This is a genomic window from Oerskovia sp. 140933 (genome assembly GCF_059651515.1).
On record NZ_JAMXIO010000016.1, the window covers coordinates 1 to 57,671 of the forward strand.

Consider the following 57,671-nt stretch of genomic DNA (forward strand, 5'->3'; position numbering starts at 1 on the left):
CGTGACGACCCGGGACGCCTGTGCTGTGCTGCTCGCCCGGAGGACGGGCTGCGACGGGCTGCTACCTGGGCGCGGGAGGTGCGGCCGGGGCAGGTGCCGTCCCCACCGGGGCCGCGCCGCGCGCCCCGACCGCGAGGCCGGGCGTCGCCGCCCGGACCGGACCCGCGGTCCGCCCCTTGAGCCGGCGCGCGAGGATCTCGGCGACCTTCGAGAGCACGTAGTTGATCGTGATGAACAGGACCGCCGCGACGAGCAGCGCCTGGAGGATGTTGCCGTACGCCGACCCCAGCCGGCGCGACTCCTGGAGCAGCTCGGTGTACGTGATGATGTAGCCGAGCGCGGTGTCCTTGAGGACCACCACGAGCTGCGAGACCAGCGCGGGCAGCATCGCGATGAGCGCCTGCGGCACCTCGACCGACCGGAGCGACTGCCCCCGCGTCAGGCCCACCGCGAGAGCCGCCTCGTGCTGGCCCTTCGGCAGACCGTAGACCCCCGAGCGCACGAGCTCCGCGACCACCGAGCCGTTGTACAGGACCAGGGCGATGACGACCGCCCAGAACGGCGCGTCGGGCACCTTGAGCTGGGCCAGGAACAGCCAGAAGAAGATCATCATGAGCAGGACAGGGACCGCCCGGAAGAACTCGACCACGAGACCCGAGAGCCAGCGGACCGCCCGGAGCGCCGAGAGACGCCCGATGCCGAACAGCAGGCCGAACACGATCGCCCCCACGATCGCCACGCCCGCGGCGCGCAGGGTGTCGACGATGCCGGGGAGGAAGAAGTTCTCCCACGCGTCAGCCGTGAAGATCGGCTGCCACTTCTCCGCGGTCAGCTGGTCCTCGCGCCCCAGCAGGACCAGGGCGTACGCCGCGATGCCGGCGACCACGACCGCGCCGATCACGTTGCCGATCACGATGGTCCGGCGACCCCGGGGCCCCGGCGCGTCGAACAGGACCGTCTGCTGCTGCGCCCTCATCGCTTCACCGCCAGGCGGCGGGACAGCGTCGTCGTCGCGAGGCCGACCGGGATCACGAGGATCACGTACCCGATCGCGAACGTCAGGAAGATCGCGATGATGACGTCGGAGTCGAACTCGATCATGGTCTTCATGAGGCTGGAGGTCTCCGTCGCGACGCCGGCAGCGGCTGCGACCGTCGAGTTCTTGATGAGGGCGATGAGCACGTTGCCGAGCGGGGCGACCGAGCCGCGGAACGCCTGCGGCAGGATCACGATGCGCGCCGCCGGCAGGAACGACAGGCCGATCGCGCGGGCCGCCTCGGCCTGGCCCAGGGGCACGGTGTTGACCCCGGAGCGGATCGCCTCGCACACGAACGCCGCGTGGTAGACGGCCAGCCCGAGCACAGCGAAGCGGAAGAAGTTCGACGGGAAGTCGTCGGCGAGCTGGATCTTGAGCTGCCCCCAGACCCCGAGGGTCAGGAAGACCATGATGATCGTCAGGGGCGTGTTGCGGAACAGCGTCACGTACGTCGCGCCCGCCCACTGCAGGCTCGGGATCGGGGAGATCCGCATGAGCGCGAGCACGGTGCCTATCACCAGGGCGAGGATCGCCGCCCAGAACGTGAGCTGGATGTTGACCCAGAACGCGCCCAGCACGTCGTAGGACTCGAAGAGACGCAGGAACTGAGAGAGGTAGTCACCCACGACGGGTCACCCTTCACGAGATGCGGCGCGGACGCCGCACGAGACCGGACAGGGACGGGTGCCGGGCCGGACCCGCGTCCTCGAGGACGCGAGCCCGGCCCGGCAGCGGACCTGTCAGGCGCAGGCGTCCGGCGTCGGCGGGTTCTCCGACGAGTTCGGGGTGTACCCGGTGCCCTCGGTGTTGGCCGTGATGGCCTCCTCCCACGAGCCGTCCTCGATCATCTCGGTGATCGCGGTGTTGATGTCCTCGCACTTGTCGCTGCTCTGCGAGATCCCGACGCCGTAGCGCTCGGTCGAGAACGGCGCACCCACGACCTTGACCTTGCCCTTGTTCGCGGGCTGGGCCGCGAGCCCGGCCAGGATGATGTCGTCCGTGGTGACCGCGTCGACCTGACCCGAGAGCAGGGCCGTGACGCACTCGGCGTAGCCCGGCTGCTCGAGGAGCTGGACCCCGGCGGCGTACTCGTCCTTGATGCGCTGGGCCGAGGTGGACCCGGTGACCGAGCAGAGGTTCTTGCCCTCGAGGTCCTCGGGTCCCTGGATGTCGGTGTTGTCCTCCGCGACGAGCAGGTCCTGCCCGGCGACGAAGTACGGTCCGGCGAACGCGACGGTCTCCTTGCGCTTGTCGGTGATCGAGTACGTCGCGAAGATCATGTCGACCTGGTCCGTGCTCAGCAGCGTCTCGCGCTGGGCCGACGGCGCCTCGGTCCACTCGATCTGGTCCTCCGAGTAGCCGAGCTTCTCCGCGACGTAGCGGGCGACGTCGGTGTCGAAGCCGGTGTAGGTGTCACCCTCCTTGAAGCCCAGGCCCGGCTGGTCGAACTTGATGCCGATCGTGATCTTCTCGCCGCCGCCGCTGGCGGTGCCGCCGCCCTCGGTCGAGCCGCCGCTGCTGTCGTCGCCTCCGCAGGCGCTCAGGGCGAGTGCGGCGGTCGCGGCGAGTGCGACGAGTCCTCCGGTACGGGTACGTGTGCGCATGTTGTCATCCTCTTCGTCAATGCCGAGCCGTCACGGGAGTCCTGGTGGTCACCCGCTGCGCCCGGCGGTCGTTGCCGGTCGAGCTGTTCGGTTGCTACAGGTGGGTCCGGGTTCTTCGTCGAGCCCGGGGACCGTGGGCCGTACGTGCTGCCGTGCTGTCAGGGGACTGCTGGTCGCGAGGTGTGTCGGATCGGTGCGAGCCGGGCCGGCGGGTGCCGTCCCGGGTGACGCGTCGGTGCGTCGGTGGGGTCGGGGTGCGGGGCGGTCAGTGCGTCAGGATCTTGGACAGGAAGTCCTGGGCGCGATGGCTCTTCGGGTTCGTGAAGAACTCCTCGGGTGGGGCCTCCTCGACGATCTGGCCGTCGGCCATGAAGACCACGCGGTGGGCCGCCTTGCGGGCGAAGCCCATCTCGTGCGTCACGACGATCATGGTCATGCCCTCCTTGGCGAGCGCGACCATGACGTCGAGGACCTCGTTGATCATCTCGGGGTCCAGCGCCGAGGTCGGCTCGTCGAAGAGCATGACCTTGGGATGCATGGCCAGGGCCCGGGCGATGGCCACGCGCTGCTGCTGACCGCCCGAGAGCTGGGCGGGCATCTTCTCGGCCTGGTCGCTGATCCCCACCCGGTCGAGCAGGGCGAGGGCCTCCTTCTTGGCCTCCGCGGCACGGGTCCGTCGGACCTTGACGGGCCCGAGCGTCACGTTGTCGAGGATGGTCTTGTGGGCGAACAGGTTGAAGGACTGGAACACCATGCCGACGTCGGCGCGCAGCCGGGCGAGCTCCTTGCCCTCCTCCGGGAGCGGCTCGCCGTCGATCACGATGGTGCCGGAGTCGATCGTCTCGAGCCGGTTGATGGCCCGGCACAGGGTGGACTTCCCCGATCCCGAGGGGCCGATCACGACGAGCACCTCGCCGCGACGGACCGTGAGATCGATGTCCTGCAGGACGTGGAGGTCGCCGAAGTGCTTGTTGACCCCGTGGAGCTCGACGAGCGGAGATCCGAGCTCGTCGGCACGTGCGGGCGCGTCGGGTGTGGGCAGGGGTGCGGTGGGCGACGCGTCGGGAGCGTCGCTCGGGGTGGTCGGTTGCGCGTCCATTTCATGAACCTAGGGGGGTTTTGTTGCGCACGCCACTGTTTCCGGCAACAGTTCGGCAACGGACGGGCAACAGATGCCCGGCTGGTCCCGGCTCGCGGCGAACGAGCGTTTCGGTAGGTCGGGCGCGGCGCCGTACCCTTGACGGTGATGTTCTCCACCGCGCTCCGCCCCGAAGACAGCCCCGCAGCGGGTCCCGCCGACGTGCCCGCAGGTGCCGGCAGCGCGGTCGCGTCCGACGCGCCCCGGACCTACATGGTCCGCACGCTCGGCTGCCAGATGAACGTGCACGACTCCGAGCACATGGCCGGGATGCTCGAGCAGGCCGGCTACACGCGGGCCGAGGCGGCCGACGAGGCCGCTCACCGTGCCGACGTCGTCGTCATCAACACGTGCGCGGTCCGGGAGAACGCGGCCACGCGCCTGTACGGGAACCTGGGCCAGCTCGCGTCGATCAAGGCCCGGCGCCCGGGCATGCAGATCGCGGTCGGGGGGTGCCTCGCGCAGAAGGACCGGTCGGGCATCGTCGAGAAGGCGCCGTGGGTCGACGTCGTGTTCGGCACCCACAACCTCGACGCGCTGCCCGTGCTCCTCGAGCGCGCCCGGCACAACGAGGCCGCGCAGGTCGAGATCGCCGAGTCCCTCCAGGTCTTCCCCTCGACCCTGCCGACCAAGCGCGAGTCCGTGTACGCGGGCTGGGTGTCGATCAGCGTCGGCTGCAACAACACGTGCACGTTCTGCATCGTGCCGCACCTGCGCGGCAAGGAGCGCGACCGGCGCCCGGGGCAGGTCCTCGCCGAGGTCCAGGCGCTCGTCGACCAGGGCGCGATCGAGGTGACCCTGCTGGGGCAGAACGTGAACAGCTACGGCGTCGAGTTCGGCGACCGCGGGGCGTTCGCCAAGCTGCTGCGCGCTTGCGGCGAGATCGACGGGCTCGAGCGCGTGCGCTTCACGTCCCCGCACCCTGCGGCCTTCACCGACGACGTGATCGCGGCCATGGCCGAGACGCCCAACGTCATGCCGCAGCTCCACATGCCGCTCCAGGCGGGGTCGGACCGCATCCTGCGGGCCATGCGCCGGTCCTACCGCTCGGAGAAGTTCCTCGGGATCCTCGACCGGGTGCGCGAGGCCATGCCCGACGCGTCGATCACGACCGACCTCATCGTGGGCTTCCCGGGCGAGACCGAGGAGGACTTCGCCGAGACGCTGCGCGTCGTCGAGGCCTCCCGGTTCTCCTCGGCCTTCACGTTCCAGTACTCGCAGCGCCCGGGCACCCCGGCCGCGACCTTGCCGGACCAGCTGCCCAAGGAGGTCGTCCAAGAGCGGTACGAGCGTCTCCAGGCGCTCCAGGACCGGGTCAGCGCCGAGGAGTCGGCCCGGCAGGTCGGGCGTACGGTCGAGGTGCTCGTGACCGAGGGGTCGGGGCGCAAGGACGGCGCGACGCACCGCCTGACCGGTCGCGCGGCGGACAACCGCCTGGTCCACCTCGCGGTGCCCGACGACGTCGTGACCCTGATGGCCGGCCGCACCGACGCCGACGTCACGGCCGACGACCCGCGCCTCGCCGACGACCTGGACCCGCGCCTGCCCCGTCCCGGCGACATGGTCACGGTCGAGGTCACCCGGTCGGCGCCCTACCACCTGGTCGCGGACTCGGCGGTGGCCGGCCCCGCAGGCGTCGGCACCTACGCGGTGCGCCGTACGCGCTCGGGCGACGCCTGGGTCGCGCGCGAGAAGACCCGCCTGGGCGGCGGCGACGACCACGGTCACTCGCACGGCGCGCCCGCAGCGGGCGGCCCGGTGAGCCTGGGACTGCCGAGCCTGCGCCGCCCCTGACGGGGCGTCGAGGCCGGGCGCCGAGCGGTGGACGGGACTCTGCGCGGGGGTCGACGCGGGCCGGGCGCGGCACGTCGGCCCCGGGTGGCGGAGCCTCTCAGACCTGCGGCAGCTGCCCGCCGATCGTGCTGAAGAGCTGCACCGCGGTGCCCAGGCCGCACGAGACGATCTGCCCGAGCTGGTCGTCGGTCGCACCCTGCTCGAGGTCGACCGAGACCTCGGCGTACATCGCGAGACCCTGGCCCTCCTCGCGGACGTAGACCTTGGGCCAGATGCGCTCGCGGTTCCAGTCGTTGACGGCCTGCAGGAGTGCGAGGCGCGAGGTCACGGGCACGGTCGTCGACCAGCGACCACGGATCTGGAGGATCTCCTCGTGGTCGCCCAGCAGCAGGAACCAGAACCGGTTGCCGTCCCAGGTGCCCGTGATGTCGCCGTCGTCGTCGATCCGGAAGTGGTAGCCGCGTCGCGACAGGTAGTCCCCGATGCGGCGGGTCGACAGGGGGGTGGGCAGCTCGACGTCGACGGGCACGTCCTCGACGGGCTTGGGCCGGTGGTTGCCGAACAGGCGTGCGAGCCAGCTCGTCCGGGGGGCGGGGCTCATGGTGCCGACCTCGCGGGGTCCGGGTAGAACTCGTCGAGCGCGTCGAAGAACATCGAGCCCGTCGACAGCCCGCACTGGAGCAGCTGGTCGAGCTGGTCGTCGTTCACGCCGTGCTCCAGGTCGACCGTGACCTCGGTGAACACGTGGACCATGCCGTTGTCGCGCACGCGCGTGTAGGCCTTGGGCCAGATGCGGTCGGCGTTCCACTCGTTGCAGAACTCGAGGATCTCCTCGAGGCGCTCGATCGTGATGTCCCGGTTCCACTGGCCCCGGACCTGCAGGATCTCGGTGTGCGAGCCGAACAGCAGGAAGTAGAACAGCCGCCCGTGCCACAGGCCGCCGACGTCGCCCTCCGCGTCGATGAAGTAGCTGTACCCGGCGTCCGCGATCCACTCGAGGACGCGCGCGCGGTGCAGGGGGGTGGGGATCTTGTCGTGCTCGATGTCGGCGACCATGGTGCCACCGAGCTCGCGGAGCAGCAGGCTCTCGACCGAGGCGTGCAGGGCCGCGTCGTCGAGCGCGGCGCCGGAGGTGCCGCCGACCTCGTCCCGCGCGTGCTCGTCGGGAGCGTCCTTCCTGCCCTGGTCGCCCGAGTCGTCCCGTCCTGCCTGGTGTCCCCGTCTGCCGCCGAAGAACCTCATGTGCCCACCCTACCCGCGCCCGCTGGGGATCGTCCTGCTCGCGGGGTAGCGTGGCGCGCGTGATCGTTCGCGCTGTCGCCGTGCCCGGAACCCCGCTGCTCGTCCCGGGCGTCGCGGGGAGCGCCGAGGTCCTCGCGGAGCCGCGGTCCCAGGCGCTCGACGCCCTGCGCGACCTGGCCCGCGACGCGCACCGCGTCGTGGTCCTCGACTGCGGGGCGCGCCGCCCCGACGACCGTCGGGGCACGGCGCGCCCGGGGCTGGAAGCCGTCGGGGTCGCTCCACGCTGGTGGGGCTGGACCCCGCGTCCGTCGGACCCCGACCTGCCCGTCGCGGGCGTCGCGGCATCGGTCGCGCTGCTCGCCCTCGAGGCGGCAGGCTGGGAGGGACCGGTCGAGGTCGTCGAGCTCGGCACCGGTACGGTCCCGGCGGCCGCGGTCGGCCTCGTGCGCGACGTCCTCGCGGAGGAGGGCACGGGACTGGTCGTCGTCACCGGGGCACGGGCCCCCCTGCCCGACGGCGTCGCTCGCCCCGCGGACGCGGACGCGGGCGCGGCCGGGGCGGCCGAGCACGCGGTGCTCGGCGCGCTGGGCGCGGGCTGGGACCGCGACGTCCGGCACGCGACGGGGGAGTACGAGGGACGCGTCTACGAGGTCGTGAGGTTCCGCGCTCCGGCGGTCCTGGTCCGTGACTCGCGGCCGGCACGGGCCGCAGGGCGCGCCGCCCGACCCGGGAACCCGGACCGGGCGACGCTCCGCACGCCGCGACGCGGGGTCAGCGGCGGCTGACCGACTCCGCCACCTGGCCGGCCTCGTCGTCACGACCCAGCCTGCGCAGCACACCGACGAGCTCGTTGCCCACGCGCGCCCAGTCGTCCTGGTCGTGCGCGAGCCGGAACCCGTCGACCGCGGACTCGAGCGCGGGGACCGCGGACTCGAGGTCCCCCGCCGCCGCGCGCGCGGCCCCCGCGAGCCAGAACGCGTGCGCCGCGCCGCGCAGGTCGCCCGAGCGGGCGTACTCCTCGGCGACGGCCTCGGCGGCCGCAGACGCACGATCGTGCTCCCCGAGCGTGGCCAGGAGCCGGGCACGGGTGTCGAGGAGCTCGAGGCGTTCGCGGGCCGTCCCGTCCTCCTGCGCGGGGACGGTCCCCTCGGACGCGGCGTCCCCGGTGAGCGTGGACACGACCGCACCGCCGGTCGCGGAACCGACGGCGCCGCCTGTCGACGGGGTACCGATCTCGGCCAGGACCTTGTCGACGGCCGTCAGCCCGGCCCCGGCAGCACCCGCGCGAGCGCTGAGCCGGGCGAAGACGCGCACGACCGGGCCGCGGTACGCGGGGGTGACGCCGCCGGCCCGCAGGAGCGCCACCGCACGGGGGAAGGCCGCGAGGGCTCCCTCGACGTCCTGCTCGACCGCCGCGAGCTGGGCGGCCTCGGCCAGCGCGAAGCCCGCCCCGTCGAGCGCCCCCTGGACCTCGAGCCGTGCGGCGGCGCGCTGGTACAGGCCGGCGGCCCCCGCAGGGTCGCTCGCGGCGAGCACCGCGGCGCGGGCCACGAGAGACTCCGCGCTCTCCTCCGGGTCCGTCCCCTCGACCATGGACGTGGCCCAGGTGCCGGCGTCGAGCGCCGAGAGGTCGGACGGGCCGCCCGTGGGCTGCGCCGTCGTCGCGGCACCCCGGGCCCCGGCGTCCGCAGCCTCGGAGACCGCAGACGTGGGCGCTCCCTCCTGCGCCGCCGCCAGCACGCTCAGGCTCACGGGGAGCAGGACCGGGGCGTGGGTCCACACCGCCTCGGTGCGCCGGGTCGCCGCGTCGGTGCCGTTGCGGGCGTCGAACGCCGCCGCGATCTCGAGGGCCTCACGGCGTACCCAGCGGTCGAGCTCGCCGACCGTGGAGGCCGGGACCTCGCGCAGGGCGACCGGGCGCTCGCCGTGCTCGGCCACGAGCACCGCCGTCACGGTGCCGACGCTGAGCAGGAAGGACCAGCGGTCGCGCGGGGAGTCCGCGCTCAGGAGGTGGTCCTGGTGCTCCTCGATCCGGGCCAGGGCACGCTCGACGTTGCCCGTCCGGGCGAGGAACTCGATGTGACGACCCTGTGGGCCCTCCATCGAGACCCCGTTGTCGAGGTGCCGCAGCCCGCGCCGGTGGGTCGCGGCGGCCTTGTCGGCCTGCCCGGTCTCGAGGTACGCGAGCTGGAGCCGGGAGAGCATGTCGCCGGGCTCGGTCGCGCACGTGGGGGAGCCCGCGAGCACCTGCTCCAGGAGACGGACCCCCTCGCCGAGGCGTCCGGCGTCGAGCAGGTAGGCGGCGCGGTCCCCGGGCTCGCACGCCTCGCACTGCGAGAAGTCGTCCCGGGGCGTGGCGACCCAGGCCTCGTAGGCGTCCGCGGTGTCCAGGGCCCCGCGGGCACGAGCCCACTGGAAGCGAGACATGGCCACGGCGTTCATGCCGTTGCCCGCGACCGCGTACCGGCGCTCCATGTCGTCGAGGGTCCGCTCGATCTGCGCGGCCGGGACGGCGGGGAAGTCCATGAGGTTGCCGACCATCCACTTGAACGACCAGAACAGCGAGTGCGTTTCCTGCTCGTCGAAGTGCTCGGGGTGCTCGTCCCACCAGCGCAGGAGCTGGGTGAACGGGAGATAGGCCTTGGTGACCTCGTTTCCCCAGACGTAGGACTCGACGAGGACGAAGAGCGCGTACGCGCGGGCCTCGTCCGGGCCGTCGGACGTGATCCGTCCGAGCTCCGCGGCGGCGGCCGTGCTGCGCGCGACGCCGTAGGGCATCTCCCGGACGCGGGACAGCGCGGCGTTGGCCTCGTGGACCGAGCGGGTCATCTGTTCTCCTCCAGGGGGGTGGTGCCGGGGCGCAGGGCCCGGTCGAGCAGGACGGCGAGCGAGCCGTTCATGAGGGTGGCCTCCGAGGCCCGCAAGGGTCTGCCGGAGAGCAGGAGGGCGGTGACGTACAGGGACTGGGCACCGGCCTCGAGGACGTGCGGGTCCGTCGTCGCGAGGAGCGAACGGACGGTCTCGTTGGTGTCGTTGAGCACGAGCTGTCGTGACCGGGCGGGGCCCGCGAGCCCGGCGAGCACCTGGCCCCAGACGTCGTCCGCCGCGTCGGCGGCGGCCTGCGCCTCGCGCTGGTGGTCCCCGTCGCGGTCGTGCAGGAGCATGGCGGGCAGGACCGAGGGCTCGAAGGCACGCACGATCACCTCGCAGTCCTGCGGCGCGAGCGCGTCGTCGACGGCGCGGACGGCGTCCGCGACCTCGAGCTCACGCAGCGGGTCCACCTCGAGGAGCGCCCGGGAGACGTCGGCCGACGTCACGGGCGACAGCCGCCACTGCGGGAAGCGGCGCGCGATGCGTTCGAGCAGGTCGGCGTCGTACACGTACCCGCCGTTGACGAGGCCGAGGCCCTGGGCGGCCGCGACGGGCGCGACGCGTCGGAACTCCTCGACGCTCGGGGTCCACAGCAGGCGCGCCCCGTCCGGCAGGGTCGCGGCCAGGTCCGCGAGCGTGCCCGTCCCCTCGGTGGTCTCGAACGGCAGGACGCGGGCCGCGAGGTCGAGCATGTCGTCGTCCTGGAGGGCGAGGGCCCGCACCGCGAGGTGGTGCACCCGGAGGAATGCACGGCGCGCCGCGGAGTCCTCGGCGAGCGTCGTCAGGGCCCATGCGCGCACCTGGGCGCCGAGGGCCTCGCGCGTCGCGAGCAGCACCTCGTCCTCGTAGAGCCCCTCGCGCGACGCGGTGGGGCGCAGCGCGGAGGCGTCCAGGACGCACCGGACGAAGAACGCCCAGGGGGGCAGGAGGTCGTCGACGCGGGTCCCGAGGAGCATCCGCTTGAGGTACACCCGGTGGCTCGAGGGCGTCGTGGGGGACACCGCGGCGGGCAGGACGTACGCGACGCCCGTCAGGCCGGCGAGCGGCAGGTCGAGGTCGATGCGGGCCAGGGGCGTGAAGCCGAGCGTCTGCTCGGCGTAGCGCGTGAGCGCAGCGTCGCGCTCGGCGGGCGACGTGTGCGCTCCCGTCCACGGGAGGTCCGTGCCGCTCAGGCGTCGCCAGACCGTGGGCGCGCCGCCGCTGCCGGCGTCGGCCCCGGCGGTCGCGCCCGGGCCCGGGCGCCGGTCCGCGCCGTGGTCCGGCCTGCCGTCGATGTCGAGGGAGACCTCGACCTGCAGGTCCACGGGCAGCAGCGACCCGAAGTCCAGGGCGAGGGCCGTGACGGTGTCCGGGGCGAGCCAGTGCTCCATGTCCCGTCGGGGGTGCAGCCGGACGGTGCTGCCCGGCGCGGCGGGGACCCGGGGATCCTCGGCGGGGACCTCGGTCAGCTCGTAGCTGCCGTCCGCGAAGCCGCGCCAGCGCACGGGGGCGGGGACGGCGCCGTCGGGCAGGGTGCGCGCCGAGCGCGACGTGAGCTCGATCTCGTCGGCGACCATGAACGCCGACAGGAGACCGATGCCGAACTGGCCCAGGAACTGCTCACGACCCGTCCCGAGCTCGACGTCGCGCTTGGAGCTTCGACCGATCGTGGCGAGCAGCTCGCCCGCCTCGGCCAGCGTGAGGCCCACCCCGGAGTCCGTGACCTCGAGCCCGCCGTCGGGCAGGGGCCGGAGGCGGATCGTCGCGGGGACGTCCTCGCCCGGCACCGCTGGTGTCAGGTCCCGGCGCGCGGTGATGGCGTCCACGCCGTTCTGCAGGAGCTCGCGCAGGTAGACGCGCGGGCTCGAGTACAGGTGGCGGGCGAGCAGGTCGACGACGCCGTGCAGGTCGACCTGGAACGTGCTCGTCAAAGCGGCCGGTCCTCGACGAAGGTGTTCGCGTCGGAGGCGTCCGCCTCCGGGTCCGGGAAGCGCTCGTCGAGCTGCTCGAAGAACTGCAGGCCCGTGTACAGGCCGCACTCGACGAGCTGGGCGAGCTGGTCGTCCGCGACGCCGAACTCCAGGTCGGTCGCGACCTCCGTGTAGAACGCGACCCGCTCGCCCTCCAGACGGCAGAAGACCTTGGGCCACACCTTGCGCTGGTTGAAGTCGTTGGCGAGCATGACGGCTTCCACGTGCTCCTCGGCGGGCAGCGTGCGGTGCCAGCGCCCCCGGACCTGCAGGATCTCCTGCTCGTCCCCCTGGACGAAGAAGTAGAAGACGTTCCCGTCCCAGCCGCCGCCCAGGTCGCCGTCGTCGTCGATCCCGTAGTGCCAGCCCTTGCCGGACAGGAAGGCCTCGACCCGGTCGCGCGAGAGCGGGGCGTTGCGGGCCAGGCCGGCGTCGTCGGGCTTGGTGAAGTAGCTCATGTCTCGTTCCTCGTCGTCGGGTGCCGCTGCGGTACGGCGGAGGAGGCGGCGGGGCCGGGCACACCCGACAACCCCTCCGCCCGTCCCGAGGAGCCTACGCACGACCACCCACACCGGGACAGGGTGGATTTGTCGGACGACGCCCGGCGGGCGAGGCGGGGCCCGGCACGGCGCCCGCCGGGTACGGTTCTCGGATGCTCATCGTCGCCGTCGTCGGCCCCACCGCGACCGGGAAGTCGGACCTCGCCCTCGACCTCGCACAGGCCCTTGCCCCTGCCGAGATCGTCAACGCCGACGCCTACCAGCTCTACCGCGGCATGGACGTGGGGACCGCGAAGGTGCCCGTCGGCGAGCGTCGGGGGATCGTCCACCACCAGCTCGACGTCCTGGACCCCGCCGACGACGCGTCGGTCGCGGACTACCAGGCCGCGGCGCGAGCCGACCTCGACGCGATCGCCGCGCGCGGGGCCCGGCCCGTCGTCGTGGGCGGCTCGGGGCTCTACGTGCGCGCCCTGCTCGACGAGATGAACTTCCCCGGCACGGACCCCGCAGTCCGCGCGCGCCTCGAGGAGCGCGCCGAGCGCGAGGGGACCCGTGCCCTGCACACCGAGCTCGCCCGGCTCGACCCCGCGGCCGCGACGTCGATCGGTCCGGCCAACACGCGGCGCATCGTCCGTGCGCTCGAGGTCATCGAGATCACGGGAGAGCCCTTCACGGCGAACCTCCCGCGCCAGGAGTACGTGCGCCCCGCGGTACAGATCGGGCTCGACTGCGACCGCGAGACGCTCGACGCGCGCGTCGCGGGCCGCGTCGAGCGCATGTGGGACGGCGGCCTGCTCGACGAGGTCCGTGCGCTCGCGCCGCACCTGGGCCGCACGGCGGCGCGCGCCGTCGGCTACGCCGAGGTCCTCGCGCACCTGCGCGGGGAGACCACGGCGGACGAGGCCCGCGAGCAGATCACCGCGAACACGCGCCGGCTGGCCCGCAAGCAGATGGGCTGGTTCGGTCGCGACCCGCGCGTGCACTGGCTCGACGCGCAGTCCGGGACGCTCCTGGCCGACGCCCTGGAGATCGTCCGCGCCGCCGACGAGGGCACCCTGGACGCGCGCACCGACGACCGTCCGACGCGCCGTAGTCTGGGCTCATGAGCCAGCCGCCGACCCGCTCCACGACCCGTTTCGCCAAGGGCCACGGGACCCGCAACGACTTCGTCCTCCTCGCGGACCTCGAGGGCAGCCGCGACCTCGACGCCGACCAGGTGCGGGCGCTCGCGGACCGCCGGTCCGGGATCGGCGGCGACGGCGTGATCCGGCTCGTCCCCACGGCCTACGTGCCCGAGTCCGCGCAGGTCCTCGCGGAGGACCCCGACGCGATCTGGTTCATGGACTACCGCAACGCGGACGGCTCGATCGCCGAGATGTGCGGCAACGGCGTGCGCGTCTTCGCGGCCTTCGCCGAGCGCCTCGGGCTCGTGGACCTGGAGGCGCCGGCCCACGAGGACGGCGAGACGACCGCCGCACCGCGCGTGCTCGCGGTCGGGACGCGCGCGGGCGTGAAGCACGTGAGCAAGGAGGCGGGCGGCTGGTACGCCGTCGACATGGGGCCGTGGTTCCTGCCGGGCGGGCGCACGGCGCTCGACGAGGGGTTCGACGCGGCCGTCGCCGTCGCGGGCTGGGACGTCCCGCGTCCCGCGCTGAGCGTCGACCTGGGCAACCCGCACACGGTCCTCGCGCTGCCGCACGAGGACGAGCTCGACGCCGCCGACCTCACCCAGGCACCCACCGTCCAGCCCCTGCCGCCGCACGGCACCAACGTCGAGCTCGTGGTCCCGCTCGGCGAGGAGGTCTCGGTCGACGGCACCGTCGTGGGGCGCCTGCGCATGCGCGTGCACGAGCGCGGCGTCGGGGAGACCGAGTCCTGCGGCACGGGCGCGTGCGCCGCGGCGCTCGCGGTCCGTGCGTGGGGCGGCCCCGGGTCGCCCGACGTGTGGCTCGTCGACGTGCCGGGCGGCACGGTGCGCGTGACCGCGCTCGAGGGCGGTCGGGTCGAGCTCGCGGGCCCCGCGGAGATCGTCTTCGGTGGCGAGCTGGACCTCGCGGCGTTCACGCGCTGAGCGGGCCGCCGCGCCGAGCGGCACGCGTCCCCGGCCCGACGGCGTCGCGCACCGGGGCGCCCGGCGTGCGACGGACCGTGGCCGGCTCGTGCGCGGCACGGCCCGTGCGGCGGGTGCTCAGCCTGCGCGCGCGACCTCGAGGACCCGGAAGCCCTTGGCGCTCGCGAGCTTGCTCACCGACAGCTCGTCGTCCAGGTGCTCGTCCAGCCACGCGATGAGCGAGTCCGCCCCGAGGTTGCGCTGCACCACGAGGTAGGCCTCGGTCCCGGGCTCCAGGCGCGGCAGCCAGTGCAGCAGCATGTCGTGCAGCACCTCCTTGCCGACCCGGATGGGCGGGTTGGACCAGATCGCGGCGAACAGGACGTCCGCGGGGACGTCCTCGGGCCGCACCGCGCGCACGTTCCCCAGCCCCAGGCGGGTGGCGTTGCGGCGCACCAGGTCGAGCGCGCGCTCGTTGACGTCCACGGCCCACACGGTCGCGTCCGGCCGCTCGAGCGCCATGGTCAGGGCGACCGGGCCCCAGCCGCAGCCGAGGTCGAGGAGGTGCGCGGCGCCGTCGGGCCCGGGGCTCGCGGGCGGGAGGTCGGGGACCGAGCGCAGCAGGACCTGGGTGCCGAGGTCGAGCCGTCCGGGGGAGAAGATGCCCGACGCGACCTCGACCGTGACCTCGCGGCCCGCGAGCCGGACCGTGAGCTCGCGGCGCTCGGCCGCGGAGGCCGGCTGCGCCGTGAAGTAGTGGTCCGGGGAGGGCTCGGGCGCGTCGCCGGCGGGCAGGTCGGGAGGTGGTGTCACGAGGATCGATCCTAATCGGCCCACGCGGCGCCCACGTCCTGGCCCTGGCCCGTCCCTGGCCCTGGCCCGTCGGGGCCCCCGCCGCTGCGCCCTGGGATGAACTGCGGGCCCCGACGACGAATTGGTTCGCGTCGGGACGATCCGGCGTGCCACGCTTGTTGTACGACATGCCGACCGGGCGTCCCGGACCGGCACGACCGGCCCAGGTCGCACGGACCCGGTGCCCGGACCCTCAGCTGAAAGGCGGCCCATGACCCAGACCCCCGCGAACCCCACCCCCGAGACGGCACCGGAGACGGTCGAGCGCCCCGAGCGCGACATCGCCGGAGACGTCGTGGCACGGGTGCTCGCACGGGCAGGGACCGCGCGCGCCGAGGGAGGCACCCAGCACTCGATCCACGACGGAGAGCAGCTCGAGCTCGCCGAGCGCACCGCGCTGCGACGGGTCGCGAACCTGTCCACGGAGCTCGAGGACGTCACCGAGGTCGAGTACCGACAGCTGCGCCTCGAGAAGGTCGTGCTCGTCGGGCTCTACACGGGCAGCGGCGACGCCGCGGCCGCCGAGGCGGAGGTCTCGCTGCGCGAGCTCGCGGCGCTCGCCGAGACGGCGGGCTCCCAGGTGCTCGACGGCGTCCTCCAGCGCCGCCAGAAGCCCGACCCCGGCACCTACCTGGGCTCGGGCAAGGCCGAGGAGCTCGCGTCCGTGGTGGCCATGACGGGCGCGGACACCGTCGTGATCGACGGCGAGCTCGCCCCCTCCCAGCGCCGTGCGCTCGAGGACATCGTCAAGGTCAAGGTCGTCGACCGGACGGCCCTGATCCTCGACATCTTCGCCCAGCACGCCAAGTCCCGTGAGGGCAAGGCCCAGGTCGAGCTCGCGCAGCTCGAGTACCTGCTCCCGCGCCTTCGTGGCTGGGGCGAGTCGATGTCCCGCCAGGCCGGTGGCCAGGTCGGCGGCGCGGGGGCCGGCATGGGCTCGCGCGGACCCGGTGAGACCAAGATCGAGCTCGACCGGCGCCGCATCCGCGACCGCATGACCAAGCTCCGTCGCGAGATCGCCGCGATGGCCCCCGCCCGCGAGACCAAGCGGACCTCGCGCAAGCGTCACGCGATCCCGTCGGTCGCGATCGCCGGCTACACCAACGCGGGCAAGTCGAGCCTCCTCAACGCGCTCACGGGCGCGGGCGTGCTCGTCGAGAACGCGCTGTTCGCGACCCTGGACCCCACGGTCCGCCGCGCGCAGACCGAGGACGGGCGCGTGTACACGCTCGCGGACACGGTCGGGTTCGTCCGGTCGCTGCCGCACCAGCTCGTCGAGGCGTTCCGCTCGACCCTCGAGGAGGTCGGCCAGTCCGACCTGCTGCTGCACGTGGTCGACGCGTCGCACCCCGACCCCGAGGGCCAGATCGCCGCCGTCCGGCACGTCCTCGCGGACATCCCGGGCATCGACCAGGTGCTCGAGGTCGTCGTGCTCAACAAGGTCGACATCGCGGACCCCGCGGTCGTCGCCCGCATCCGTGCGCGCGAGCGGCGCACGATCGTCGTCTCGGCGCACACCGGGCAGGGGATCGACGACCTGCTCCAGCTCATCTCCGACGAGCTGCCGCGGCCCGACGTGTCGATCGACCTCGTGGTGCCCTACCACCGCGGCGACCTGGTCAACCGCGTGCACCTCACGGGAGAGATCGACCTCGAGGAGCACGTCGAGACCGGCACCCGTCTCCTGGGCCGGGTCGACGAGGGGCTCGCGCTCGAGCTCAACGCGGTCGCCGTCCGCGCGTAGCGCGGCGTCGGGGGGGGGGGGGGGCGGGCCCCGGCCCCCCCCGGACCCCGCCGCCCCCGCCCCGGACCCTGCCGTGTCGGTGGCCCCACGTAGACTTCCGGGGTGCCCGAGGACCTCACCACCACCCTGACCACGGGCTCTGCGACCCCTGACGTCGAGGAGCTGCTCGACCTCGCGGTCGGCGCCCTCGGTGGCGGCCGTCGCGCCGGGCAGCACCAGATGGCCGTGGCCGTGGCCCGGACGATCGACGGTGCGGACGGGCCGGACCACCTGCTGGTCCAGGCCGGCACCGGCACCGGGAAGTCGCTCGGCTACCTCGTGCCGGCCGTGCGGCACGCCGTCTGCGAGGACGAGCGCGTCATCGTCTCGACCGCGACCCTGGCCCTCCAGCGCCAGATCATCACGCGTGACCTCCCGCTCGTCGCCCAGGCCGTCGCCGACCGGCTGCCGCGCCCGCCCCGCATCGCACTGCTCAAGGGCTGGCACAACTACCTGTGCCAGCACAAGATCGAGGGCGGCTACCCGGCCGACGAGCCCACGCTGTTCGACCTTCCCACGGGCGGGGAGCGCGCAGGCGTCGCCGAGCACCCGGCGCCCGGCGCGGCCTCGGGAGCGGCGGCACTGGGGGAGCAGGTCGTGCGGCTGCGCGAGTGGGCGCAGGAGACCACGACCGGGGACCGGGACGACCTGGTGCCCGGCGTCTCGGACAAGGCCTGGCGGCAGGTCTCGGTCACGGCCCTCGAGTGCCTGGGCGCCAAGTGCCCCCTCATCGACGACTGCTTCCCCGACCAGGCCCGCACGTCCGCCCGCGAGGCCGACGTCGTCGTGACCAACCACGCCATGCTGGGCATCGCCGCGTCCGGTTCGCCCGGGGTCCTGCCCGAGCACGGCGTCGTGGTCGTCGACGAGGCGCACGAGCTGAGCGACCGCGTCACCGCCGCCGCGACCGCAGACCTCTCGGTGCCCGTCATCGAGCACGCCGCGCGCCTCGCGCGCCGGCACGGGGGCGTCCAGACGACAGACCTGGACCTCGCCACCGGGGCGTTCGGCACCGTCGTCGCCGCGCTGCCGGCCGAGCGCTTCCCCGACGGCCTGCCCGGCGACGCGCGCGCGGCGGTCGCCGCGGTCCGCGACGCGGCCCGTACCGTCCTGAGCGCCCTCAAGCCGGACACGTCCGGCGGGCAGGGCTCTCAACCCGACACCGGCATGAAGATGGCCCAGACGACCATGCTCCAGGTCTTCGAGATCGCCGAGCGCATGGCCCAGGACCCCACGGGCCACGACGTCCTGTGGTGCTCGCGCGCGGGCGACGACGGCCGGTGGAGCGGGGACGGCGTGAGCAAGCTGCACGCGGCCCCCCTCGCGGTCGCGGGCCTCATCCGTACCCATCTCCTGACCGAGCGCACGGGTGTCTTCACGTCGGCGACGCTCGCGCTGGGCGGCACGTTCGACCCCGTCGCCCGGTCCCTGGGGCTCGACGACGACGGCGCGACCTGGACCGGCGTGGACGTCGGCAGCCCCTTCGACTACCCCCAGCAGGGCATCCTCTACATCGCCAAGCACCTGCCGCAGCCCGGCCGCGAGGCCGCCACGGACGGTCAGCTCGACGAGATCGCCGACCTCATCACCGCCGCCGGGGGGCGGACCCTCGGTCTCTTCTCGTCGCGGCGCGCGGCGCTCGCGGTCGCCGAGGCCATGCGCGAGCGCCTCGACGTCCCCGTCCTGTGCCAGGGCGACGACCAGCTCCCGACCCTCGTCAAGGAGTTCGCCGCGGACCCGCAGACGTGCCTGTTCGGCACGCTCTCGCTGTGGCAGGGCGTCGACGTGCCCGGACCCAGCTGCCAGCTCGTCCTCATCGACCGCATCCCCTTCCCGCGACCCGACGACCCCGTGAAGTCGGCCCGCGCTCGAGCCGTCGAGGCCGCGGGCGGCAACGGCTTCATGCAGGTCTCGGCCAACCACGCCGCCCTGCTGCTCGCCCAGGGCGCCGGGCGCCTCATCCGGTCCACGTCGGACCGCGGCGTCGTCGCGGTCCTCGACCCGCGTCTCGCGACGGCCCGCTACGGTTCCTACCTCACGAGGTCCATGCCGGACTTCTGGACCACGACCGACCGTCGTGTCGTTCTCTCTGCGCTCGAGCGCCTGTCCGCCCTAGGCTGAGACCCGGCAGTCCACGCGGCGGACGTCGGACGCTCGTGCAGCGACCGGCGGCCGACGCACTACGTCCAGGAGGCACAGTGCCCGCCCGTACCACCAAGCTCGCGATCGTCGGCGCAGGTTCCGTCGGATCGACCCTCGCCTACGCGGCGCTCATGCGCGGAGCCGCTCACACCGTGAGCCTCCTCGACATCAACCGGACCAAGGTCGAGGCCGAGGTCCTCGACCTCCAGCACGGCATCCAGTTCATGCCGATGGCCAAGGTCGAGGGCTCCGACGACGTCGCGGTGTGCGCCGACGCCGACGTCGTGGTGTTCACCGCCGGCGCCAAGCAGAAGCCTGGTCAGACGCGCCTCGACCTCGCGGAGGCCACGATCTCGCTCGTCCGCAAGATCCTGCCCGGGCTCGTCGAGGTCGCGCCCAACGCGATCTACATCATGGTCACGAACCCCGTCGACGTGGTGACGTACGCCGCGCTCAAGTACTCGGGCCTCCCGCCCAACCAGCTGTTCGGCAGCGGTACCGTCCTGGACTCGTCCAGGCTGCGGTTCCTCGTGGCGCAGCACTGCGGCGTTGCGGTGCAGAACGTCCACGCCTACATCGCCGGCGAGCACGGCGACAGCGAGATCCCGCTCTGGAGCTCGGCGACGATCAGCGGCGTCCCGCTGCTCGACTGGAAGGGCCTGCAGGGCCGTGGCCCCCTCACGGCCGAGGTGCGCGAGGACATCGCGCACGAGGTCGTGCAGTCCGCCTACCGCATCATCGAGGGCAAGGGCGCGACCAACTACGCGGTCGCCCTGGCCGCGACCCGGATCATCGAGGCGATCCTCGACGACGAGCACCGGGTCCTGCCGGTGTCGTCGCTGCTCGAGGACTTCCACGGGATCAGCGACGTCTGCCTGTCCGTCCCCTCGCTCCTCGAGCGACGCGGCTGCGGGGAGCGCATCGAGGTGCCGTTGTCCGACCACGAGCTCGCGGGCCTGCGGGCGTCCGCCGACTCGGTCCGTGCGGTGGCCAAGAGCTTCGGTCTGTAGCCCCGGACGCCGGTGCGCCGGTGCGCCGGCGGGCCCGGTGTCCGCTCGCCGGACGACGGCCCCGTGGCACGACGAAGGGGACGAGCCCTGAGGCTCGTCCCCTTCGTCGTGCCTGCTCAGAGGCTGCGCAGCACCGAGACCACGCGACCGAGGATCTGTGCGTCGTCCCCGGAGATGGGTCGGTAGGCCGCGTTGTGCGGCATGAGCCAGACGTGCTTGTCGATGCGCTTGAAGGTCTTGACGGTCGCCTCGCCGTCGATCATCGCGGCGACGATCTCCCCGTTCTCGGCGACGGGCTGACGGCGCACGACGACCCAGTCCCCGTCGCAGATCGCGGCGTCGATCATGGAGTCACCGGCCACGCGGAGCAGGAAGAGCTCGCCGTCGCCCACGAGCTGGCGGGGCAGCGGGAACACGTCCTCGACGACCTGCTCGGCAAGGATGGGGCCACCGGCGGCGATACGGCCCACGACGGGCACGTAGGACGGCGTGGGCCGCTCGGGCGAGTCCTCGGAGGCGTCGACGCCCTCGACGCGCGGGAAGCCGCTGCCGGGGAGCGGTGCGATGCCCCTGCTGTCGTCGTTGTGGACGACCTCGATCGCACGGGGCCGGTTGGGGTCACGGCGCAGGTAGCCCTTGCGCTCGAGCGTCGTGAGCTGGTGCTTGACGCTCGACGGGCTCGTGAGGCCCACCGCCTCGCCGATCTCGCGCATGCTCGGCGGGTAGCCCCGCTGCTCGACCGATGCGCGGATCGTCTCGAGCACGAGGCGCTGGCGCGGCGTCAGGCCGTCCCCGCCGGTCGTGCCGTCGGGGAGCTCGTGCACCTTCGCGAGCCTGCCCGTGGTGTCGGCCACCCGTCCCGCCATCGTCGTCTCCGCCCTGCTCGGCCGTCTCGGTCCCTGTACTGCGGAGAGGCACCGCGAGCGGCACCGGCTCCTGCGCGCGGTCGACCGCGATCCCGTCCGCCCGCGGTGCGGGACGTCCCGCTCGGCGAGCGCCCGACATATCGGACGACCCGTACCCGACCAGCGTAGGTCACGCGGCGACACGAATCAAACACATGTTCGAGCATGTCTCGACATCCGCCGTCTTCGGTGATAGAAATCGTACAGATGTTCGACGAACAGGTGTTCGAACCGACCGGGGAAGGCGGTTCGGGCACCGCGGACCGAGGAGCGGCGATGAGTGTCAGTGCGATGGACGTGACCCAGGGCTGGGAAGTCGAGCGCAGGGCTGTGCGGCAGCGGGAAGCCCCGTTGCGGCTGACCGCGCGCGGGCGAGCGGTGCTCGTGCTCCTCGTGGCGACCGTGCTGGCGCTCGGCGCCCTGTGGGGTGGCCGCGCCGTCGCTTCGGGTCCCGGTGAGCCGGTCGAGGTGCGGGTCCATGTCGTCGAGGCGGGCGAGACCCTGTGGCAGCACGCCTCCGCCCTGGCGGCGGGCAGTCGCGACGTGCGCGACGTCATGGTGGACCTCGCGGAGCTGAACAACCTCTCCTCGAACGGCCTGCAGGTCGGACAGCGGTTGCTCCTGCCCGTGGATCCTGACTTCGGCCGCTGACGTCGCCCGGCGGGTCGTGCGGAGGGGGCGGTCCGTGCGCGGGACGAGGGGGGTTGCGCAATCGCGTTAGGTTCGCCTAAGTTAGTACTGCCTCACCCGCCCGGCTGGGGGGTCGGTCGGTGAGGAGGAGGTGCGCCCAGCGTGCCTCCGCAGTTGCGTCGACGTCTGCGAGGCGAGTCGCGGACGTGAGATGGGGACGGGGGCGTCCCGACGGAGGTGGCCGTTCGACGGCCACCTCCGTTCTCACGTGAGCGGTCGTGCGCCCTGCGGTGAGCCGTCCTCCGGTGCGTCGCGGGGTCGCGGTTCCCGGGTGACGGCGGTCGGACTGTGACCCGCTCGCCGGGCGGGGCGTCTTGCGCCTCGTCGAGGTCGGGACATAGGTTCGGGACGCACCTTCCGTGGCGACCGGCCCGGAGGGCCCGCGCAGCCCACAGGAGTATCGCCTCATGCACTGTCCGTTCTGCCGGCACGCGGACTCCCGGGTCGTCGACTCACGAACCTCCGACGACGGAGCGTCCATCCGTCGCCGTCGACAGTGCCCCGCGTGCAACCGGCGCTTCACCACGATCGAGACGGCCAGCCTCTCGGTCGTCAAGCGGTCCGGGGTGACCGAGCCCTTCAGCCGGGAGAAGATCGTCACGGGCGTGCGCAAGGCGTGCCAGGGGCGTCCGGTCAACGAGGACGACCTCGCGGTGCTGGCGCAGAAGGTCGAGGAGTCGCTCCGTGCGGGCGGCAGCGCCGAGCTCGACGCCTACGAGATCGGGCTCGCCATCCTCGGGCCGCTCCGCGAGCTCGACGAGGTCGCGTACCTGCGCTTCGCGAGCGTCTACCAGGCGTTCGACTCGCTCGAGGACTTCGAGTCCGCCATCAACTCGCTCCGTGCGGAGCGCGAGGAGCGTGCGGCTGCGTCCGGCGACGCGGCCGCGACGGACGACGAGCCGACCGCCGACGTGGTGCCCGACCGCGCCTAGCTGGACCCGGCCGGGTACACCAGGTCCCGCGTTTCGGCGACGGGGCTCGGTCATGCCTGAGAGCCCGGCCAGCGGTCGTTCGACCCGGCTAGAGGTCGCTCGACCGTGCGGCCCAGATGTTGACACCGGTGTTCAGGGGCCTAGGTGTCCCGTCTGGCCCTGGCTCGGTGGTGACGGCGTCGATCGCCGCGAGCTCGTCCTGCGAGAACGGCGGCGAGTCCAGTGCTGCCAGGTTCTCGTCCACCTGCTCGACGGTCCGTGCACCCACGAGCACCGACGTGACGCGGGAGTCGCGCAGCGTCCAGGCGATGGCGGTCCGGGAGAGGGGCTCTCCCCGTCCGGTCGCCACGTCACGCAGCGCCCGGACCCGGGCGAGGTTCTCGGGAGCGAGGTGCTCCTTGCGCAGGGAGACGCCGCGCGCCGCACGCGAGTCGGGCGGGACGCCGTCGAGATAGCGGTCGGAGAGGATGCCCTGGGCCAGCGGCGAGAAGACGACGAGCCCGGTGCCCGCGTCGCCGACGACGTCGAGCAGGCTGCGCCCGTCAGGGCCCGGGGCCTCGATCCACCGGTTCAGCATCGAGTACGAGGGCTGGTGCAGGACCAGCGGCAGGCCCAGGTCGCCGGCGACCGCGAGGGCCTCGGCCGTGCGCTCGGCCGAGTAGGACGAGATGGCCGCGTACGTCGCCCGGCCCGAGGTGACCGCGGTCGCCAGGGCGCCGATCGTCTCGTGGAGGGGAGTCGTGGGATCGAAGCGGTGGGAGTAGAAGACGTCCACGTGGTCGGTCCCCAGCCGGCGCAGCGACGCGTCGAGCGACGACAGCAGGTACTTGCGGGACCCGCCTTCCCCGTACGGCCCGGGGCCCATCCGGTAGCCGGCCTTGGTGGAGATCAGGAGCTCGTCGCGGTGGCCGCGCAGGTCACCGGCCAGGAGGCGGCCGAACGAGGCCTCGGCCGAACCCGGCGGGGGACCGTAGTTGTTCGCGAGGTCGAAGTGCACGATCCCACGCTCGAACGCGTGCAGGACGAGCTCGCGCTGGGCCGAGAACGGGGTCGAGTCCCCGAAGTTCTGCCAGAGGCCGAGCGAGAGGCGGGGCAGGACCAGGCCCGAGCGCCCGGCTCGGGAGAAGGGTACGGCCGTGCCCGGCTCCGGTGCTTTGTGCGACATGTCTCGACCGTACCCGGTCGTATTCGCTGGCGTTCGGTGGCCGCGTGCGACAGGCTTGGCACGGGAGCGCCCGACGGCGCACCTGATCCACCGAGAGAAGGAGGCCCGCCGATGACGACGTCGAAGGACGAGACACCCGCGACCACGCCCAGCGAGGACGCCAAGGCGAAGTTCCGCGAGGCACTTGACCGCAAGAACGCCGCGAGCCACCGCACCGCGGACGGAGGCTCGAACACGGGCTCCGTCCATGGTTCGGAGACCGTCGGACCTGTGCAGCGGACGTTCCGCCGCAAGTCCGGCTGAGCACCGGCCGGGTCTCGAACCGGCCCCACGCACTCGGAGCACGACGAAGGGGACCAGCCCGACGGGCTGGTCCCCTTCGTCGTGTCCGGACGTGAGGCGTCAGGACAGCACGCGCAGCTTGACGGTCGCGTCCATCGCACGCAGCTCCTCGATCGCCGCGGGCAGGAGCTCCGCGCCGACGTCCGTCACCACGTAGCCGAGGTCACCACGGGTCGCGAGCATCTGTCCCTCGATGTTCGTGCCGTGCTCGGCGAGGACCGCGTTGACGGCCGCGAGCACGCCCGGGGTGTTGCGGTGCAGGTGGGCGATCCGGCTCACGCCAGTGCTCTGCTCGAGCGCGAGGTTCGGCATGTTGACGCTCAGCGTCGTGGAGCCCGTCGCGAGGTAGTCCCGGAGCTTGCCGGAGACGAACTGGCCGATCGACTCCTGCGCCTCCTCGGTCGACCCGCCGATGTGCGGCGTGAGGATGACGTTCGGCAGGCCGCGCAGGTCCGACTCGAAGTGGTCGCCGCGCTTCTTGGGCTCCTCGGGGAACACGTCGATCGCGGCTCCCGACAGGTGCCCGGAGAGGATCGCCTCGCGCAGGGCGGCGGTGTCGACGACGAAGCCGCGCGACAGGTTGAGCAGGATCGAGCCGCGGCGCATGCGCGAGAGCTGCTTCTCGCCGAACAGGCCGGCGTTGCCACCCCGTCCGTCGACGTGGAGCGTCACGACGTCAGCGGTCTCGAGCAGCTCGTCGAGGCTGTCCATGCGGCGGGCGTTGCCCAGGGCGAGCTTCTCGGCCGTGTCGTAGAAGACCACCGACATGCCCAGCGCCTCGGCGACGACCGAGAGCTGGGTCCCGATGTTGCCGTAGCCGATGATGCCCAGCGTGCGCCCACGCACCTCGTGGGCTCCCTCGGCGGACTTGTCCCAGATGCCGTCGTGCAGCGCGCGGTCACGCTCGGTGAGCCGGCGGGTCAGCGCGATGATCTCCGCGAGCGCGATCTCCACGACCGAGCGGGTGTTGGAGAACGGCGCGTTGAACGTCGCGACGCCGTGGGCGGCCGCGGCCTTGAGGTCGATCTGGTTGGTCCCGATGCAGAACGCGCCGATCGCGACGAGGTCGGGGGCGGACTCCAGCACGCGGGCCGTCACGTTGGTCTTGGACCGGATGCCGAGGATGTTCACACCCTCGAGCGCCTCGATCAGCTCGGACTCGTCCAGGGCCCCGGAGCGCACGGTCACGTCGATACCGGCGGACTCGAGGATCGAGGTGGCGAGGGGGTGCAGGTTTTCAAGGAGGAGGGCGCGTAGCACGTGTCTATGGTGCGCCGAGTTGCTGCGAGCACCAAACGAGTCTTGTCCCTCGGACGACGCGATCTCCCCGCGCGCGAGCGTGCCCGCGCCCGTCAGTCGGCGAACCCCCGCGGGAGCGGACGGGCGTGCACGACGACGAGCCGTTGCGTCGGACGGGTCATCGCCACGTACAGCTCGGACGCGCCCGAGGTCGCCTCGAGGACCTCGGCGGGCTCCAGGAGGACGACCGCGTCGAACTCGAGCCCCTTGGCCTGGGTCGGGCTGAGGACCGTGAGCGCGGCCCCCAGCGCCTCGATCTCGGCCGCGGGCCCGGTCAGCAGCGGGTCGCTCGCGTGGGTCCGGGTCAGGTGGTCGCGCACGTCCGCCACGCGGTGGGCGGGAGCGACGACCGCGACCCGGCCGGCGCCGTCGGGACCCACGAACTCCGCCAGGGAGGACCGGACCCGGCGGGCGACCTCGGCCAGGACGTCCTGGTCCGGCCCGACGGGAGCCAGGACGAGCGCGCCCGGGACGTCGCGCGCCGAGGTGAGCGACGACGTCGGGAGGCGGTGGGCCGCGGCGAACCGCTGCGCCGTGTCCGCGATCTGCGTCGGCGTCCGGTAGTTGACCGTCAGGGTCGACAGGCGCCACGAGTCGCGCAGCAGCGGGTCGAGCATGCTCGCCCACGAGCGGGCACCGGCGAGCGAGGACGTCTGGGCGACGTCGCCGACGATCGTCATCGAGCGCGTCGGGCAGCGGCGGACCAGGGCACGCCACGCCATCGCGGAGAGCTCCTGGGCCTCGTCGACCACGACGTGCGCGTACGTCCAGGTCCGGTCCTGCGCGGCCCGCTCCGCCGTGGTCAGGCGCGAGCCGCCGCCCGCGAACCGGTCGGCGAGGATCTCCGCACCGACGATCCCGCCGCCCGCACCCGAGGACTCCAGGACCTGGCGCGCGTACTCGAGGTTCGCCGCGCGGTCCGCGGCCTCGGCCTTGGCCTGGGCGCGCGCGGCCTGGTCGTCCTCGCCGAGGAGCTCGGCGGCCTCGTCGAGCAGCGGCACGTCGGCGGGCGTCCACGGCGAGCCCTTGGGGCGCGCGAGAGCCGCACGGTCTGCGCGTGACATGTCCGGAGCCGCCTCGGCGAGGCGGTGCGGCTTGACGAAGAGGTCCTCGACCAGGCGTTCGGGGGTCAGCGGCATCCACGCGAGGTTGAGCGCGATCCGGATCTCGCGCTGGCGTCGGAGGTCGTCGATCACCTCGGCCCGCTCCTCGGGCGCGACGGGCCCGCCGAGCTCGACCAGGTACTGGTCGGCGAGGCGCCCCAGCATCTCCCGGACGAACGGTACGCGGGCCAGGTTGTGCGGCTTGTGCGTGCGGTGCGCCTTGGCGATCGCCTCGCGCACGTCGGAGCGGCGGACCACCAGGTCGTGCCCGTCGATGCGCAGGTGCTGGTCGGCGGCAGGGACGCGCTGGCGTGCGCGGACCGCCCGCTGGATGATCCTGGCCCACGACGCGCGGCCCTTGATCCGGGCGACCTCGGGCGGCTCCTCCCCGTCGGCGACGAGGCCGGGAAGGAGCTCGGAGATGGTCGTGCTCACGACGCCCGTCTCTCCGAGGGAGGGCAGGACCTGGTCGATGTAGTGCAGGAACGACAGGCTCGGCCCGACCAGGAGGACGCCCGAGCGCTCGAGCAGCCGTCGGTGGGCGTAGAGCAGGTAGGCCGCCCGGTGCAGGGCCACGGCGGTCTTGCCCGTGCCGGGTCCGCCCTGGACCACGAGGGCGCCCGCGAGCTGGGAGCGGATGATCGCGTCCTGCTCGGCCTGGATCGTGGCGACGATGTCACCCATGCGGCTCGTGCGTCCCGCGGCCATCGCCGCGAGCAGCGCGCCCTCGCCCGAGAGCGAGGAGTCGGTGGCGGCGTCCGAGGTGAGGTCGAGGACCTCGTCCTCGATGCCTGTCACGGTCCGTCCCCGGGTCACGAGGTGGCGACGTCGGCGGACCCCGTCGGGGTGTGCCGCGGTCGCTCGGTAGAAGGACTGGGCGGCGGGCGCTCGCCAGTCGGTGAGGATCGAGGTGTGCTCCTCGTCGGACAGCCCGATGCGTCCGACGTACCGCGTCGCGCCGTCCTCCAGGTCGAGGCGGCCGAACGCCAGTCGGTCCTCGACGGCCTCGAGCTGTGCCAGGCGGTCCTCGTAGAGGGTCGCGAACGCGTCGCGCTCGCTGCGATTCTGCGGCGACCCGGAGGGGCCCGTCCGACGGACGCCCGCGAGCCGCGAACGGGTCGTGGCGCGCAGCTCGTCGAGGCGCGTGTACAGCGTGTCGACGACGGCCTGCTCCTTGCCGATCTCGTTCTGACGGTCGGAGGCCGGGGCGTCCCGTTCCGGCCCGGCCTGCTCGTCGGCAGCAGGCGTCCCGCTCGTCCGGTCGCTCGTCTCGCGCACGCTGATCCGTCCTGTCGTCTGGTCCCTCGCGGTCCGCTCGCGCACCCCGCGACGCAGCCGTCCATTATTGCCGATCTGGGAGGCGTCGGGCGCCATCGACCGGCTGGGTGGACACGCTCCCTCCCGAACGTCCGGGCCGGGCTGCTCGGCCCTCGCCTCCCAGCACGAGGCTCCGGAGTCATCTACCATCGGGAACCATGGCGACTGACGGGAGCGAGGGCCGTGGTGACTGAGCCCTTGGCACCTCGCCCGGAGGGCACGGCCCCGGGAGTCCTGTCGCCGGAGGACCTCCTGCGCGTCCTGCTGGTCGAGGACGACGACGGGGACGCGCTCCTCGTCGAGGAGCTCCTCGACGACGCACGGGTCAAGGTCGAGCTGCACCGGGCGACGAGCCTCGACCTCGCGCTCGAGATGCTGCGCCTGCACGACGTCCAGTGCATCCTGCTCGACCTCGGCCTCCCGGACGCCGTCGGGCTGTCCGCGGTCGAGCGGCTCCAGGCCCGCAACGACCCGCCGGCGCTGGTCGTCCTCACGGGGCACACCGGGATCGACCTCGGGGTCCAGGCGGTCGCGGCCGGCGCCGACGACTACCTGGTCAAGGGGGAGGTCGACGGCGACCTCCTCGGCCGGTCGGTCCGGTACGCCGTGCAGCGCCGCCGCTCCAAGGAGCAGCAGCGCGCCCTGTACCGCAGCGAGGTGCGGGCCGCGGAGACCGCGCGGCTCGAACGCGCCCTGCTGCCCACGCCCCTCGTGACGGACGAGACGATCGCCGTCATGGTCGGGTACATCCCGGGCGGCAACGGACTGCTCGGCGGTGACTTCTACGACGCGGTCGAGCGCCCCGACGGCAGCGTCCTGTGCCTGATCGGCGACGTCGCGGGCCACGGCCCCGACGAGGCGGCGCTCGGCGCGACCCTGCGCACCGCATGGCGCACGCTGGTCCTGTCGGACGTCGACCCCGCCCAGATCCTGCCCCTCGTCGAACGCGTCCTGGTCCCGGAGCGCGCCCGCCCGGAGGTGTTCGTGACCCTCTGCCAGGTCGTCATCGCGCCCGACCGCACGAGCGTCGACCTCTACCTCGCGGGCCACATGCCGCCGCTGCTCCTCCAGGGCTCCTGCAGCGAGCTCCCGACGACGTCGCGCGGCCGGGCGCTGGGCATCCCCGTCGACGGCGGCTGGCGGGTCGAGCGGGTGCCGCTCGAGGGGCAGTGGGCGCTCATGCTCTACACGGACGGGCTCATCGAGGCGACGCTCGCGGACGACCGCGAGACGGCGCTCCCCGCGAAGGCCGACGTGGCCCGCACGCAGGACGCGCTCCCGCGTCGGGAGCGCCTCGGTGTCCAGGGATTGATCAAGGCCGTCGACACGGAGCTCGCGAACGGCGACGAGGGGCTCGTCGAACGGGTCTTCCGACGGGTCCGCACCCTGCACGGCGGGCCGCTCGTCGACGACGCCGCGGTGCTCGTGGTCGGGTGGGGCGGCCCGGACCAGGACGCCCGCGGCGCGCGGACGGCCACCCTCGCGGACTCCGACGAGTGGTCGCAGTGACAGGGACGGCCGGGACGGGGCAGGAGCCCGCGCCCGACGACCTGCCCACGGGTGACCGCGCAGCGCCCACCGGGCCGGAGGCACCCGAGCCGATCGACGCGGGCCCCGGTTCGGCGACCGCGCACGAGGGAGCGCCCCCCACCGGCCCGTCGCTGCGGCGACGGCTCGGCGGCCTCCTGGTCGTCGCCGCGACGATCCTGCTCGCGGTCGTCGTGGTATCGGTCGTGGCGCTCGTCAACGTGGTGCGCTTCCAGGACGACGTCACGAACCCGTACTTCAACGCGATCACCCAGGCGGACAGCGCGTACGTGTCCCTGATCGACGCCGAGTCCTCGGTGCGGGCGTACCTGGCCTCCGGGACCGCTCTGAACCTCGAGGCCTTCGACCGCTCGTTCGTCACGGAGGGCGAGGTCGCGCTCCACGATCCCCGCACGGCGCAGATCGTCACCAAGTCCGCCCCCGTCGCGGACGGCCTCGACGCAGCGCACCAGGCCATCCACGAATGGGCCCTGACGTTCGCGCTGCCCGCGGTCGAGAAGGTGCGTGAGGGAGGGCCGGACGCCGTGTCCACGGACGAACGGCTCGAGGGGGCCAGGCTCTTCAACGAGGCCCGGGTCGCGACGAGCGACTACATCAAGGTGCTGCGCGACGTCCGCGAGGAGAAGGTCCAGTCCCTGGACTTCTGGACGCAGGTGCTGTTCGGCTCGGTCGTGGTCCTGGTCGTCGCGGCGATCCTCGTCGGGTCGTTCCTCTGGAGCCTGCTCAAGCGGTGGATCACGGAGCCTGTCACGACCCTCGCGCACCAGGTGAGGGTGGTCAGCGCAGGACAGCTCCGCCAGCCGGTCTCCGTCCAGGCGCCCGGCGAGATCGGGGCGCTCGCGGTCGACGTCGAGCACATGCGGCAGGAGCTCGTGAGCCAGGTCGCCGAGATCCGCGCCTCGCACGCAGAGGTCGAGCACTCGCACGAGCTCCTCGCGGCCCAGGCGCGGGAGCTGGCGCGGTCGAACCGCGACCTGGAGCAGTTCGCCTACGTGGCCTCCCACGACCTGCAGGAGCCGTTGCGCAAGGTCGCGTCCTTCACCCAGCTCCTGAAGAAGCGCTACGGGGGGCAGCTCGACGAACGCGCCGACCAGTACATCGACTTCGCGGTCGACGGCGCGAAGCGGATGCAGCGCCTCATCCAGGACCTGCTCGGCTTCTCCCGGGTCGGGCGGACGGGGAGCGAGCGGGTGCCCGTGGACCTGGAGAAGTCCTTCGCCGTGGTCCTGTCGGACCTCGACGAGAGGATCACCGAGACCGGCGCGACCGTCACGCACGACCCGCTGCCGACCGTGCGGGGCGAGAAGGCGCTGCTCGAGCAGCTCTTCGTCAACCTGCTGGGCAACGCGATCAAGTTCCGTGACCCGGAGCGTCCGCCCGTCGTCCACGTCGGTGTCCGCGCGTTGGACAAGGCGTGGGAGTTCAGCGTCTCCGACAACGGGATCGGCATCGACGCGCAGTACGCCGAGAGGGTGTTCGTGATCTTCCAGCGGCTGCACCCCAAAGACGTCTACGAGGGGACCGGGATCGGGCTCGCCCTGTGCAAGCGGATCGTCGAGCACCACGGGGGCGAGATCTGGATCGAGCCGAACGAGGATGGCGGGACGACGGTCCGTTTCACGCTCGCGCACCCCTCGGTCCACGGTGGCGGTGCGCCCTCGCCGACATGAGGGCGGCGACGGGTACCCGGCGGACGGGCACCCTGCTCGACGCGGGCCGCGGGCCGTGGCACCGCGGCCGTGCGGTGACGGCGTGCCCGGCGCGTCGGGCGCACGCGTCGACTAGGCTCGCGGGGTGGCTCGGGAGGACCGGGCCGGTACGACGACGAACGGTGCGGTGGACGACATGGGCAACGGGCACAAGGTGATCGACGTCCTGCTGGTCGAGGACGACCCCGGTGACGTGCTCATGACCCGCGAGGCGTTCGAGGACCACAAGGTGACCAACCGGCTCTCGGTGGTCAGCGACGGCGTCAGCGCGATGGCCTTCCTGCGCAAGGAGGGCGAGTACGCCGACGCCCCGACGCCCGACCTGATCCTGCTGGACCTGAACCTGCCCCGCATGGACGGGCGCGAGGTGCTGGGCGAGCTCAAGTCGGACCCCGTCCTGCGGCAGATCCCCGTGGTCGTCCTGACCACGTCGGAGGCCGAGGAGGACGTCGTGAGGTCGTACTCCCTGCACGCGAACGCCTACGTGACCAAGCCGGTCGACTTCGACCGCTTCATCGACGTCGTGCGCCAGATCGACGACTTCTTCGTCACCGTGGTCCGGCTGCCCGCACGCTGACCGCTCGGCGCGCGTCGGGCGGACCACCACCGGCCGGACCGGCGCGTGACCTGCGTCCGCATCGTGAGGCTCGGTCGTGACGGGGGACCCGGGAAGCATCGGGCACCCCGCGGTGTTGTCCTGATCGAACCGCCCGAGAACCGCGCCGGCACCGCCCGGCCGACGACCTGGGCGGGCGAGGACGACGACGGAGGAGCATCTGGTGCTGGACCCACGAGGGATCTACGAGGTGGACGAGGCCGCGGTGGCGCGCGTCCTGCCCGCGGCGACGGGGACGCAGGGGGAGGCGGCCGTCCGTGCGACGGGACCGGTCATGCTGCACTCGGTGCGCGGTTTCGTGGACGCGGGGACGACCGGCGAGCTCGCGGTCGACCACCTGCTCGAGGAGTTCGAGGTCACGCGGCTGGTCACGTTCGACGTGGACCAGCTGCTCGACTACCGCTCGAAGCGGGTGACCATGCTGTTCGACGCGGACCGGTGGGCGTCGTACGACGAGCCGTTCCTGGCGATCGACCACCTGCGCGACGCCGAGGGCACGGGCTTCCTGCTCCTGCACGGCATGGAGCCGGACCTGCAGTGGGAGCGCGTGGTCGCTGCGCTGCGCGAGCTCGTGAACCGGTTTGACGTGTCGCTCGTCGTGGGGTTCCACGGGATCCCCATGGGGATCCCGCACACGCGCCCGCTGTCGGTGACCGCGCACGCGACCCGGCGCGAGCTGATCGAGGACCACACGTCGTGGTTCGGCACGGTCAAGGTCCCGGGGTCGTTGGCCGCGCTGCTCGAGCTGCGTCTCGGGGAGTCGGGGCACGACGCGATGGGCTTCACGGTGCACGTGCCGCACTACCTGGCGCAGTCGCCGTTCCCGCCCGCGGCCGTGGTGGCGCTCGAGAACGTCCAGCGCTCGACCGGGCTGGACCTGCGGGTCGCCGCGCTGACGTCGGGGGCTCAGGAGGCCGTGGCCGAGGTCGAGCGGCAGATGGCCGAGTCCGAGGAGGTCACGGCGGTCGTGCGTGCGCTCGAGGAGCAGTACGACGCGTTCGCCCGTTCGGTGGGGCGCACGAGCCTGCTCGCGGAGTCGGCGCCCATACCGACCGCTGACGAGCTCGGGGCCGAGTTCGAACGCTTCCTTGCCCAGCAGACGGGGGAGTGACGGCCCCGCGCGGAGGTTGTGCGGAGGTTGTGCGGACGAATCACGGTATTTCCTCGGCGCCTGACGTGGCGAACTTCACCTTCACCGTGCAAAACTAAGTCTCGTTGCAGTGACGTGCTCGAGACATGCCTTCGCGTGAACCGGTGTCGACACAGCAGGATCCCGGTCCGCCGGGTCGTGCCAGTCAGCCGGCGGTCGCCACGACCGGACCTCGCGGAGCGCGTCGCGGGTCCGCGTGGCTGTGGCTCGATGAACGGGCGAAGGGTCCGTTCGCGGATGTCCCCGCATGGACAGAAGGTACGAGGAACAGCATGGCGCAGGGTTCTGTGAAGTGGTTCAACGCTGAGAAGGGCTACGGGTTCATCGCCCAGGACGGCGGCGGTGCCGACGTCTTCGTCCACTACTCCGCGATCGAGGCCCAGGGCTACCGGTCGCTCGAAGAGGCTCAGCGGGTCGAGTTCGAGATCACCCAGGGTCCCAAGGGCCCGCAGGCGGAGAACGTCCGCCCGCTCTGATCTCCCTGATCGTGCGCCGGCTCTCGCGGGTCGGCGACGGAGGCCGTACCCCCGTCCGGGGGTGCGGCCTCCGTGCTGCTGTCAGCCGTCCTCCCGCCCGACGGCGTGGCGACCGTCCGCCGCAGCACCTCGGGGCGCGGCGGCGTCGGGCAGGGACGACGAGGCGGGGTCCGCGGCCGCAGCGGGTGGCGGCGGGTCCTCGATCGGCGCCGCGGTCCCGGCGAACCGCCGGGCCTCCTGTCCCGTGAGCAGGGTGGCCGGGACCGGCAGGCTGCGCAGCGTGCGTGCGAGCGTCGCTCCGTCCAGGTCGAGCCCGGCCTCGGCGGGGTCGTCGCCCGCGCCGGGCGAGGCGGCGGACGGGCGACGGACCGCGACCAGCACCAGGTTCCCGTAGCGGCGCCCCTTGAGCTGCCCGGGCTCGGCGATCAGGCCGACGTCGCCCCAGGCGTCCCGGTCGCGGGGCCCGTCGTCGGTGAGCGCGGCGACCGCCGTCGCGAGCTCCGCGCGGACCAGGGCCAGCGGCGGTCGGTCGGCGCAGTTCGCGAGGTACACCCCACCGGGCCGCAGGACCCGCAGGACGTCGCCCACGAAGCCCGCCGTCGTGACGTGCCCGGGGGTCGTGTCGCCCGCGAAGACGTCACGGACGACGACGTCGACGCTCGCGTCCGGCAGCGTGGCGAGCTCTGCCCGGGCGTCTCCCGCACGGAGCCGCAGGCGGGGGGCGCGGGGGAGCGAGAACCACTCGCGCACCCGCGCGACGAGGTCGGCGTCCAGGTCCACCGCGAGCTGGCGGGAGTCCGGTCGTTCGTGCTCGACGTACCGGGCGAGGGTGCAGCCCGCGGCCCCCAGGTGCACGACCCGCAACGGTCCGGGGGGAAGCGCCGCGAGCACCGCTGCCATCTGCTGCATGTACTCGAACGTCAGCAGCCCCGGGTCCGCCAGGTCGAGGTGCGAGCTCGGCACCCCGTTGACGAGGAGGGTGACGCCTGTGCTGCCGTCCGGGTCGGGGACCAGGCGGGCGGTGCCGGTCGAGGTGCGGACCTCCTCGGTCGGCAGGTCCCGGGTGGTCCCGGCCCCCTGCTGCCGGGCCCCGGTGCGTCCCCGCCGAGCGGGCGGCGCCGGCTCTGTGGGTGGCGAGGAGGATGCTGAGGAACGACGCGGAGCGCGTCGGGTGGTCTTGCGGCCCATGGGTCAACCGTAGGGGCTCGAGCGACGGGACCCGTCCACCGGACCCGCCGGGCGATTGACAGGATCGAACAGGTGTTCGATCATGGATGACGGAGGTGTTCGTATGACCACGCAGCACAGAGCGCTCCCCGGTGCGGGGATCGTCGCCCCGGACGTCGCCCGCCTCCTGGCCCGCGCGGACGCCGAGCTCGTCGCGGCCGGTCTCACGGCTGATCCTGCGGAGCGCTTCGTGCTCTCGCACCTCGGTGCGCTGCGTGCCGCGGCGGCCGTGGTGGCTCTCCGGGGCAGACCGCCGGCGCGCTCCCGGGCGCGCTCGGTCTGGGACATGCTCGCTCTCGTCGAGCCAGGCCTGGCCCCCTGGTCGCTGTACTTCGCGGGCGGGGCCCGGACCCGTGCGGCGGTCGACGCCGGGAGGTTCGACGCGGTCGAGGCGCGGCGGGCGGACGAGATCATGGCCTGCGCGGAGGACTTCCGCGACGAGGTCGCCATGCTCGTCGACCCCGACGTCGGGTTCGTCCGCCACCCGTCGCTGCAGGTCGTGGCCTCGTGACCCGTCTCGTGCCGGGTCTGCCGTGAGCCGGGGGCCCCGGGCCGTCCTGACCCGCCGGGACTGGGGGGACGACGAGACGGGCTGCTCGATCCTGCACGTCGACATGGACGCCTTCTTCGCCTCGGTCGAGCTCACCCGCCGACCGGAGCTCGTGGGGCGCCCCGTCATCGTCGGCGGTGCCGAGCGCAGCGTCGTCCTCGCGGCCACGTACGAGGCCCGCGCCTTCGGCGTCCACTCGGCCATGCCCATGGCGCTCGCCCGACGCCTGTGCCCCCAGGCCGTCGTCGTGCCCCCGGACCACGGGGCGTACCAGGACGCGTCGCGGGCGGTCATGGAGATCGTCCGCGAGATCACGGCCCTGGTCGAGCAGATCAGCATCGACGAGGCCTTCCTCGACGTGAGCGGCGCACGTCGCAGGCTCGGTGCGCCGACGCTCATCGCGCAGGCCCTGCGGGCGAGGGTCCGGGCGGAGGTCGGCATCACGTGCTCGGTGGGGATCGCCTCGACCAAGTTCGTCGCCAAGCTCGCGTCGACGCACGCCAAGCCGGACGGCATGCTGCTGATCCCCGCGGCGGCGACCGTCGACTTCCTGCGCACGCTGCCCGTGGGTGCGTTGTGGGGCGTCGGGGAACGGACGGAGAAGGTCCTCGCCGGCTGGGGCATCTCGACCGTCGCCGAGCTCGCCGACACCGACGTCGCGACGTTGCAGGCCGCGGTCGGAAAGGCTGCCGGCGCACACCTCCACGACCTCGCCTGGGGGAGGGACCCGCGTCCCGTCGACCCGGGACGGACCGAGCAGAGCATCGGTGCCGAGACGACGTTCGCGCAGGACCTCTACGACCCTGCCGTCATCGGGTCGGCGCTGCTGGGTCTCGCGGACCGCTGTGCGACGCGGCTGCGCAGCCAGTCGTTCGTCGCCCGCACCGTCTCGGTCAAGGTCCGGACCTCGGACTTCCGGACGCTCACCAGGTCGCGGACGCTCGCGTCGCCGACCGACGTCGCGCAGGAGATCCACGCCGTGGCTCTCGAGCTCGTCCGCGGGGTGGACCGGCGCGGTCTGCCGGTCCGGCTCGTCGGGGTGCGCGCGGAGGGCCTCGAGCGCCGGGAGGACGCGGTCGAGCAGCCGACCCTCGAGGAGTCGGTCCGGGAGGGCGCGGGTGCCCAGAGAGCCGCGGAGCGCACCCTGGACCAGATCCGGGGCCGTTTCGGGATGAATTCGATCGGACCCGCGTCCACCCGTCGACGCTCGACTACCACCGGGGCAGATGTAGAACTATCCTGAGGGGGACACATTCAACCGCTGAGAACCGGGGGTGCCCATGCCTCTGTCAGAGTACGAGCAGCGCGTACTGGAACAGATGGAAAGAGCGCTGACCTCGGATGATCCGCGGTTGGCGACGACGCTTCAGTCGAGCCCCCGCAAGTCCGGGTTGCGCTACGTCGCGGCAGGGATCGGAGTGGTCGGCGGCCTGCTGCTGCTGGTCCTCGGCGCCGCGACCGCCTCGCCCGTCCTGGGGGTCATCGGGTTCGTCGTGATGTTCGCCGGGGTCGCCTTCGCGTTCTCCGCGCCCCGCAAGTCCGCGACCGGGCCGGTGGGTGTGGTGGACCAGGACGGCAAGGTGACTCCGCCCAGGGCTCCCGCCAAGCGCGGTGCGCCTCGTCAGGGCTTCATCAACCGACTGGAAGAGCGGTGGGACCGTCGGCGCGAGCAGGGCGGTCGCTGAGCTCGTCCCGCACGCCGGTGACCACCGCGTCGCGCCACGCGACGAGCTGCGTCGGTGAGGAAGCCGACCAGCTGCGCGCGTAGCGCTGGGCCTCGAGCTCGGAGGTCAGCGCGACCAGGGCGTCCGTCGTGGGGTCGGAGAGGCGGCGTCCGGTCCTCTCCTCGACCTGACGTGCCACGGCGGCAGGAACGTTGCGCAGGGTCACCGACCTCTGCCAGCGGACACCCAGTCGGTCGAGGTCCTGGACGAGGTCCGTCCAGGTGGACTCCACGTCGGGCTCCGGTGCCACGGACCTGCGGCGTCGGGCCAGGACCCATCCCAGCGCTGACAGGACGAGGACCACGACGAGCGCGAGCGCTCCCATCACCCAGCCGCGTCCTGCGGACGTCGGCTCGTCGGTGCCCCCGAGGCCCGCGCCGGCGGACGGCGCGGTCGTCTGGACGGTCCCGGGTGACGCCTCCGGCCGGCCGAGGTTCGTCGGCACGTCGCCCGGCGCGGGCGTGGTCCCGTTGCCCGGGGTGCCGATGAGCGGGTCGGCCCAGGAGGGCACCGGGCCGGCCTGGACCGCCGGGGTCGGCTCGAACCGGACCCAGCCGTGGCCCGGGAAGTAGAGCTCAGGCCAGGCGTGCGAGTCCTTCCCCGTCACCTGGTAGACCGAGCGGCTCGTCCGTTCGCCGGGGAGGAATCCGACCGCGAGGCGCGCCGGGATGCCCAGGGTGCGGGCCATCATGGTCATGGAGGTGGCGAACTGGACGCAGTAGCCCTCCCTGTCCTGGAGGAAGTTCCAGACCGTGTCGTCGGTCTCACCGTCCGGCACCGTCGTGGAGTACGTGAAGTTGCTGCCGTCGCGGAAGAACGACTGCAGGGCGACGCCCGCGTCGTAGCGGCTCGTCGTGCCTGCGGTGATCTCCTCGGCGAGAGCACGGATCCGGTCCCGGTAGGGCGTGTCGGGGACCTCGACGAGGTGGGGGTCGTCCAGGTCGTCACCCGTGCTGGACCTCAGCGCACCGGCGGTGAGGTCTCGGGCGAAGACCTCGAACGAGTAGGTCATCCCGGGCGCCGTCGCGGTGTTGCCGGTCACCTCGTCACGGGCCTCGTCGTAGAACCACTCGCCGTCCACGTCGACGGACCGAGGCTCGGTGGGCAGGACGAGCTTTTCGTCGCGCAGGGTCCTGAGCGTCACGTCGACCGTCCGGGGGGCGGTCGCCCCCGAGGTCGCGGGGGACTCGGGCCACAGGACCTGGTCGGGGTCGACCTGGGGGCCCTGCGCGGAGTCTCCGCGGCGCCAGCCGCGACCGTCGAAGCCGGTCAGCGTGAACATGCGCAGCGGACCGATGCTGGTGCTGCTGGTGCCCAGGGCCGTGTCCTGGGGGAACTCGTACGTGAGGGCGACCTCGTCCGACCGGGCGCCGAGGTTCTGCTCCATGTCGAGGTCGCTCGCGAGGCGCACGGTCGGGCCTGCGCTGGTGAAGAAGGACGACCACGGTGAGCGCAGGACCTGAGGGATCGCGCCGGCTGCCGTGCCCGCGACGAGGGCGAGCACGGCGATGGTCGCTGTCGACGCCAGGACCCCGGCGGCTCGCACCCCGTGCGTCGCAGGGCGGACAGGGGCCGTCTGCGAGCCCTGGCGGCGGGGTGTGCGGTGCGGGTTGTCGACCGCGACGAGCAGGAGCAGGGCGGTGACCGTGACGACGAAGACCACCGGGGGGACCGAGCCCTCGATGACGAGCGGCGGGAGCCACAGGGCCAGGAGCGGGAGCGCCGCGGCGGCGGGGAGGCGCAGCCCGCCCACGACGAGGTCCGTGACGAGGAAGACGAGCACGGTCCCGGCCACCGCGATGAGGGCGAGGGGGAACGAGGCGTCGATCGGGGCGACCTCCTCGACGATCAGGCGCTGACCGGCTGTGAAGCGCGCGAGCAGCCGGTCCACGCTCGCGCTGCTGATCGCCAGGTCGACGCCGCGGGACGTCGGCCCCCCGAACGCGGCGAGGAGCGCCCAGCAGCCCGCGAGCAGGCCCACGAGGGTCGGCACGAGTCCTCGGAACCCGACGTCGTGACGTCGGCGTCGTCCGTCCTGCCCGCGGCCCACCAGCAGGCGTGTCCCGCAGGTCACGACGGCGAGGCCCAGGACGAACCAGGTGCCCGTCCGGGTCCAGTCGCCCGGGCCGATGAGCAACGAGAGCGCACGGAAGGACGCGAGCGTCGCGACGGTCACGAGGACCGAGGTCGCGACGACGCGTCGGACGGTGTCTCGCTGGACCTTGTGGTCCGTCCGCGGGGACGTGGCGGTCACCGGCGCTCCTCCATGAGTCGGTTCCAGGCGGCGGAGATGGTGCTCGTCCGCGGGTCGACGGCCACGGCGTGCCAGCCGACCGCACGCAGAGTGGTCAACGAGTCCTCGAGCGCGGCGTCCGGGAGCGGGCCCGGGGCGACGACGAGCGCCCAGTGGTCGCCGGTGCCGGCCATGGGGGCGACGGCGGACGTGGAGAGCGGGCCCAGGGGGGCGAGCACGGCGACCGTGAGCTCACCGGGGCGCCGCGATGCTCGCAGCGCGTCCGCGGTCGTCGCGAGCGCGCGCTCGGCGTCCCGCGGGCTCGTGTGCCCCTCGAGGTCGATCGTGTCGTCGAGGAGCTGGGCCGCGCGTTCGCTGCGGCGTCCGGTCGCCTGCGGGAAGGTGCCGACCGCGGGAGCCGCGGAGGACGTGACGAGCCGGACCGGGTGGCCCGCTGCGAGCAGCATGACGGCGACGGACGCCGCGGCCTCGATCGCCCACTCGCCGTCCTGGGCCGTGCTCGAGGCACGGTCCGTGCCCGGAGGAGGCAACGTGCCCCGGTCGAGGAGGACGGTCACGGGAGGCATGCCGGCGTTCTCGTCGGTCCGCACCATGAGCTGGCCCCGTCGGGCGGCGGTGGCCCAGTGCACCCGCCGTGGGTCGTCTCCCGCGACGTAGTCCCGCAGGACGCTGTCGTCGCTCGACGAGGCGCGGGCTCCGCTCGCGGACCGGGCGAGGTCACCGAAGGCCCGCGACCCGCGCACCTCCAGGTCCGTCGTCCGGGGCCTCACCGAGACCGTGCTGGCCTCGCCGAGGGGTTGGACGGCCCGGACGAGGCCGAACAGGTCCACCCGGCTCGTGAGGACGGGGCCGAGCGCCCACCGGCCTCGGTGCTCCGGGCGCAGCCGGTAGCGGACGGCGATCCGGTCGGGGTGGGACACGACCTGTGCGCGGAGCGCGTCGTGCTCGCAGAGCTCGCCCGCGGCCTGCTCGCTGATCTGGAGCCGCGAGAGCCGACCGAGCGCGGTGGCCGTCGGTGCGACGGGGGAGACGAGGAGCCGGGTCGTGACCTGGCTTCCGCGGACCGCGGGGTCCGGCTCCACCCGGCGGGAGACCCGCAGGGCCCCCGGGCCGCGGTCGATGCGACGGGCCAGCATCCAGGTCCAGGCGGCGGCCACGACGAGGAGGCCCGCGGCACCGAGCCCCACGACGTCCGTCAGGCCGAGCACCGTGCCGGCGACGACGAGCACGAGGCCCGCTGCGAGGACGGCGGTGCCCCGGACGGTGGGGCGGACCTGCGAGAGCCTGCCGGGGATCCGGGGTCCGGTACGGAGCCCAGGCACGTCAGTGGCGTTCTGTCGCGGGACGGGCCGGGATCGGGGTCCGCTCGACGATCGAGCGGACCACGTGCTCGGTCGTGTGGCCCGCGAGGCGGGACTCGTTGGACGGGATCAGCCGGTGCGCGAGGACCGGGATCGCGAGGAGCTGGACGTCGTCGGGCAGGACGTGGTCGCGGCCGGCCATCGCGGCGACCGACTTGGCCGCGCGGAGCAGCTGGAGCGAGGTGCGCGGGGAGGCACCGAGCTTGAGGCCGGGGTGCTCACGGGTCTCGGTCACGAGCGCGAGCACGTAGTGCTTGACGGCCGGGGAGGCGTAGACCGAGCGGACGAGCTGCGCGAAACGCAGGATCGTCTCCCCGTCCACGACGGGGGTGATGTGCTCGAGAGGGTTGTCCGACTCCTGCCGGTCGAGCATCTCGAGCTCGGCGTCGAGACCTGGGTACCCGACCGTGAGGCGGGCCATGAACCGGTCGCGCTGCGCCTCGGGCAGGGGGTAGGTGCCCTCCATCTCGACCGGGTTCTGGGTCGCGACGACGAGGAAGGGGCGGGGGAGCCGGTGCGTCGTCCCGTCGACCGTCGTCTGACCCTCCTCCATGCACTCGAGGAGGGCGGACTGCGTCTTGGGCGAGGCGCGGTTGATCTCGTCGCCGATGACGATGTTGGCGAACACGGGTCCCGGGCGGAACTCGAAGTCGTGGGTCTCCGTGCGGAAGATGTTGACGCCCGTGAGGTCGCTGGGCAGCAGGTCCGGGGTGAACTGGATGCGCCCGACCTGGCAGTCGATCGTCCGGGCCAGGGCCTTGGCGAGCGTCGTCTTGCCGACTCCCGGGACGTCCTCGAGGAGGAGGTGCCCCTCCGCCAGCAGGACGGCCACCGTGAGGTGCACGAGCTCCGGTCGTCCGGAGATCACCGACTCGATCCTCGTCCGGATCCGCGCGGTCGCCTCGACGAGTTCGCCGAGGGGGTCGATCCCGTCGCGCCGTGGCGCGGTCGAGTAGTCGGTGAGCACGAGAACCTCCGTCGGGTCACGCCTGGCGTCTGGAATGTCGAGCCTAGTTGACCATTCTCCCCACGACCCTCCACGTCCGGATCCCGAAACGGCTCGAGGGGTCGTCACGCGCCGGGACGAGCCGGGCGTACGGGGCGAAGTCGTCGTCGAGGAGGGGGAGGGCCCGCCGGGCGCCCCACTTCGCTCCATGCCCTCTGACCTGCGGAGATTTCGCGAAGAGGGGTGAAATGAACGCGATATCCCAGGCCGGGTGGAGGCTTGTGGAGTACTGTGGAGGGCGAGGGATCAGGCGGGGAGGTGAAGTCGGATGAACGAGTCGTTCAGCGGTTCTCCGAGCCTGCTCCTCGGGACGTTCACCCCTCGGCTCGACGACAAGGGACGACTCATCCTGCCTGCGAAGTTCCGTGGACAGCTCGCCTCGGGGCTGGTCATGACCCGGGGGCAGGAGCGTTGCCTCTTCCTGCTGCCGATGGACGAGTTCCGCCGGATGTACGACCAGATCCGGCAGGCACCCGTCACGAGCAAGCAGGCGCGGGACTACCTCCGCGTCTTCCTGTCGGGGGCCAGCGACGAGATCCCGGACAAGCAGGGCAGGATCTCGATCCCGGCCCCGCTGCGGGCCTACGCGGGGCTCGACCGGGACGTCGCGGTGATCGGCGCCGGCACGCGCGTCGAGATCTGGGACGCCACCGCGTGGGAGACCTACCTCGCCGAGCAGGAGGCCGAGTACGCCTCCACGGCCGAGGAGGTGCTGCCCGCACTGCGCTTCTGACCCTGGACCTCGTACGACCACCGCACAGCACGCAGCAACGAGCAGCACGACCGGCCGAGGTGACGAGGCTCCGCACGATGAGGCCTCCTCCCGCCCGCTCTGGCGCACTTCCCCGGTGCCAGAACGGTCGCGGAGGGAGACCTGGTCGGGCGGGGCCGTCCCCCGCAGGACGCACGGCCCGCAGCAACCGAACCACCGGATCGACCCCGCAGCACCACAGGACCGAACAGGAAGGAGGCGTCATGACCACACCTCGCAGCACGTCAGGATCGGGAGCGGAGGACCGCCACGTCCCGGTCCTCCTCCAGCGGTGCGTGGACCTCCTTGCCCCGGCTCTCGCCGAGCCCGGCTCGGTGCTCGTCGACTGCACGCTCGGGATGGGCGGCCACACCGAGGCCGTGCTGGAGCAGGTCCCCACCGCCCGGGTCGTCGGCATCGACCGCGACCCCCAGGCCATCGCGCTCGCGTCGCAGCGCCTCGCTCGCTTCGGCGACCGCTTCCAGGCGGTGCACGCCGTGTACGACGAGATCGGCGACGTGATCGCGGGTCTCGGGCTGCCGTCCGTCCAGGGCGTCCTGATGGACCTCGGCGTCTCCTCGCTGCAGATCGACGAGTCGGAGCGTGGCTTCTCGTACGCCCAGGACGCCCCGCTCGACATGCGCATGGACACGACGACGGGCCTGACCGCCGCCGACGTCCTGAACACCTATGACGAGCGCGAGCTGACCCGGATCCTGCGGGAGTACGGCGAGGAGCGCTTCGCCCAGCGCATCGCACGGGCCGTCGTCCGACGGCGCGAGGTCGAGCCCTGGACACGGAGCGCGCCCCTCGTGGACCTCGTGCGGGCCAACATCCCTGCGGCTACCCGCAAGACCGGGGGGAACCCCGCCAAGCGCACGTTCCAGGCGCTGCGGATCGAGGTCAACGGTGAGCTCGAGGTCCTCGAGCGCGCTGTCCCGGCAGCGGTCGAGGCCCTCGCCGTCGGGGGGCGGATCGTCGTCGAGTCCTACCAGTCCCTCGAGGACCGGATCGTCAAGCGGGAGCTCGCGCGCGGGGCGACCTCGAGCGCGCCTCCCGGGCTGCCGGTCGAGCCGGAGACCCACAAGCCCTACCTCCGGCTGCTCGTCCGTGGCGCCGAGGAGGCGCCTGCGGAGGAGCTCGAGCGCAATCCGCGGTCGGCCTCCGTGCGGCTGCGGGCCGCCGAGAGACTTCGACCGACACCCGACCACCTACGCCACCGCCCGCGAGGGGAGAACAAGCCATGAGCTCACGACAGACCGCTGCCCGGCCTCTGACGTCGACCGCTTCGGCACCTGTCCGCAGGCCGTCGCTCACCGCGCTGCCCGGGGGTGCCGGTGAGCGCTCCGGGCGGCCGCGCCTCGAGGCGGTCCGCGCGCCGCTCCAGGTGCAGTCGCGGGTGCCGTTCCTGGTCCTGTGCATGTCGATCCTCGGCGCCGCACTCCTGGGAGCGCTCCTGCTGAACACGACCATGGCCAAGGGCTCGTACGAGCTGTCGGACCTCCGGACGACCGCGGGGGTGCTCGAGCAGGACACGCAGGCACTGACGTCGCAGATCCAGGCGGCCACGACGTCCCTGCCCGAGCGCGCCCGTGCGCTGGGCATGGTCGAGTCCGAGGCGCCGACCATGCTGCGGCTGTCGGACGGCGCCGTCGTCGGGGCGTCGGAGGCGGGGAGCACCCCGTGACGCCGGGGACGGGTCGGCGGGGCGACGGTACGCCGCCGCGCCCGCCGGCACCGTCCCGCAAGGGGGCGTCGTCGGGGGCCTCTGCTGCGTCCGACCGGCGCACCGGCGGGGCGTCGGCGCGCACCACCCCGGCTCGTCGGCAGTCCTCGACGGCTACCGAGCGCGCCGACCGGCCCGTGGCGTCGGCTTCCGGGCGCGGCCCGGCGGGGACGCGTGGCGCGGGCGTCGCGCGGTCCGGTGGCGGCGGTCGGGGCACGGCGGTCGGGCGGCCTGCTGCTGCGGCGCTGCCCGCCCCCGGACGCCCCGAGCGCCGCCAGCGATGGCTCATGGGGGTCGCCCTGGTGGTCCTCCTGGCCTTCACGGTGCGCCTGGTCTACGTCCAGGTCGTGATCGGACCGAGCCTCGCGCTCGCCGCGGAGGGGGCCCGCACGCAGTCGCACGTCACGATGGCGCACCGCGGGGACATCACGGACGCCGACGGCGTGGTGCTGGCGACCTCGATCGACCGGTACACCGTGTCGGCGGACCAGAAGACGATCCCCGAGTTCGTCCCGTCGTCGCGGCACACGATCGACGGGAAGAAGGTCGAGGGCGAAGGAGCGGTGGCGCTCGCCAGGCTGCTCGCCCCCATCCTCGACCGGTCGGCCCCCGAGCTCGCGGCACAGCTCAGCGGGACCAACGGTCGGATCAACCGCAACGTGATCCTCAAGAAGGACGTGGTCCCGGAGGTCCAGCGCCAGATCGTCGCGCTCGGGGTCTCCGCCTACATCCGCACCAAGCTCACGACCGAGCGGACCTACCCGGCGGGCACCACCGCGGGGAACATCGTGGGCTACGTCGGTGCGCAGCAGTCCGACGACGGCACGACCGAGCAGGTCAAGGGTCTCGGAGGGGTCGAGGCGACGTACGACGACCTCCTCACGGGGACCCCCGGCAGCGAGAGCTTCCAGCGGGCGGGCGGCGCGAGCGGTGTGCGCATCCCGGGCAGCACCCAGCAGAGCGTCGAGGCGGTGCCCGGCGACTCGGTGGCCCTGACCCTCGTGCGCGACATCGGGTGGAAGGCGCAGGACTCGATCGACAAGGCCGTGGCCGAGACCGGGGCCGACTACGGGATCGCCGTGGTCCAGGACGTGCGCACCCAGGAGATCCTGGCTCTCGCGGACTCGGGGGCGATCGACCCGAACGACCGCAGCGACTCGCGGGTCGCGGACGGCAGCCGCGCCGTCAAGGACGTGTTCGCACCCGGCTCGACGGGCAAGGTCATCACGATGGCCGCCGTGATCGAGGAGGGCCTGGCCTCCCCGGAGAGCCGGTACGAGGTCGACTACACCTACACCACGTCGAACGGCGAGACCTTCCGTGACTCGCACTACCACGGCCTCGAGAACCTGACCCTCGCGGGCGTCCTCGCGGAGTCCTCCAACACGGGCACGGTCATGGTCGGGCAAGACCTGCCCAAGCAGACGCGCGAGGACTACCTGCGGGCGTTCGGGCTCGGCGCGAAGACCGGGCTCGGGCTCCCGGGGGAGTCGGCCGGTCTCCTCGCCCCGGCCGCCTCGTGGGACGGGCGGACCGAGTACGCGGTCCTGTTCGGCCAGGGGCTGGCCGTGAACGCGGTCCAGGCGACGAGCGTGTTCTCGACGATCGCGAACGGGGGCAAGCGGGTGACCCCCACCCTCCTCAAGGGGACGACCGGGCCCGACGGGGTCTTCGTCCCGGCGCCGGACCGGGAGGCGACCCAGGTGGTCTCGGAGTCGACGGCCGACCAGGTCCTGCACATGATGGAGGCCGTGGTCGAGGAGGGGTCGGGAGCCGCAGCGGCGATCGACGGCTACCGGGTCGCCGGCAAGACGGGCACGGCGGAGGAGGTCGGCGCGGACGGGCGCCTCACCGACATCATGGCCTCGTTCATCGGGGTGGCCCCGGCCGACGACCCGCGGTACACCGTGTCGGTGTTCCTCAAGAACCCGCGGACCAACATCTTCGGGGGGCTCGTCGCGGCCCCGGTGTTCAAGGACGTGATGGGCTTCACGCTCCAGCACATGAACGTCCCGCCGAGCTCGAGGGTCGAGGAGCCCTACCCGACGACGTGGTGACCTGCCCCCGGACGGTCGTGACGTCGTCGGGCCGTGCTGGCTGCGGCCGGGCGCTGCGCGAGCCGCTCTCCCGGTCCGTCTCGCGGCGCCCGCCGCACGGGCCGTGCGGGCGTGCCCACGCACGCCAGGACGTGCGTGAAGGTCCCGTGAAGTACCCGGTCCGGGCGTCCTCCCCGACGGGGCGCGCGCAGGATGCACGGTAGGTTCTACTCGTGACATCCCCGATCGACCGCCTTCGCCCTGCCACGTCCGTGCACCGCACCGCGCGGGACCTCGTGACCACCTTCGGCCTCGACGTCGACGCCCGCGGGACGGGGACGGGCCAGGGGGCGGACGCCCTCGAGACGACCGAGATCTGGTCGGTGGCCTCGGACAACCGCGTCGTCACCGAGGGAGACCTCTTCGTCGCCCTGCCCGGGGCCGGCACGCACGGCGCGAGGTTCGCGCGCGACGCGATCGGCCGTGGCGCGCGCGCCGTGCTGACGGACCCCCAGGGAGCGCGCCTCGTGGCCGAGACGGGCGCACCCCGCGTGCCGGTCCTCGTCACCGAGGACCCGCGGGGCGTCCTGGGCCACGTCGCCGCCTGGGTCTACGGGGAGCCCGCGACACAGCTGACGACCTTCGCGGTCACGGGGACCAACGGCAAGACGACCACGACGTACCTGCTGGACCACCTCCTGCGCGCGCTCGGCTGGAAGGGCGGGCTGATCGGGACGGTCGAGATGCGCTCGGGCGACCGCGTGCTGCCCAGCCGCCTCACGACGCCCGAGGCCGCGGACCTGCAGGCCCTGCTCGCCACGATGCGCGAGGACGGGGTGGGCACGCTCGCGATGGAGGTGTCCTCGCACGCGCTCTCGCTGCACCGGGTCGACGGCATCGTGTTCGACGTGGCGGGCTTCACCAACCTGAGCCAGGACCACCTCGACTTCCACGGGGACCTGCAGGAGTACTTCGACGCGAAGGCCGCCCTGTTCACGCCGCAGCACGCGCGGCGCGGTGTGGTCGTCGTGGACGACGCGTGGGGCCGGCGCCTGGCGGAGGTCGCGACGATCCCGGTCGCGACCCTCGCGGTCACGACCGGCACGGGCGGCGACCTCGACGCTCCTGCCGCCACCGAGGGCGCCGACTGGACCGTGTCGGACGTTCGGGCCCTGGACGCCGCGGAGGGCACCGGCAGCGGCTTCGTCCTGCGCCACCGCGACGGACGCGAGCTGCGCACGTCGACCGCGCTGCCCGGCGGGTTCAACGTGGCCAACGCCGCCCTGGCGCTGACCATGGTCCTCGAGGCCGGTGCGGACCTGCGCGACGTGCAGGTGGCGCTGGAGGCCGCGGGAGACGTGAGCACCCAGGTCCCCGGTCGCATGGAGGTCGTGGGGTCGTCGCCGCGGGTGGTCGTGGACTTCGCGCACAACACCGACGCGCTCTCGCTGGCCCTGGCCGCACTGCGCCCGACGACGACGGGCCGGCTCGTCGTGGTCTTCGGCGCGACGGGCGACCGGGACAAGGGCAAGCGGCCCAGCATGGGGGCGGTGGCGGTCGAGGGGGCCGACGTCGTCGTCGTCACCGACGACGACCCGCACGGCGAGGACCCGGCCGCGATCCGCGCCGAGGTGCTCGCCGGGGCGAGGGCGGCGCAGCAGGCCGCCGCGGCGCGCGTCGAGCCAGGGGCCGTCGACGGCGTCCGGCACGGCGGGCCGGCCCGCGCGGCGACCCTGGTCGAGATCGCCCCCAGGGCCACCGCGATCCGTGACACGATCCTGGAGGCCGACGCGCAGGACACCGTCCTGGTCGCGGGCCGAGGCCACGAGGTCTGGCAGGAGATCGCCGGGGTGGACCATGCCCTGGACGACAGGGTGGAGGCGCGGGCCGCACTGGCCGCGCGCCACGAGACGACGAAGGAGCACGGAGAATGATCGAGCTGACTGCGGCGGAGGTCGCCGCAGCGACCGGTGGACGGCTGGTCGCCGACCCGGACGTGAGGGTGACCGGCTCGGTCGTCGTCGACTCGCGGCAGGCGCAGGCGGGTTCGCTCTTCGTGGCGCTCCCCGGCGAGCACGTCGACGGGCACGACTTCGTGCCGGTGGCCGTGGGCAACGGCGCGGCGCTCGTGCTGGCCTCCCGTGAGGTCGACGCGCCGGCCGTCGTCGTCGAGGACGTGCAGGCCGCGCTCGGTGCGCTGGCCCGCGAGGTCCTGCGCCGCCTGCGCGCCGCGGGTGACGTGCAGGTCGTGGGCATCACGGGCTCCGTGGGCAAGACGACCACGAAGGACCTCCTGGGTCAGCTGCTCGCCCCGCACGGTCGCACAGTGGTCCCGCGCGGCTCGTTCAACAACGAGATCGGGCTGCCGCTGACCGTGCTCGAGGCGGACGCCTCGACCCGCTACCTCGTGCTGGAGATGGGGGCGAGCGGCATCGGGCACCTGACGTACCTGACGCAGATCGCGCCCCCGGACGTCTCGGTCGTGCTCGCGGTGGGCAGCGCCCACCTGGGCGAGTTCGGTGGCATCGAGGCCGTGGCGACGGCCAAGTCGGAGATCGTCACGGGCCTGGCCCCGGGGGGGACTGCCGTCCTCAACGCCGACGACCTGAGGGTCGTCGCGATGGCCGACGTGGCGCCCGGGCCCGTCGTGACGTTCGGGACCATCCCGGCGGCCGACGTGCGCGCCGAGAACATCGGGATGGACCGTTCGGGCTGCGCGTCGTTCGACCTGCGCGTCCGGGGCGCGGAGCCCGTGACCCACCCCGTCCAGCTCCGCCTCGTGGGCGAGCACCACATCTCCAACGCGCTCGCCGCGGCCGCGGCCGCGATCCAGGTCGGGCTCGACCCGCAGGCCGTCGCCGCCGGGCTGAACGAGGCGACCGCGATCAGCCCGCACCGCATGGCGGTCACGCAGCGGGCCGACGGCATCACCGTGATCGACGACTCCTACAACGCCAACCCGGACTCGATGCGCGCCGCGCTCAAGGCCCTCGCGGTCATGGCGGGACGCGAGCGCCGCTCGGTCGCGGTCCTGGGCGAGATGCGAGAGCTCGGTCCCGACTCGCGCGCCGCTCACGACGAGATCGGTCGTCTCGTGGTCCGATTGAACATCAAGCTGCTCGTCGTGGTCGGTGAAGGCGCCGGCGGCATCCACGACGGCGCCACCCAAGAGGGGTCCTGGGGTGATGAGACTCGGTTCGTGCCGGACGTCGAGGCGGCGTCCGCGCTGCTGCGCGACGAGCTGCTGCCCGGCGACGTGGTCCTGGTGAAGTCCTCGAACGGCTCCGGCCTGTGGCGCCTGGGCGACGAGCTCGCGGGCGAGGTGCGCGCATGATCGCGATCCTGGTCTCCGCGTGCGTCTCGCTGCTCGTGGCCCTCCTGGGCACCCCGTTGTTCATCAAGTTCCTGATCCACCGCAACTACGGGCAGTTCGTCCGTCAGGACGGCCCGACGGCGCACTTCACCAAGCGCGGCACGCCCACCATGGGCGGGGTCGTCATCATCGGCGCGACCCTGGTCGGCTGGGCCATGTCCTACGTCGTGTCGTCGATCGTGTCGGACACGCCGCGGACGCCGAGCGTGTCCTCGCTCCTCGTGCTCTTCCTCATGACGGGGCTGGGGCTCGTCGGCTTCTTCGACGACTTCACCAAGATCCGCAAGCAGCGGAGCCTGGGTCTCTCGCCGCGCGCGAAGATCATCGGTCAGGGGGTCGTGGGCGTCACGTTCGCGGTCCTCGCGCTCCAGTTCCCCAACGAGAACTTCCGGACGCCCGCCTCGACGCACATCTCGTTCCTGCGCGACACCAACATCGACCTCGCGTTCGCCGGGGCGACGGTCGGGCTGATCCTCTTCGTCCTGTGGGCGAACTTCCTGATCACGGCGTGGTCGAACGCGGTCAACCTCACCGACGGCCTCGACGGCCTGGCCACGGGCGTGTCCGTGATCGTGTTCGGGAGCTACATCCTGGTGAGCATCTGGCAGCTCAACCAGAGCTGCCAGATCCTCGACGCCGCCGGTCCCCGCTGCTACGAGGTCCGGGACCCGCAGGACCTGGCGATCGTCGCGGCCGCGATCATGGGCGCGTGCGTCGGGTTCCTGTGGTGGAACGCGAGCCCCGCGAAGATCTTCATGGGCGACACGGGCTCGCTCGCACTGGGCGGCGCGCTGGCCGGTCTGACGATCCTGTCCCGCACCGAGGTCCTCGCGGTCATCATCGGCGGCCTGTTCGTCATCATCGTGCTGTCCGACGTGATCCAGATCGGGTACTTCAAGATGACCGGCAAGCGGGTCTTCAAGATGGCGCCGCTGCACCACCACTTCGAGCTCTCGGGCTGGGGCGAGGTGACGATCGTCATCAGGTTCTGGCTGATCGCCGGCCTCTTCGCAGGCCTGGGGCTGGGGATCTTCTACGCGGAATGGGTGGTCAGCTAGTGCCCGACGCGACCCCTGCTGAGGGTGACGCCTCGTCGGGCGGGGTCCCGGCCTCGGTCGCGCCCCACGCACTGACCGTCCCGTGGGAGCGGGCGCGGGTCCTGGTGGCCGGTCTCGGTGTCTCGGGCCGGGCCGCCGTCGAGGCTCTGAGGCCGAGGGTCTCCGCGGTCGTCACGGTCGACAGGTCTGCCCCCGACGCCGACCTGCAGGACGGGTCCCAGGTGGACCTGGGGGCGATCGACCTGGTGGTCGCGTCGCCGGGCTGGGCGCCGTCGTCGGACCTGCTGGTCGCGGCGCAGGCGGCCGGTGTGCCCGTCTGGAGCGAGGTCGAGCTCGCCTGGCAGCTGCGGACCGTGCGGGCGGACGGCTCGTCCGCCCCGTGGCTCGCGATCACCGGGACGAACGGCAAGACCACCACGGTCGAGATGCTCACGTCGATCCTCTCGGCCGCGGGCCTGCGGGCCGCGGCCGTGGGCAACGTCGGGACCCCCGTGGTGAGCGCAGCCCTCGACCCGGACCTCGACGTGCTCGCGGTCGAGCTCTCGAGCTTCCAGCTCCATTTCACGCACAGCATGTCGGCCCAGGCCGCGGCGGTCCTCAACGTCGCGCCCGACCACCTCGACTGGCACGGCTCGCTCGAGGCCTACGCGGCCGACAAGGGACGGATCTACGAGCGCGCGCAGGTCGCGTGCGTCTACAACGTCGCGGACCCCCGGACCGAGCACCTCGTCCGGGAGGCCGACGTCGAGGAGGGGGCGAGGGCGATCGGGTTCACGGTCGGTGCACCCGCCCGGGCCCAGCTCGGCGTGATCGAGGACGTCCTGGTGGACCGCGCGTTCCACACCGCTCCCGACGACCCGGCACGGTACCGCACCGCCCAGGAGCTCGCGACGTTCGCGGACCTCGCGCACCTCGCCGGGCCCGACGGGGTGGTGCCGGTCCACGTGGTCGCCAACGCCCTCGCGGCCGCGGCGCTCGCCAGGGCGCACGGGGTCGACGCGCGTGCCGTCCGGGACGGCCTGCGGACGTTCAGCCCGGGGGAGCACCGCATCCAGCGGGTGGCGACGATCGACGACGTCTCGTACGTCGACGACTCGAAGGCCACCAACGCGCACGCCGCGTCCGCGGCGCTGGGGGCGTTCCCCGCGGGCACCGTGGTCTGGGTCGCGGGCGGACTCGCCAAGGGGGCCACGTTCGACGAGCTGGTCCGCGCGCGCGCCTCGCGACTGCGTGCCGTCGTCCTGATCGGTGCCGATCCTGAGCCTCTCGCGGGTGCTCTGGCCCGACACGCACCCGATGTCCCCGTGGTCCGCGTCGATCCCGGTGACACTGGGACGGTGATGCAACGAGCCGTCTCCAGCGCCCAGGGCTTCGCCGCCCCCGGGGACACGGTCCTGCTCGCGCCCGCGTGCGCGTCGATGGACCAGTTCGCGTCCTACGCCGCGCGCGGCGAGGCCTTCGTCCGGGCCGTGCGCGACCTGACCGTCTCCGAGATCGAGCGCGAGAGGTAGCCCGGTGGCCCAGACGACGAGCGGGCGCGGGCCTGCGTCCCGCTCGGCCGCGGGCCGCTCCACGCCGAAGCAGCCTGCGTCGGGTGCCGCCCGGCCGGGGGCCGCTCGCCAGGGGGGCGAGGGGGACGCCCGTCCGGCCAGGACGGCGCCTCGGAACCCGGCGAGGACGAAGGGCGCCCAGGACGACTCCCGGGCGCGGTCCGTGAAGCCTGCGGCCGGCCCGTCCTCGGGCACGCCGCGCGCTGCCGGTGCCTCGACGAGCGCGTCGGGCAAGCGGCCGACCAGCACGGCTGCGGGCGGGATCCCCGGTGCCCGCAAGGGCGCCACCCCCGGCCCGAGGAAGCCGCGCACCCGTCGTCCTGCGGGCACCAAGACCTCGGGTGTCGAGGAGCGCGACTGGCTCGGCCAGTGGAACAGCGCCGTGACGAGCTACTACCTCCTGGTCGGGGCGACGACGCTGCTCGCGATCATCGGCCTCGTCATGGTGCTCTCGAGCTCGGCGGTCACGGAGATCGCCGCCGGGAACTCCCCGTACAAGGCCTTCTGGACACAGGCCCAGTTCGCGCTCATGGGCCTGCCTGTGCTGCTCGTCGCGAGCAGGTTGCCCCCCGGGTTCTACCGCCACGCCGCCTGGCCCCTCCTCGTGGTCGCGGTCGCGCTGCAGGCGCTGATCTTCAGCCCGCTCGGGTACGCGGTGGGCGGAAACCTCAACTGGCTCAACTTCGGGTCGTTCATGGTCCAGCCCTCCGAGCCTGCAAAGCTCGCGCTCGCGGTCTGGCTCGGTCTGGTCCTCGGGCGCAAGCAGCGACTGCTGGGCTCGTGGAAGCACGCGATCGTGCCGGCCGTGCCAGGGGCCCTGCTCGTGATGGGGCTGGTCGTGGCGGGGCACGACCTGGGGACCATGCTCGTCCTCCTGATCCTGGTCGCGGGGGCGTTCCTCGTCGCCGGGGTCGACTGGAAGCTGCTGGCCCTGGCAGGGGTCGTGTCGGCGGCGGTCGTCGGGATCGGGTTCGTGGCCCTCCAGGAAGGGTCGAACCGCATGAACCGCTTCTTCGCCATGTACTCCGGGGTGTGCGACACGGCCGACGCGAACGCGGGGACGACCGAGTGCTACCAGACGATCCACGGCCTGTGGGCCCTGGGGACGGGTGGGCTCGGTGGTGTGGGGCTCGGCGCGAGCCGCGAGAAGTGGAGCTACCTGCCGGAGGCGCACAACGACTTCATCTTCGGGGTCATCGGCGAGGAGCTCGGTCTGCTCGGCACGCTCCTGGTCCTCGCGCTGTTCGCGGTGCTGGGGCTCGCGATGAGCCGTGTCATCCGTCGCCACCCGGACCCGTTCGTCAAGATCACGACCGCCGGCATCGCCTGCTGGATCGTGGGCCAGGCCCTGATCAACATCGGGGTCGTGATCGGGCTGGTCCCCGTGATCGGGGTCCCGCTGCCGCTGGTCTCCTCGGGCGGGTCGGCCCTCATCACGACCATGGCGGCCCTGGGCGTCGTGATCTCGTTCGCGCGGGACGAGCCCGGTGCCCGCGAGGCGCTCAGCGCGCGGGGGAGCGTGGTGCGCAGGTCGCTCGCCGTCGTCGGGCACACGGGGCGGCGAGCCCTTCCACGACGTCGCCGGCCCCAGACCCGGTGACGGGCACGCGGGCCCGCGCCCCGCGGGCGGACGACCGGTGCGCCCGGCGCGGCTACTCTCAGGTCCCGGACCTCTCCGGGACGGACATCAGCGACAGCAAGGACAGGTGACAGGTACGTGGTGAGCTCTTCAGTCGGCTCGGTGGTGCTCGCAGGCGGCGGGACGGCGGGGCACGTCAACCCGCTCCTCGCGGTCGCGGACGAGCTGCGCGCACGCAACCCCGAGGCGGTCGTGACCGTGCTCGGGACGGAGAGCGGCCTCGAGGCGGACCTGGTGCCCGCGCGCGGCTACCCGCTGCGGTTCGTGCCCAAGGTGCCGATGCCGCGGCGTCCGAGCGGCGAGTGGGTCGCGCTGCCGGGCAAGCTCAAGGCGGCGGTCGACGCCGCGGGTGCGGTGATCGACGAGACCCGGGCGGAGGTCGTGGTGGGGTTCGGCGGGTACGTCTCGACGCCCGCGTACATCGCGGCGAACCGCCGCGGCGTGCCCATCGTGATCCACGAGCAGAATGCCCGGCCCGGTCTCGCCAACCGGGCGGGTGCCCGGTGGGCGAGGTACGTCGCGCTCACGTTCGAGGGGACGCCGCTCAAGGGCGGGGTCGTCACGGGCCTGCCGCTGCGGTGGGAGATCGCCGACCTGGTCCGCGACCGCGGGGTCGACGGCCCGACGGTCCGGGCCAACGCGGCGTCGTCGCTGGGCCTGGACCCCGCACGGCCCACGGTGGTCGTCACGGGCGGGTCGCTCGGTGCGCAGAGCCTCAACGAGGCGATGTCGGGCGCGGCGCGCGAGGTCCTCGCGACCGGTGCGCAGGTGCTGCACCTGACGGGCAAGGGCAAGGCGGACGCGGTGCGGGCGGCCGTGGCAGGGCTCCCCGGCTACGACGTGCGCGAGTACCTGTCGGAGATGCACCTCGCCTACGCGGTCGCGGACCTGGTGGTCTGCCGATCGGGGGCGGGGACGGTCAGCGAGCTCGCCGCGCTGGGGATCCCCGCGGTGTACGTCCCCCTGCCCATCGGGAACGGTGAGCAGCGGCTGAACGCGGCCCCGCTGGTACGGGCGGGGGGCGGGATCCTGGTCGACGACGAGGCGTTCACCTCGCAGTGGGTGGCCGCGAACGTGCCGGCGCTCGTGACGGACCCGGACCGGCTGCGCACCATGGCGGCGCTCGCGTCGCGGGCCGGGCTCCCGGACGCGGCGGCCCGGGTCGCGGACCTGGTCGAGAAGGCGGCGGGGGTCGTCCGATGACGGAGCAGGACGGTCTCGCGACGCCGCCGACGCTCGAGGAGCTCGGCACGGTCCACCTCGTGGGGATCGGCGGTGCGGGCATGTCGGTGGTGGCCAGGTTGCTCGCCGCGCGCGGCGTGCGCGTGCAGGGGTCGGACGCCAGGGACAGCGCGGTGGTCGAGGCGCTGCGCGCCGACGGCGTCGTGGTCCACGTGGGGCACGACGCCGGCAACGTCGAGGGCGCGGACACGCTCGTGCTCTCGAGCGCGGTGCGACCCGACAACCCGGAGCTGGTCGCGGCGCGGGCCGCGGGCCTGCGCGTGCTGCACCGCTCGGAGGCGCTCGCCGCGCTCATGGCGCTGGGGCGGTCGGTCGCGGTCGCGGGTGCGCACGGCAAGACCACGACGTCGGCCATGGTCGCGACGACCCTGCGGGCGGCCGGTCTGGACCCGTCGTTCGCGATCGGCGGCTCGGTCATCACGAGCGACGGTGCGATCCCCGGGGGCCACCTGGGTTCCGGCGACGTCGTGGTCGCCGAGGCCGACGAGTCCGACGGTTCGTTCCTCAACTACGCGCCGACGATCGCGGTCGTGCTGAACGTCGAGCCCGACCACCTGGACCACTACGGTTCGCGCGAGGCGTTCGAGCGGGCGTTCGTCGACTTCGCGCGGCGCATCGCGCCGGGCGGTTGGCTGGTCGCGTGCCAGGACGACCCGGGGGCGCGCGCCCTCGCGGACGCGCACCGTGCGGCGGGCGGCAGGGTCGTCACGTACGGCACGTCGCCGGGCAGCGACGTGCTCCTGCAGGACGTCCGGCCCGACGGCGTCGCGGGGGTCGCCGCGCGCCTCACCGTGGCCGGTGGTCCGGACGGGCCCACCGGTGCGCCGGAGGGCCTGCCCGGGGCCGGGACGCTCGACCTGCGCCTGCAGGTCCCCGGTGCGCACAACGCGCTCAACGCGGCGGCAGCGGTCGCGACCGCGGTCCTGCTGGGTGTGGGCGTCGAGGAGGCGGTGACGGGTGTCGGCGAGTTCCTGGGGACCGGCCGACGTTTCGAGGCCCGGGGCGAGGCGGGGGGCGTGCGGGTCGTCGACGACTACGCGCACCACCCGACCGAGGTCGCGGCGCTGCTGACCGCGGCACGCCCCGTGGCCGCCGGGGGACGCGTGCTGGTCCTGTTCCAGCCGCACCTGTACTCGCGGACGCGATCGTTCGCGCAGGAGTTCGCCGACGCGCTGGCACTCGCGGACGAGGTGGTCGTCACGGGCGTCTACGCGGCCCGCGAGGACCTCGACCCGAGCACGGGGTCGTGGACGATCGTGGACCTGATGCCGGAGGGCGCGGCCAGGGGCGTCGAGGACCGGGTCGTCGCCGCGCGCGAGCTGGCCGCCGTGGCGCGTCCCGGTGACCTGCTGCTGACGGTGGGGGCCGGTGACGTGACCGAGCTCGGCGCGGTGGTCCTCGAGGAGCTCGCCGCGCGCGACGTCCCGGGGCCCACCGGGGAGGCCGAGGACTGATGCGCCCACCGTCGCGCCCTCGACCGGCGGCCCCCCGGCCGTCCGCCCGTCCTGCCGGTCCCGCTCAGCCGGGGCCGGGGCCGGGGGCGTCCGGTCGTCCGGGGGAGCGGTCGGGAGCGACGGACGGCGGCGGGGCTGTGCCGAGAGCCGGTCGCGCCCCGGTCCCGGTCGCTGACGACGAGACCGCGACGCAGCCGCTCGTGCTCCGGGGGAGCGAGCTGGTGCCGGCCGGCGACGCCCGCCCGGCCCAGGGGGCGACGCGCGAGCCGTCGTCGACGGGGCCGCTGCCGCTCGTCCGGCCGCAGGGCGTGGGTCGGGGGGCCCGACCCGTCGACCGGGTGGTCTCGACCGGGATGGCCGATCGGCTCGCGGAGAAGGCCGCGATGCGTCGGCACCGGCTCCGGACCCGGATCCTGGCCTGGTCCGCGGCCGTGGCCGTGGTCGTGGCGGGGGTGTGGGTCGTGATGTTCTCTCCCGTGCTCGGGACGGACCCGGCGAAGGTCTCGATCACGGGGGAGGGGACGGTGATCGACCTCGCGCAGGTCCAGGGGGTCGTCTCGGGGGCCGCGGGGGTGCCCTTGCCCCGGGTGGACACGATCGGCCTGCGCGACGAGATCCTCGGGCTCAACGGTGTGCGTGACGTGCAGATCCTCCGGGCCTGGCCCGACGGCCTGACGGTGACCCTCGAGTCGAGGGAGCCCGTGGCCGCGGTCCCGGACGAGGGGCGTTTCGCGCTGCTCGACCGCGACGGCGTGCGGGTGGCGACGGTCGATGCCGTGCCGGACGGGCTGCCGGAGATCGGCGTGACGCTCGACGAGCAGGGGGCACGGTCCTTGCGGGCGGCCCGCATCGTGCTCAACGTGCTGCCGCCCGAGCTGCGGGCCGAGGTCGCGGAGGTCACGGCCCAGACCCAGGACGCGGTCGAGATGACGTTGCGTGACGGCGCGGTGGTCGAGTGGGGCAACGAGGAGGACGCGGCGCTCAAGGTCAAGGTGCTCCAGGCCCTGCGGGCGCTGCCCGACAACCAGGGCGTGAGGCTCTTCGACGTGTCGGCGCCCACGATGCCGATCACGCAGTGAGGCGCACGTGCGCGCGGGGCGCGTCCGGGGCCTTCGAAGGCGTCCAGGTCGCGCCCGGCAGGGTGTGACGTGGGCCATGGCACAGGTTTTCGCCGACACGCGCGGGCGGGTCGTTGATACGGCAGGGGCGGGCACCTACCGTCGACACAGCACAACCTGACATAACTATAACCCTCTAGTTGAGGGTGAAGGTTGAGGGCTACAGGATCGAGAGGCATTGACGTGGCAACTCCGCAGAACTACCTAGCAGTGATCAAGGTGGTCGGCATCGGCGGTGGTGGCGTGAACGCCGTCAACCGGATGATCGAGGTCGGTCTCAAGGGCGTCGAGTTCATCGCCATCAACACCGACGCGCAGGCGTTGCTGATGTCCGACGCCGACGTCAAGCTCGACGTCGGGCGCGAGCTCACGCGCGGGC

At 73.2% G+C, this 57,671-nt stretch carries 49 protein-coding genes (1 of these 49 running past the window's edge); 31 read left to right on the forward strand and 18 right to left on the reverse strand.

The features are described 5' to 3' along the window. Positions 1-61: 61 nt before the first annotated feature. The 4 genes from NHG27_RS10105 to NHG27_RS10120 all read right to left on the reverse strand — a co-directional run bounded on the left by NHG27_RS10105 (position 62) and on the right by NHG27_RS10120 (position 3,739). On the reverse strand, positions 62-976 hold the full coding sequence (locus NHG27_RS10105) for an amino acid ABC transporter permease (RefSeq protein WP_193718237.1): 915 nt from the start codon (positions 974-976) through the stop codon (positions 62-64). After that, complete coding sequence (locus NHG27_RS10110) at positions 973-1,662, reverse strand: amino acid ABC transporter permease (protein ID WP_193718238.1); 690 nt, start codon at positions 1,660-1,662, stop codon at positions 973-975. Before NHG27_RS10110 ends, NHG27_RS10105 begins: the two co-directional genes overlap by 4 nt. Before the next feature lie 114 nt (positions 1,663-1,776). Next, complete coding sequence (locus NHG27_RS10115; protein WP_193718239.1) at positions 1,777-2,640, reverse strand: glutamate ABC transporter substrate-binding protein; 864 nt, start codon at positions 2,638-2,640, stop codon at positions 1,777-1,779. 265 nt (positions 2,641-2,905) lie between these two features. Further along, complete coding sequence (locus NHG27_RS10120) at positions 2,906-3,739, reverse strand: amino acid ABC transporter ATP-binding protein (RefSeq protein WP_497016216.1); 834 nt, start codon at positions 3,737-3,739, stop codon at positions 2,906-2,908. Positions 3,740-3,886: 147 nt separating this feature from the next. On the opposite strand from NHG27_RS10120, the gene miaB reads away from it, so the two are divergent. Further along, on the forward strand, positions 3,887-5,572 hold the full coding sequence (gene miaB, locus NHG27_RS10125; RefSeq protein ID WP_193718338.1) for a tRNA (N6-isopentenyl adenosine(37)-C2)-methylthiotransferase MiaB: 1,686 nt from the start codon (positions 3,887-3,889) through the stop codon (positions 5,570-5,572). 97 nt (positions 5,573-5,669) lie between these two features. Here the strand turns inward: miaB and NHG27_RS10130 are convergent, their stop codons facing one another. Together NHG27_RS10130 and NHG27_RS10135 are read right to left on the reverse strand one after the other, a co-directional pair. After that, the gene (locus NHG27_RS10130; RefSeq protein ID WP_193718241.1) at positions 5,670-6,173 is read right to left on the reverse strand and encodes a type III secretion system chaperone family protein; all 504 of its coding nucleotides are present in this window, start codon (positions 6,171-6,173) and stop codon (positions 5,670-5,672) included. After that, on the reverse strand, positions 6,170-6,814 hold the full coding sequence (locus tag NHG27_RS10135; protein ID WP_497016217.1) for a type III secretion system chaperone family protein: 645 nt from the start codon (positions 6,812-6,814) through the stop codon (positions 6,170-6,172). Before NHG27_RS10135 ends, NHG27_RS10130 begins: the two co-directional genes overlap by 4 nt. 59 nt (positions 6,815-6,873) lie before the next feature. Here NHG27_RS10135 and NHG27_RS10140 point away from each other — a divergent pair, with 59 nt between their 5' ends. Next, positions 6,874-7,599 carry a hypothetical protein gene (locus NHG27_RS10140; protein ID WP_497016218.1) on the forward strand — a complete coding sequence of 242 codons (726 nt, stop codon included), beginning with the start codon at positions 6,874-6,876 and terminating at the stop codon, positions 7,597-7,599. Here NHG27_RS10140 and NHG27_RS10145 read toward each other — a convergent pair. The 3 genes from NHG27_RS10145 to NHG27_RS10155 are packed head-to-tail and all read right to left on the reverse strand — an operon-like array spanning position 7,586 to position 12,092. Next, complete coding sequence (locus NHG27_RS10145; protein ID WP_497016219.1) at positions 7,586-9,643, reverse strand: hypothetical protein; 2,058 nt, start codon at positions 9,641-9,643, stop codon at positions 7,586-7,588. The two genes, NHG27_RS10140 and NHG27_RS10145, sit on opposite strands and share 14 nt — an antisense overlap. Next, complete coding sequence (locus NHG27_RS10150; RefSeq protein ID WP_497016220.1) at positions 9,640-11,595, reverse strand: HSP90 family protein; 1,956 nt, start codon at positions 11,593-11,595, stop codon at positions 9,640-9,642. Before NHG27_RS10150 ends, NHG27_RS10145 begins: the two co-directional genes overlap by 4 nt. Next, positions 11,592-12,092 (reverse strand): type III secretion system chaperone family protein, encoded by a 501-nt coding sequence (locus tag NHG27_RS10155; RefSeq protein WP_497016221.1) that lies wholly within the window; start codon positions 12,090-12,092, stop codon positions 11,592-11,594. The genes NHG27_RS10150 and NHG27_RS10155 overlap by 4 nt, the downstream gene beginning before the upstream one ends. Positions 12,093-12,286: 194 nt before the next feature. Here NHG27_RS10155 and miaA point away from each other — a divergent pair, with 194 nt between their 5' ends. Then, complete coding sequence (gene miaA, locus NHG27_RS10160) at positions 12,287-13,240, forward strand: tRNA (adenosine(37)-N6)-dimethylallyltransferase MiaA (RefSeq protein ID WP_497016222.1); 954 nt, start codon at positions 12,287-12,289, stop codon at positions 13,238-13,240. Beyond that, on the forward strand, positions 13,237-14,205 hold the full coding sequence (gene dapF / locus NHG27_RS10165; RefSeq protein WP_497016223.1) for a diaminopimelate epimerase: 969 nt from the start codon (positions 13,237-13,239) through the stop codon (positions 14,203-14,205). Before miaA ends, dapF begins: the two co-directional genes overlap by 4 nt. Before the next feature lie 117 nt (positions 14,206-14,322). Here dapF and NHG27_RS10170 read toward each other — a convergent pair whose 3' ends face one another. Next, positions 14,323-14,997 carry a class I SAM-dependent methyltransferase gene (locus tag NHG27_RS10170; protein WP_497016224.1) on the reverse strand — a complete coding sequence of 225 codons (675 nt, stop codon included), beginning with the start codon at positions 14,995-14,997 and terminating at the stop codon, positions 14,323-14,325. A 250-nt stretch (positions 14,998-15,247) separates the two neighbouring features. On the opposite strand from NHG27_RS10170, the gene hflX reads away from it, so the two are divergent. The 3 genes from hflX to NHG27_RS10185 all read left to right on the forward strand — a co-directional run bounded on the left by hflX (position 15,248) and on the right by NHG27_RS10185 (position 19,971). Further along, positions 15,248-16,780, forward strand: coding sequence for a GTPase HflX (gene hflX, locus NHG27_RS10175; RefSeq protein ID WP_497016225.1), 1,533 nt, complete (start codon positions 15,248-15,250; stop codon positions 16,778-16,780). A 102-nt stretch (positions 16,781-16,882) separates the two neighbouring features. Beyond that, a complete protein-coding gene (locus tag NHG27_RS10180; protein ID WP_497016226.1) occupies positions 16,883-18,940 on the forward strand; it encodes an ATP-dependent DNA helicase in 2,058 nt (685 codons plus the stop codon). A 77-nt stretch (positions 18,941-19,017) separates the two neighbouring features. Then, a complete protein-coding gene (locus NHG27_RS10185; protein WP_497016227.1) occupies positions 19,018-19,971 on the forward strand; it encodes an L-lactate dehydrogenase in 954 nt (317 codons plus the stop codon). Between the two features lie 116 nt (positions 19,972-20,087). Here the strand turns inward: NHG27_RS10185 and lexA are convergent, their stop codons facing one another. Then, positions 20,088-20,837 (reverse strand): transcriptional repressor LexA, encoded by a 750-nt coding sequence (lexA, locus tag NHG27_RS10190; protein ID WP_497016228.1) that lies wholly within the window; start codon positions 20,835-20,837, stop codon positions 20,088-20,090. A 246-nt stretch (positions 20,838-21,083) separates the two neighbouring features. Between lexA and NHG27_RS10195 the strand changes: the two genes are divergently transcribed. Together NHG27_RS10195 and nrdR are read left to right on the forward strand one after the other, a co-directional pair. Beyond that, positions 21,084-21,527: a LysM peptidoglycan-binding domain-containing protein gene (locus NHG27_RS10195; RefSeq protein WP_497016229.1), complete on the forward strand. Its 444-nt coding sequence runs from the start codon at positions 21,084-21,086 to the stop codon at positions 21,525-21,527. A 446-nt stretch (positions 21,528-21,973) separates the two neighbouring features. Beyond that, positions 21,974-22,498 (forward strand): transcriptional regulator NrdR, encoded by a 525-nt coding sequence (nrdR, locus tag NHG27_RS10200; protein ID WP_193718251.1) that lies wholly within the window; start codon positions 21,974-21,976, stop codon positions 22,496-22,498. A gap of 88 nt (positions 22,499-22,586) precedes the next feature. Here nrdR and NHG27_RS10205 read toward each other — a convergent pair whose 3' ends face one another. Beyond that, positions 22,587-23,663, reverse strand: a complete 1,077-nt coding sequence (locus tag NHG27_RS10205) for an aldo/keto reductase (RefSeq protein ID WP_497016230.1) — start codon at positions 23,661-23,663, stop codon at positions 22,587-22,589. A 111-nt stretch (positions 23,664-23,774) separates the two neighbouring features. Here NHG27_RS10205 and NHG27_RS10210 point away from each other — a divergent pair, with 111 nt between their 5' ends. Then, positions 23,775-23,966 (forward strand): DUF5302 domain-containing protein, encoded by a 192-nt coding sequence (locus NHG27_RS10210; RefSeq protein ID WP_191790651.1) that lies wholly within the window; start codon positions 23,775-23,777, stop codon positions 23,964-23,966. Between the two features lie 99 nt (positions 23,967-24,065). Here NHG27_RS10210 and serA read toward each other — a convergent pair whose 3' ends face one another. After that, positions 24,066-25,265 carry a phosphoglycerate dehydrogenase gene (gene serA / locus NHG27_RS10215; RefSeq protein ID WP_193718253.1) on the reverse strand — a complete coding sequence of 400 codons (1,200 nt, stop codon included), beginning with the start codon at positions 25,263-25,265 and terminating at the stop codon, positions 24,066-24,068. Positions 25,266-25,357: 92 nt separating this feature from the next. After that, positions 25,358-27,781 (reverse strand): HelD family protein, encoded by a 2,424-nt coding sequence (locus NHG27_RS10220; protein ID WP_497016231.1) that lies wholly within the window; start codon positions 27,779-27,781, stop codon positions 25,358-25,360. Between the two features lie 129 nt (positions 27,782-27,910). On the opposite strand from NHG27_RS10220, the gene NHG27_RS10225 reads away from it, so the two are divergent. From NHG27_RS10225 to NHG27_RS10245, 5 genes are all read left to right on the forward strand, one after another. Next, entirely contained in the window at positions 27,911-29,233 is a 1,323-nt protein-coding gene (locus NHG27_RS10225) for a PP2C family protein-serine/threonine phosphatase (RefSeq protein ID WP_497016232.1), read from the forward strand. After that, a complete protein-coding gene (locus tag NHG27_RS10230; RefSeq protein ID WP_497016233.1) occupies positions 29,230-30,942 on the forward strand; it encodes a sensor histidine kinase in 1,713 nt (570 codons plus the stop codon). The genes NHG27_RS10225 and NHG27_RS10230 overlap by 4 nt, the downstream gene beginning before the upstream one ends. A 175-nt stretch (positions 30,943-31,117) precedes the next feature. Continuing rightward, entirely contained in the window at positions 31,118-31,558 is a 441-nt protein-coding gene (locus NHG27_RS10235) for a response regulator (protein ID WP_497016260.1), read from the forward strand. Positions 31,559-31,760: 202 nt separating this feature from the next. Then, positions 31,761-32,708 (forward strand): proteasome assembly chaperone family protein, encoded by a 948-nt coding sequence (locus NHG27_RS10240; protein WP_193718254.1) that lies wholly within the window; start codon positions 31,761-31,763, stop codon positions 32,706-32,708. Positions 32,709-33,019: 311 nt separating this feature from the next. Further along, complete coding sequence (locus tag NHG27_RS10245; protein ID WP_030150522.1) at positions 33,020-33,223, forward strand: cold-shock protein; 204 nt, start codon at positions 33,020-33,022, stop codon at positions 33,221-33,223. Between the two features lie 81 nt (positions 33,224-33,304). Here NHG27_RS10245 and NHG27_RS10250 read toward each other — a convergent pair whose 3' ends face one another. Further along, on the reverse strand, positions 33,305-34,411 hold the full coding sequence (locus tag NHG27_RS10250; protein WP_497016234.1) for a spermidine synthase: 1,107 nt from the start codon (positions 34,409-34,411) through the stop codon (positions 33,305-33,307). A gap of 103 nt (positions 34,412-34,514) precedes the next feature. Here NHG27_RS10250 and NHG27_RS10255 point away from each other — a divergent pair, with 103 nt between their 5' ends. Genes NHG27_RS10255 through NHG27_RS10265 form a run of 3 tightly spaced genes read left to right on the forward strand, consistent with a single transcriptional unit; the run spans position 34,515 to position 36,685 of the window. Next, positions 34,515-34,961, forward strand: coding sequence for an SAV_6107 family HEPN domain-containing protein (locus tag NHG27_RS10255; RefSeq protein ID WP_497016235.1), 447 nt, complete (start codon positions 34,515-34,517; stop codon positions 34,959-34,961). A gap of 22 nt (positions 34,962-34,983) precedes the next feature. Continuing rightward, the gene (gene dinB / locus NHG27_RS10260) at positions 34,984-36,243 is read left to right on the forward strand and encodes a DNA polymerase IV (RefSeq protein WP_193718257.1); all 1,260 of its coding nucleotides are present in this window, start codon (positions 34,984-34,986) and stop codon (positions 36,241-36,243) included. A 37-nt stretch (positions 36,244-36,280) separates the two neighbouring features. Beyond that, on the forward strand, positions 36,281-36,685 hold the full coding sequence (locus NHG27_RS10265; RefSeq protein WP_193718258.1) for an SCO2097 family morphological protein: 405 nt from the start codon (positions 36,281-36,283) through the stop codon (positions 36,683-36,685). On the opposite strand, the gene NHG27_RS10270 is transcribed toward NHG27_RS10265, so the two are convergent. From NHG27_RS10270 to NHG27_RS10280, 3 genes are read right to left on the reverse strand one after another with little or no spacing between them, the layout of a single operon-like run. Next, complete coding sequence (locus NHG27_RS10270; RefSeq protein ID WP_497016236.1) at positions 36,633-38,978, reverse strand: transglutaminase TgpA family protein; 2,346 nt, start codon at positions 38,976-38,978, stop codon at positions 36,633-36,635. The genes NHG27_RS10265 and NHG27_RS10270 overlap by 53 nt on opposite strands. Further along, complete coding sequence (locus tag NHG27_RS10275; protein WP_497016237.1) at positions 38,975-40,300, reverse strand: DUF58 domain-containing protein; 1,326 nt, start codon at positions 40,298-40,300, stop codon at positions 38,975-38,977. Before NHG27_RS10275 ends, NHG27_RS10270 begins: the two co-directional genes overlap by 4 nt. A gap of 1 nt (position 40,301) precedes the next feature. Continuing rightward, a complete protein-coding gene (locus tag NHG27_RS10280; RefSeq protein WP_497016238.1) occupies positions 40,302-41,306 on the reverse strand; it encodes an AAA family ATPase in 1,005 nt (334 codons plus the stop codon). Positions 41,307-41,643: 337 nt separating this feature from the next. On the opposite strand from NHG27_RS10280, the gene mraZ reads away from it, so the two are divergent. From mraZ to ftsZ, 13 genes are all read left to right on the forward strand, one after another. Next, a complete protein-coding gene (mraZ, locus tag NHG27_RS10285) occupies positions 41,644-42,078 on the forward strand; it encodes a division/cell wall cluster transcriptional repressor MraZ (protein WP_497016261.1) in 435 nt (144 codons plus the stop codon). 242 nt (positions 42,079-42,320) lie between these two features. Beyond that, entirely contained in the window at positions 42,321-43,343 is a 1,023-nt protein-coding gene (rsmH, locus tag NHG27_RS10290; RefSeq protein ID WP_193718261.1) for a 16S rRNA (cytosine(1402)-N(4))-methyltransferase RsmH, read from the forward strand. Beyond that, positions 43,340-43,783 (forward strand): cell division protein FtsL, encoded by a 444-nt coding sequence (ftsL, locus tag NHG27_RS10295; RefSeq protein WP_497016239.1) that lies wholly within the window; start codon positions 43,340-43,342, stop codon positions 43,781-43,783. Before rsmH ends, ftsL begins: the two co-directional genes overlap by 4 nt. Before the next feature lie 326 nt (positions 43,784-44,109). Then, complete coding sequence (locus NHG27_RS10300; RefSeq protein ID WP_193718263.1) at positions 44,110-45,879, forward strand: peptidoglycan D,D-transpeptidase FtsI family protein; 1,770 nt, start codon at positions 44,110-44,112, stop codon at positions 45,877-45,879. A gap of 212 nt (positions 45,880-46,091) precedes the next feature. Next, complete coding sequence (locus NHG27_RS10305) at positions 46,092-47,792, forward strand: UDP-N-acetylmuramoyl-L-alanyl-D-glutamate--2,6-diaminopimelate ligase (protein WP_497016240.1); 1,701 nt, start codon at positions 46,092-46,094, stop codon at positions 47,790-47,792. After that, positions 47,789-49,192: a UDP-N-acetylmuramoyl-tripeptide--D-alanyl-D-alanine ligase gene (locus NHG27_RS10310; protein ID WP_497016241.1), complete on the forward strand. Its 1,404-nt coding sequence runs from the start codon at positions 47,789-47,791 to the stop codon at positions 49,190-49,192. The genes NHG27_RS10305 and NHG27_RS10310 overlap by 4 nt, the downstream gene beginning before the upstream one ends. Beyond that, positions 49,189-50,289, forward strand: coding sequence for a phospho-N-acetylmuramoyl-pentapeptide-transferase (mraY, locus tag NHG27_RS10315; protein ID WP_193718266.1), 1,101 nt, complete (start codon positions 49,189-49,191; stop codon positions 50,287-50,289). The genes NHG27_RS10310 and mraY overlap by 4 nt, the downstream gene beginning before the upstream one ends. Then, the gene (gene murD, locus NHG27_RS10320; protein ID WP_497016242.1) at positions 50,274-51,800 is read left to right on the forward strand and encodes a UDP-N-acetylmuramoyl-L-alanine--D-glutamate ligase; all 1,527 of its coding nucleotides are present in this window, start codon (positions 50,274-50,276) and stop codon (positions 51,798-51,800) included. The genes mraY and murD overlap by 16 nt, the downstream gene beginning before the upstream one ends. Positions 51,801-52,002: 202 nt before the next feature. Continuing rightward, positions 52,003-53,439 carry an FtsW/RodA/SpoVE family cell cycle protein gene (locus NHG27_RS10325; protein ID WP_407671798.1) on the forward strand — a complete coding sequence of 479 codons (1,437 nt, stop codon included), beginning with the start codon at positions 52,003-52,005 and terminating at the stop codon, positions 53,437-53,439. A 120-nt stretch (positions 53,440-53,559) separates the two neighbouring features. Beyond that, on the forward strand, positions 53,560-54,681 hold the full coding sequence (gene murG, locus NHG27_RS10330; RefSeq protein WP_497016243.1) for an undecaprenyldiphospho-muramoylpentapeptide beta-N-acetylglucosaminyltransferase: 1,122 nt from the start codon (positions 53,560-53,562) through the stop codon (positions 54,679-54,681). Next, on the forward strand, positions 54,678-56,174 hold the full coding sequence (gene murC / locus NHG27_RS10335) for a UDP-N-acetylmuramate--L-alanine ligase (protein ID WP_497016244.1): 1,497 nt from the start codon (positions 54,678-54,680) through the stop codon (positions 56,172-56,174). Before murG ends, murC begins: the two co-directional genes overlap by 4 nt. 137 nt (positions 56,175-56,311) lie before the next feature. Next, complete coding sequence (locus tag NHG27_RS10340) at positions 56,312-57,253, forward strand: cell division protein FtsQ/DivIB (protein ID WP_497016245.1); 942 nt, start codon at positions 56,312-56,314, stop codon at positions 57,251-57,253. A gap of 222 nt (positions 57,254-57,475) precedes the next feature. Then, positions 57,476-57,671, forward strand: the start of a protein-coding gene (gene ftsZ / locus NHG27_RS10345; RefSeq protein WP_193718271.1) for a cell division protein FtsZ. It continues 1,115 nt past the right edge of the window; 196 of the gene's 1,311 nt are visible here — the first part of the coding sequence; its start codon is at positions 57,476-57,478; the stop codon falls past the right edge of the window.

Excerpts from the sequence above, each read along its gene's own strand:
- murC (WP_497016244.1), top strand. The coding sequence starts at position 54,678 with ATGACGGAGCAGGACGGTCTCGCGACGCCGCCGACGCTCGAGGAGCTC.
- NHG27_RS10310 (WP_497016241.1), top strand. The coding sequence starts at position 47,789 with ATGATCGAGCTGACTGCGGCGGAGGTCGCCGCAGCGACCGGTGGACGG.
- NHG27_RS10265 (WP_193718258.1), top strand. The coding sequence starts at position 36,281 with ATGCCTCTGTCAGAGTACGAGCAGCGCGTACTGGAACAGATGGAAAGA.
- nrdR (WP_193718251.1), top strand. The coding sequence starts at position 21,974 with ATGCACTGTCCGTTCTGCCGGCACGCGGACTCCCGGGTCGTCGACTCA.
- NHG27_RS10220 (WP_497016231.1), bottom strand. The coding sequence starts at position 27,781 with ATGGCGCCCGACGCCTCCCAGATCGGCAATAATGGACGGCTGCGTCGC.
- NHG27_RS10255 (WP_497016235.1), top strand. The coding sequence starts at position 34,515 with ATGACCACGCAGCACAGAGCGCTCCCCGGTGCGGGGATCGTCGCCCCG.
- murD (WP_497016242.1), top strand. The coding sequence starts at position 50,274 with ATGGGTGGTCAGCTAGTGCCCGACGCGACCCCTGCTGAGGGTGACGCC.
- NHG27_RS10120 (WP_497016216.1), bottom strand. The coding sequence starts at position 3,739 with ATGGACGCGCAACCGACCACCCCGAGCGACGCTCCCGACGCGTCGCCC.
- mraY (WP_193718266.1), top strand. The coding sequence starts at position 49,189 with ATGATCGCGATCCTGGTCTCCGCGTGCGTCTCGCTGCTCGTGGCCCTC.
- NHG27_RS10145 (WP_497016219.1), bottom strand. The coding sequence starts at position 9,643 with ATGACCCGCTCGGTCCACGAGGCCAACGCCGCGCTGTCCCGCGTCCGG.
- NHG27_RS10115 (WP_193718239.1), bottom strand. The coding sequence starts at position 2,640 with ATGCGCACACGTACCCGTACCGGAGGACTCGTCGCACTCGCCGCGACC.
- NHG27_RS10300 (WP_193718263.1), top strand. The coding sequence starts at position 44,110 with ATGGGGGTCGCCCTGGTGGTCCTCCTGGCCTTCACGGTGCGCCTGGTC.
- NHG27_RS10105 (WP_193718237.1), bottom strand. The coding sequence starts at position 976 with ATGAGGGCGCAGCAGCAGACGGTCCTGTTCGACGCGCCGGGGCCCCGG.
- ftsL (WP_497016239.1), top strand. The coding sequence starts at position 43,340 with ATGAGCTCACGACAGACCGCTGCCCGGCCTCTGACGTCGACCGCTTCG.
- dapF (WP_497016223.1), top strand. The coding sequence starts at position 13,237 with ATGAGCCAGCCGCCGACCCGCTCCACGACCCGTTTCGCCAAGGGCCAC.
- NHG27_RS10235 (WP_497016260.1), top strand. The coding sequence starts at position 31,118 with ATGGGCAACGGGCACAAGGTGATCGACGTCCTGCTGGTCGAGGACGAC.
- lexA (WP_497016228.1), bottom strand. The coding sequence starts at position 20,837 with ATGGCGGGACGGGTGGCCGACACCACGGGCAGGCTCGCGAAGGTGCAC.
- NHG27_RS10155 (WP_497016221.1), bottom strand. The coding sequence starts at position 12,092 with ATGAGCTACTTCACCAAGCCCGACGACGCCGGCCTGGCCCGCAACGCC.
- NHG27_RS10195 (WP_497016229.1), top strand. The coding sequence starts at position 21,084 with ATGTTCGACGAACAGGTGTTCGAACCGACCGGGGAAGGCGGTTCGGGC.
- NHG27_RS10130 (WP_193718241.1), bottom strand. The coding sequence starts at position 6,173 with ATGAGCCCCGCCCCCCGGACGAGCTGGCTCGCACGCCTGTTCGGCAAC.
- NHG27_RS10245 (WP_030150522.1), top strand. The coding sequence starts at position 33,020 with ATGGCGCAGGGTTCTGTGAAGTGGTTCAACGCTGAGAAGGGCTACGGG.
- NHG27_RS10135 (WP_497016217.1), bottom strand. The coding sequence starts at position 6,814 with ATGAGGTTCTTCGGCGGCAGACGGGGACACCAGGCAGGACGGGACGAC.
- miaA (WP_497016222.1), top strand. The coding sequence starts at position 12,287 with ATGCTCATCGTCGCCGTCGTCGGCCCCACCGCGACCGGGAAGTCGGAC.
- hflX (WP_497016225.1), top strand. The coding sequence starts at position 15,248 with ATGACCCAGACCCCCGCGAACCCCACCCCCGAGACGGCACCGGAGACG.
- NHG27_RS10205 (WP_497016230.1), bottom strand. The coding sequence starts at position 23,663 with ATGTCGCACAAAGCACCGGAGCCGGGCACGGCCGTACCCTTCTCCCGA.
- miaB (WP_193718338.1), top strand. The coding sequence starts at position 3,887 with ATGTTCTCCACCGCGCTCCGCCCCGAAGACAGCCCCGCAGCGGGTCCC.
- NHG27_RS10210 (WP_191790651.1), top strand. The coding sequence starts at position 23,775 with ATGACGACGTCGAAGGACGAGACACCCGCGACCACGCCCAGCGAGGAC.
- NHG27_RS10250 (WP_497016234.1), bottom strand. The coding sequence starts at position 34,411 with ATGGGCCGCAAGACCACCCGACGCGCTCCGCGTCGTTCCTCAGCATCC.
- rsmH (WP_193718261.1), top strand. The coding sequence starts at position 42,321 with ATGACCACACCTCGCAGCACGTCAGGATCGGGAGCGGAGGACCGCCAC.